This window comes from Hymenobacter lapidarius (assembly GCF_001816145.1).
Lineage (GTDB): Bacteria > Bacteroidota > Bacteroidia > Cytophagales > Hymenobacteraceae > Hymenobacter > Hymenobacter lapidarius.
On record NZ_MDZB01000142.1, the window covers coordinates 57078 to 114748 of the forward strand.

Genomic DNA, 57671 nt, shown 5'->3' on the forward strand with positions numbered 1-57671 from the left:
AAGTCGCCGTAGGTGAACAAGCCCAGTTCCTTGCCCAGCAACTGAGCGCGCTGGGTGCTGCCCACCGTGCGCAGAAATTCAAGCCGGGTGTTGAAGAAGTTGCTCATTCTTCGCTCCCTATTTGTATTTCAAGGTATTGAGCATGCGTATCATGTCCTCCTTTACATACTCAATCACGGGCGCCAACGAGTCATTGGCCGTTGCCGTCCGGAAGTACAGCGCGCCGCGCAGGAAGTGCTTGGTGCTGTCCGTAGTGTAAAACTGAAACTGGCTTGGCACCTCACCCTGCAGCTCAAACACCGAAGCCCGGATGCCGCTGGGCGACTTTAGAATACGCTCGTCGATGGCCGTGGCTTTGATTTCGTGTTTGCCGGTGAGCTTGCGCGCATCCTCCATCATCTTATTATAGAGGCGCTTGTCGCGCTGCACGTCCATGTAGGTAATCTGCACGTTGGCGTTCAGCTTGGGGTAGTACACGTTCAGCCAATGGGGCTGGGCCATGTACGACGAGTCCCGCTTTATCACGGCTTCCTGGGAGTACTCAAAAGAATACGGGTGGTTGCCGGGCAGCAACTGGTAGCGGTGCGGCGGCAGGTCGATGCGGTTGTAACCCTTGGGCTTGGGCGTGAAGTCCGGCGCTGAGGAGCAGCCCGCCAGCACCGTGAGCGCAACCACAACCAGCGCAATTTTTTTCAGGAATACTTTCACAGAATTTTTACTAAGAATGCGCCGCCGGCCTTGCGGCGAGCGGGTCAGGCTTCAAAGGTAACCGTTGGGTTGTGCCGGTCGCAACGAAAAGAGCCCCGGACTAGTGCCGGGGCTCTTCTTAAAATACGTCAGGGGAGCAGCTAAAAGGGCAGTTGGTCCAACTCCGGCTCCTGCCGGAAGGTTTGCTGCGGCTCGGCCACTGCCTGGCCGTTGGCATCGGTTGCCACGGCACCGATACCAGAACCCTGCGGCCGGCCGCCCAGCATCGAAATTTCATCGGCGATGATTTCCGTGATGTAGCGGGTCTGCTGGTCCTTGTCCTGGTACTGGCGGGTGCGCAGCTTGCCCTCGATGTAGACTTGCTGGCCCTTTTTCAGGAATTTATCAGCCATGTCGGCCAAGCCGCGCCACGCCGAGATGTTGTGCCACTCGGTGCGCTCCACGCGGGTTCCTTGTTTGTCTTTGTAATACTCATTGGTAGCGAGAGTGAAATGAGCCACGCTCACACCGCCTTCCAAATGCCGCACCTCTGGGTCTTTGCCCAAGTTGCCCACCAATATTACTTTGTTTACTCCGGCCATATTACTGCACGTTAGGAAATACAAAATCAAAAGAGCCACTCGGCTTTTCTTGTCTCAAAGATAAGTATTTAAATCCGCTAAAATAAACATTTTACTAAAATAAAAAGCACAAAAAGCTAATATGGGTGGGAATGCTACGTCAGATATTCTGGCTGCAATAATTTGCAATGAGCTTGGGCTTGGGCAAGGCCTCAATCTCATCGGCAGAGTAGGCGCGCAACCCCAAGTCCCGCAACGTGGCCTCTGGGAGCGGCGCCGACAGTGCCAGCGGATGGAAGCGGGCTTCCAGCTTCTGGTGGCTGAGCACGTGCCGGTAGGCCGAAGTGGGTTCGGCCGCCTGGCTGGTATCCAGGCGCGCCCCCAGCGCGTCCAAGTGGCGCAGGAGCTCGGCGGGTGGCAGCTCCGGAACCGTGGTTTCGGCCAGGGCGAAGTCGTAGAGTCCCTGCCAGATGTCTTTCTCCCGGCGCTCACGCAGGTAGGTGCGCTCGCCGTGGCGCAGCACAAAGTAGTGGAAGTAGCGGGTGCGCGAGGCTTTGGCCTTGCTTTTCACCGGCAGCAGGGCCACCTGCCCGTGCTGGAACGCCCAGCACTGGCTCTGCAAGGGGCAAAACAGGCAATCGGGCTTGAGGGGCGTGCACTGCAGGGCCCCAAACTCCATAATGGCCTGGTTGAAATCGGCCGGCGTGCTGGCCGGAATGTGCTGGTCGGCCAGAGCCTGAAATTCCTTGCGCGAACTGGGCGCCGCAATGTCCGAATGCAACCCGAAAATGCGGGCCAGCACGCGGTACACGTTGCCATCGAGCACGGCCACGGCCTCATCAAAGGCAAAAGAGGCAATGGCTGCCGCCGTGTAGGGCCCCACGCCCCGCAGCTGGAGCAGGCCCGCGTAGGTACCGGGGAACTGGCCCCCGAACTCGCATACCACCTGCTGGGCGGTGTGGTGCATGTTGCGGGCCCGGGAGTAGTACCCCAGGCCCTGCCAGTAGCGGAGCACTTCGGCCTCGGGCGCGGCGGCCAGGTGCTGCACCGTTGGGTAGGCCGCCAGGAAGGTTTCGTAGTAAGGGAGGCCCTGCGCCACGCGCGTCTGCTGCAGAATTACCTCCGATAGCCAGATGGCGTAGGGGTCGCGGGTGTGGCGCCACGGCAGGTCGCGATGGTGGCGCGGATACCAAGCCAAAAGCGCAGCCGCCAGAAAGGAAGGCCGGGGAGTTGTAGCGGTCAAAATTTTGAAAGCGAATAATTTGGCTCCAGACCTTGTTTCGTAGTCTGGGTTGGTAAAACAAAAAAAGAGGGCTACCTTTGTGGCCCCAATTCAAGGGCGAACCGCCTACCGGGCAAGGGCTTACGCTGGAATTTGGGATTTTTTTGCCTAGAAAAGTATTTTTTTAACCACATAAGGAACATACCAACGTGACTAAAGCTGAGGTAATCGCCGAAATCTCTACGAAGACCGGCATCGAGAAAGCAGACGTATTGATGACTGTTGAAGCATTCTTCAAAGTCGTGAAAGATTCAATGACGGAAGGCAATAACATTTATGTGCGCGGCTTCGGCTCGTTCGTAAACAAGAAGCGCGCCCGTAAAGTAGCCCGCAACATCTCGAAAAACACGTCGCTCATCATCGAGGAGCACTATATCCCGAGCTTTAAGCCGTCGAAAACCTTCGTGGCTAAAATCAAGAACAGCAAGAAGGTGAAAGCCGTTGCGGCCAAAGCCTAAATTATCCGCAGTAGTCGAAAACGAGTGTCAGCAGTTCCTTACTGAACACTTAGGCGGGTTTCCACTGTTACGCAATCGGGTAACCGACCGGTAGCCCAGTCTTCGACTATCAGATAATGAATTACCGGCCGCGCCGCCGGTGTCTTTTCCGCGAGGGAAAGCCCGGCGGCCGGCTTTTTTCAGCCCATGGCCACTACTAGCACTGCTTCCCATCAATTGGTTGTCCTCGCCGCCGCACTCGCGCTGGTCGGGGGCTTGTACGTGCTGCCCAAAGGCATTCTAAAGCCCAAAGAAAGCCGTTCGGAGCTGAATAGTGATGCCGCCAAAACCGCTAATCGGGACGGTGGTGGTTCTAAAACCAACGGCTCCAAAACCGAGGCTTCCTCGGGACCGGTGCCGGCTACGGCTATTGACAACGGCGGTGCTCACTCCGATGACGACGGGCACGACCACGGCCCCTCGGAGCCGGCTGCTGCCCCGCACACCACGGCCACTGCTGCCCAACGGCAGGAGCTAACGCGGTTGCTGGCGCAGTACAAGGCCGCGCCCGATGCCGCTGCTCGTGGCGAGGTGGCCACCACCCTGGCCCGCCGCTACGAAAGCGTGGAGCGGTTCGACAGCGCTGGCTATTACCTGGAACGCAACGCTTTGGCCCGGCCCACTGCCCAAAATTGGCAGCGGGCAGCCGATGCTTACTTCCAGGCGTTTAGCTTTGCGGCGTCGGACGAGCGGGTGAAGCTGCTGGGTGGTAAAGCCCGGGAGCTTTACGCAAAGGTGCTGAAAGAAGAGCCCGGTAACCTCGACGCAAAAACCAACCTCGGCATGGCCTACATGGCTTCCGAGAACCCCGTGCAGGGAGTAACCATTCTGCGCGAAGTGCTTGAAGCGGACCCTCGCAACGAGAAGGCCCTGTACAACATGGGCATTCTGGCGGTGCAAAGCGACCAGTACGACAAAGCCGTGAAGCGTTTCCAGGATTTGGTGAAAGTCAATCCGAAGAACGTGAACGGGCAGTTTTACCTTGGCGTGACCCTGGCCCGTACCGGTGCCAAGGAAGCAGCCAGGGCGGCGTTCCTCACCGCCAAAAGCCTCAGTGCCGACCCGGCCCTGGCCGCTTCGGTAGACGAGGAAATTGCCAAATTGAAATAGCTACAACCCATTCAAACACCAACTTAACCCCCAAGCATCATGCCCTGCGGTAAAAAAAGAAAGCGTCATAAAATTGCCACCCACAAGCGCAAGAAGCGCCTGCGCAAGAACCGCCACAAGAAGAAGTAAGCCTCACGGGGCGTAGCGGCGGCCGGCAGTTTTCCTAACGGGAAGGGAGCCAGCTGCCTATCTCTCACGTAGCCTCCTGGGTGTGGCCGCGTTGGGTGCTTTTCCCGTGGCTCGCGAGGGAAGCCAGAACCTATTGGTTCTGGCTTCCCTTTGCCGGTTTCGGGGTAGTGCTGCGGCAATTTCTGGAGGGGCTACCTTAACTAAACCAACGCTTTGAGTAATGAATTAGTCATTAATTCTACTCAGGAAGGCGAGCGGATTGCGTTGTTGCAAGACAAGCGGTTGATAGAATACCACTTCGACCGCAACGACACCAACTACTCAGTAGGCGACATCTTCCTGGGCACCGTGAAAAAGGTGATGCCCGGCCTGAATGCAGCTTTCGTAGACATTGGCTACGAAAAAGACGCGTTTCTGCACTACGGCGACCTCGGCGAACAATACAACTCCTTTACGAAGTGGGTACGGACGGTTCAAAGTGGCCGGGCGGCAGCGGCCGGATTGGAAAAATTCACGTTTGAGCCTCCGCTTGAAAAAGTGGGCAAGGCGGAGACCGTGTTTAAAAAAGGCCAGCAGCTCGTTGTTCAAATAATAAAGGAGCCGATTTCGACCAAAGGCCCCCGCGTAAGCACCGACATTTCGATGGCCGGGCGCTACCTCGTGTTGATGCCGTTCTCGAACACCATCAGCGTCAGCAAAAAAATTGTGAGCAAGGGGGAGCGTGACCGCCTCAAGCGGCTCATTGCCAGCATCAAGCCGCTCAACTTTGGCGTCATCATCCGCACCGTGGCGGAAGGGCGGGAAGTGGCCGAACTGGACAAGGACATGCAGGATATGGTGGCCAAGTGGGAGCAGCTCTACAGCACGCTTCGCACGGCCAAGCCCAACGACAAGGTGCTGGGCGAATTGGGCCGGACGTCGTCGATGCTCCGCGATATGCTGAACGAGTCGTTCGACAGCATCATGGTGGACGCCCCGACGATGTACGACGAGATGCGCGATTACCTCCAGAAAATCGCGCCCGACAAGCTGGGCTTGCTGAAGCTGCACAATTCGAAAATTAAGATTTTCGAGCAGACGGGCATTGAAAAACAGCTCAAAACACTGTTTGGCAAGACCGTGACCGTGCCCGGCGGCGGCTACCTCGTTATCGAGCACACCGAAGCCCTGCATGTGATTGACGTGAACTCGGGCAGCAAAAGCAACCAGGAGAATGACCAAGAGGCCACGGCCCTTATGATTAACCTGCTGGCTGCGAAGGAAGTAGCCCGGCAGCTCCGGCTGCGCGACATGGGCGGCATCATCGTTATCGACTTCATCGACATGCGCTCGGCGGAGAGCCGCAAAAAGGTGGAGGATACGGTGCGCGACGTGATGAAGCTCGACAAGGCAAAGTACACGGTGCTGCCTATTACCAAGTTCGGGCTGATGCAAATCACCCGGCAACGGGTGCGGCCCGCCGAGAACATCGTGACCGGCGAATTGTGCCCAACCTGCGGCGGTACCGGCAAGATATCGGCGTCCATTCAGGTTACGGACGATATCGACAACAGCATCGATGACCTGCTGGTGAACCAGAACCAGTCGGGCATTACGCTGTCGGTGCACCCGTTCTTGTATGCGTATTACACCAAAGGTCTGATTTCGCGCCAGATGAAGTGGTACCTCAAGTACTACAAATGGGTGAAAGTGGTGAATGACAGCAGCCTGGGCCTGACCGACTACCGCATTGAAGACGAGCGGGGCGAAGAAATTCAGCTGCGTTCTTCGGCGGCGGCCATGAGCCGTCTGCAGGACCGCGAAGTTGAGATTGTCGACTAGCAGTTTGTGAGAAATACAAAGGCCCCGCCGTTTGCAATGCTGCAAACGGCGGGGCTTTGTAATACCCGATATGCAGGCAGTCTTATTGCTTAAAATTTGATGCCCAAATCCAGAGCCACGGAGCTGTTTTTGATGGTGATGTCTTTGAAGTCGCGCGTTTTTTCAAAGTAGCGGTCAATGTCGACTAGGCCCCGGTTGTAGCTGATGCCGCCGAAAACCTTGGTGCTCTTCGCTAGTTGAAATTCAACCCCAATAGCTGCCAGGGCGTCAGCATCGAAGAACAAAACATGGTCGCTGGCTTTTGTTTCTTTGCCGTCGGCCGGGTCAGTGTAAAACTTGCTGCTGTTGATGCGGGTACCGATGGGCACGTTCAGTGAGCCGCCCACTTGGAAGTAAAGCCGCGTGTCGGGCGCAATCTCATTGGTGAAAAGCTTTACCGTGAGCGGCGCTTGCAAATACTGCATATTGAATTTTTGCGTCTCAGTGAAGGGCTGGCCCGTAACGCCACCCGAAACATCCCGGTAGCTGATGGTGCCGCCTTTGCCTGCCAACAGCAAGCCTGTACTGAAAGCGTAGTTTTCGCCAAAAAAGTAATCAACCACCAGGCCGCCGCCGAAGCCAAACTGGCTGCCATCGCTTTTAAAAGCTCTGTCGCTGGGCGACTCGGCCCGGAGGCTGTTGATGGAGGGCGATATTTTCAGGCCGATTTCGATTTGGGCGGAGGCCGTGGTGACGGAAGCTGCGAGGACCAGCAGGGCAAGGAATATTTTTTTCATAGCAAGCAAATTAACGCGTCGCACCCGGTAACCACCGGCGGGCAACGGGTTTTGGCTAATTTTACCCCAAAGTAACGCGTGTGAATAAGAATAATTTCGCCTGGCGGCGCTGGCTGCCCTTGTTTTTTGGCTTGAGCCTGGGTTTGGAGGCGTGTAAGAGCGGCCCCGCCGAGGGCTGCCGCACCGATGCGGCGGCCGATGCCCCGGCCGTGCCCGTGCAATTGCAGCGGCTGGAGCGTGCCTTTTTTGGCATTAAAACGCCCGCCGATGCGCAGCGGTTCATGGACGCGCACCCGGCGTTTGCTCGGTACTACCTGCAGCGCCAGCCGGCCAATGAAAAAGAGCTGGCGGCGGGCCTGCCCCAGCTGGCCACCAACGCGGCGCTCCAGCAGCTGGGCCGCGAAACGGCGGCGGCTTTTCCCGACAGTGCGGCCCTGCGGCAGGACCTGGGCGAGATGTTCCGGCGGGTGCACCACTACTTTCCCGATTTCAATGCGCCACCCGCCGTTACCTACGTGAGTGGGTTTCTGAGCAAGGACATTTATGTGAACGACAGCCTGCTGGTGATGAGCCTGGACTGGTTTGCGGGCCCCAAAGCCAGCAAGCGCCCGGATTTGCCGCAGTACATGCTGCGCCGCTACACCCCGGCCGGGCTCCTACCGATGCTGGCCCAGAACGTGTCGAGCAAGTACAACCGCCACGAGCTTACGGCCAACACCATGCTCGACGCCATGGTACACGCGGGCAAGTCGTTGTATTTCGCCAGCCTGATGCTGCCTTGCACCCCCGATTCGCTGCTGCTGGGCTACACCAGCCGCGAAATGGTAGGCCTGGAAGCCAACGAGCCGCGGGTGTGGGGCCACTTTTTGGAAAATAAATTGCTGTATTCCACCACGCCTTTTCTGGTGCAGAAGTACGTGGGCGAGCGGCCCAACGTGCCCGAAATCGACAAGACGTGTCCCGGCCGGGTGGGCCAGTGGGTGGGCCTGCAGATTGTGCGCAAGTACGTGGCCTCGCACCCCGAGGTGAGCCTGGGCCGCCTGATGGCCGAAAAAAATGCGCAGCGCCTGTTGAACGACTCGCACTACCGGCCCCAAAGGCAGTGAACAGTTATCAGTGAACAGTGAGTAATCCACAGCTGAAGAATTACTACTCACTGTTAACTACCAACTGATAACTCATTTCATGCACATCGCCGTTTTCAGCCAGTACCACACCAACCCCGACTGTCCGGCCACCAGCCGGCACTACACGCTGCTGGCCCACATTGTCAAAACGCACCGGGTGACGCTGCTGACTACGCCCGCTTGGAAAGGGCAGCGGCTGAACACTGAGTTTCCATGGGTGCCGGCCGGGGTAGAAATTCGCGAAGCCAACATTGCTTATAGCAATAAGATGGGCCCCGCGCGGCGGGCGTTGGCTTTCGCTCAATACGCGGCGTGGGCCGTGCGGGAGGGCCTGCGGATTGACCGGCCGGACGTAATCTGGGGTATCAGCACGCCGCTCACGGCGGCCTGGGCCGCGGCCCAGGTGGCGCGCTGGCGCAAGGTGCCGTGGGTGTTTGAGGTGCAGGATTTGTGGCCTTCGTTTCCCATTGCTATGGGAGCCGTTCCCACGGGACTGGCCCGGCACCAATTATATCAACTCGAAAAGCGGCTTTACCAGAGCGCGCAGCACGTATTGCCGCTTTCGCCGGATATGTCGCGCTACGTAACAGACTTGGGCATTTCGCCTCAAAAAGTGACGACGGTGCTCAACGGTACCGACCTGGAGCTGGCCGCCCGGGCTACTTCGCAGGCTGTGGCAGTGCTACGGCAAGCGCAGGGCTTGGCAGGCCAGCGGGTGATACTCTACGCGGGCACCTTTGGGCGGGCCAATGACATTCCGACGCTGGTAGCCGCTGCCGAAACCATGGCCGCGACTAATTCGGGCGCGGTGTGGTTGTTTCTGGGCCACGGCTTTTTTGAGCCACTGATAGCGGCAGCGGCGGCCCGCTGGCCGGGGCGCATTCGGCTGGTGGGAGGGCAGGCCCGGCACGAGGTATTTAGTTGGTTTGCGCTGGCCGATGTATCGGTGGTATCGTTCCTGAGCCTGCCCGTGCTCGATTCCAACTCACCGGCCAAGCTGTATGATTCGCTGGCAGTGGGCACGCCGGTGGTGGTGACCAATCAGGGCTGGACCAAGGCCTTGGTGGAGCAGCACGGCTGCGGCTGGTACGTGCCCGCTGGCGCCCCCGGGGCGTTAACCGCAAAACTGCAGGAGCTGCTGGCCCAGCCAGCGGTACTAGCCACCGCCGGCGCGGACGGCCGGCGCCTCGCAGCCGCAGAATTTGACCGGCAACGGCTGGCCCAACAAGTCCAGCAGCTGTTGGAGGCTGCTGCCCGGAAAGCATAAAGCCTTACGGGTACGTTACATTGTAACATGCAACGTTTTATACCCGGCAGTGCCGGGCTTATGCCGCGTTGTGCCACGAGCTGCGCGAACAAAACCGTAACGGGCCCCGCGGTGCTTATTTGGTGGGAATGGGCTTGGAAGCCAGTGCCTTGCCGAATTGCTTTGCAAAGTAGGCGCAGCTGGGCGCCAGCGGGCAGATGCCGCACTTCGGCGTGCGGGCCACGCAGATGTAGCGGCCGTGCAAAATGAGCCAATGGTGCGCTTTGTTTACCAGCTCCTGCGGAATGTGCCGCACCAGGGCTTTCTCCACTGCCAGGGGCGTGGTAGCGGTTTTGGGCACGAGGCCGATGCGGTGCGATACCCGAAACACATGCGTATCCACGGCCATGGCGGGCTGGTTGTAGATAACGGAGGCCACTACATTGGCCGTTTTGCGGCCTACACCGGGCAGGCGCTGCAGCTCCTCAATCTGACTGGGCACTTCACCGCCGAAATCCTCAGTGAGCATGCGGCCCAGGCCGGCGAGGTGCTTGGCTTTGTTGTTGGGGTAGGAGACGCTGCGGATGAAGGGAAAGATTTCTTCGGCGGCGGCGGCGCCCAGGTGCGCGGCCGTGGGGAACTCCTCCAACAGCCCGGGCATCACGAGGTTCACGCGCTTGTCGGTGCACTGCGCGCTGAGCACCACGGCCACAATCAGTTCGTAGGGGCTGCGATAGGCCAGCTCGGTTTTGGGCTCCGGAAAGTGGGTGGTGAAGTAGTCGAGGAAGTGCTGGAATCGGTCGGCGCGGCGCATGACGGGGGAAGCTATTGAAAACAACAGCCCAAAGAACGTGATGCTCAACAAGACCGTGGGTGAAAGTAGAACGTCATGCTGAGTTGCCGAAGCATCTTTACCGCAGTAGTAAATGAATTACTCTCGCGGTAGAGATGCTTCGGCAAGCTCAGCATGACGTTCTGTTGACTTGAGGGGTGCTCAAGTCTTGCGGCGCGGGCGGAACACGAGCGGCAGGAAGATGTGAAAAGCTAGTAATTGACTAAGAAGGTGCGCGAATAGCGCAAAATGACCTCGGAGGTTTGGGTCCGGGGCTCGCAGCGTACGCCGTCGAGAGCCCGCTGGGCCAAAAGAAGGTCGGCGCACGTGGAAGCCAATTCCGGGTCGTGCTGCAAAACCTCCTCTACCTCGCGCTGCCTTTCAAGAGGCAATTCGTTGTACACGTACTGGAGCAGTGTCGAATAGGGTAAGGTTTGAATCATAATAAACGGAGTTAGTGGTCATTTTCTTCCGCAGATTAATCAGCGCGTAGCGCATCCGGCCCAGGGCCGTGTTGATGCTCACGCCGGTTGCATCGGCTATTTCCTGGAAGCTCATATCGCCGTAATGGCGCATGAGCAGCACTTCTTTTTGGGCAGCAGGCAGTTCCTGAATTAACGCCCGAAGGCGCGCGTGGGTTTCCTCCCGGGCCAGGATATCGTCCGGGCCGTCGTCGGCGATGGTGAGCGTATTGGCCAGCCGGTCGTTGTCGGTGAGACTTACGTGGGGCACGCGCTTGCCCCGGCGAAACGAGTCAATGGCCAGGTTGTGGGCAATGCGGCAAATCCACGGCGCAAACTTGCCTTCTTCGTTGTAACGGCCACTTTTTAGGGTGTGAATGGCCTTGATGAACGTATCCTGTAGCAGGTCTTCGGCCACGTCTTCATCGCGCACGATGAGCAGTATAGTGGTGTAGGCACGGCTCCGGTGCCGCTCCAAAAGGATGGCAAAGGCGGATTCCTGGCCAGCCAGGTAGAGCGAGATGAGCGCGGAGTCGCTAGGTTGCAAGTGGTCCATAAAGGGCTACGGATGAAGAGAACGTAGAGCTTTAGGCCAATAGTATGCAGTTACCTGAAAAATATGAGAAGCGACGAACAGTCGGGCTTTTTTACCCGCTAGAATCGGACCAAATGTAGAGCGACGAAATGCACATCCGCAATAGCAAGAGAATAAAAAAGGCCAAAATCTTTTCTTTTTATGCAAGCAACCTTCTCCTGAAGTTGGTGTAGGGCATTTTTTGCATCAAAATTCGTCTTCGGCTTTTGCTGGAATAGTTGCAGCCGGTGCATTTTTTACTGCCTTTGTTTCAAGCGGCCAGCCAATCGTAAGCGGCGGCCTCGTCGGTGAAAAGGGCGGTGCTGTAGCCGTGGCGGGCCTGGCTAGCGGTGGCAATGGCGGCTACGGAGCTATCTGACTGCTCCTGAAGGGCGCGCATGGGCGAAACCAGGAACGCAATGCGAACGGGCTGGGCGTAGCGTTGTGGGAGTTTGGGAAAGAAGTCGGCGTTTATCCAGGCCGCAAGCTCGGTGCTGGTGAGCTCCTCGCGGCGGCGCAGGTCCAGGAGCCAGCGCGAGCACTGCTGGACGTCGGCGGCGTCGAGAATGGCAAAGTAGCCCGCCCGTAACTCGGAATCGGTGATTTCGCGCTGCCACCGGGCGACAACGGCGGGCAGGTCGGGACGGGGCGTTATTTCTAGGCCAAAAACTACCATAAGCCGAACGCAGCAAAACAACGTGGGAAGCGGGCTGCAATGTAGGTTAAAGTTGTGGTCTGCCGCAACCGGCACCGTGAGCGCGCCTACCTTTGGGGCCAGCCGCCGCACGGGCGGTTTTTGTGCGTTTGCCCTATGCTACTTCCCGTTGCCCACGACCCTTACGCGGCCCTGCGGCTGCCTGATTTTCGCCGCTTACTCTCGGCCCGGGTCCTCTACATCGTGGCCAGCCAGATTCAGGGCGTGGTGGTGGGCTGGCAGATTTACGAGCTGACCAACAACCCGCTGGCGCTGGGCCTCATCGGGCTGGCCGAAGCCATTCCGAGCATCACCGTGTCGCTGTACGCCGGGCACGTGGCGGATTCGGTGCCGCGCAAGAAAATCATCGTGCCGGCCATGGTGGTACTTTTCCTGTGCTCGCTCAGCCTGTACTTGCTCACCAAGCCGGTGGGCATGGCCTTTTTTGCTAATAAGCAGGTGCTGGCGTTTCCGCTGTACGTGGCCATGCTGTACGTGGTGCTGTTTGTGAGCGGCATTGCGCGGGGGTTTATGGGGCCGGCGCTGTTCTCGTTTATGCCCCAGCTGCTGCCCAACCGCAGCTTTCTCTCCAATGCCGTGACGTGGAATTCCACCAGCTGGCAGGCGTCGGCGGTGCTGGGCCCGGCTATTGGCGGGCTGCTGTTTGCGCAGCTGGGCAAGGGCTTCGCCTACGGCGTCGATGCGGTGCTGATGTTCACCTCGCTGCTGCTGTTTGCCAGCATTGCCGGCCGTGAGCTGCCGGAGCGGGAGGGCGCGCGCCTCAACCTGAGGGAAAGCGTGCTGAGCGGCGTCAAGTTCATCTTTAACAACCAGATAGTGCTGGCGGCGCTGTCGCTCGATTTGTTTGCAGTGCTCTTTGGCGGAGCGGTGGCGCTGCTGCCCATCTTCGCCAAGGATATTCTGCAAACCGGGCCCGATGGCCTGGGCTACCTGCGGGCCGCCCCGGCCGTGGGCTCGGTACTGATGGCCGTGTGGCTCACGTACTCGCCGCTGCGGCGCCGTGCGGGCCGCAAGCTGCTGTGGGCGGTGGCGGGTTTCGGGCTGGCCACCATCGGGTTTGCTTTATCGAAAAGCTTTGCGCTGTCGCTGTTTCTGCTGTTCCTGACGGGGGTATTCGATTCGGTGTCGGTTATCGTGCGCTCCACGCTCATTCATACCTACACGCCGGAGTACATGAAGGGCCGCGTGTCGGCGGTGAACAACATTTTCATTGGTTCCAGCAATGAGATTGGGGCCTTCGAGAGCGGCGCCGCGGCCAAGCTGATGGGCACGGTGACGTCCGTAGTTTTCGGCGGGATAATGACGCTGGTGGTGGTGGCCGTCACGGCCTGGCGGGCCGACAAGCTGCGGGAGCTAGAGACGGGCACGAAGTAGCATGTGAGTAGTGCGGTTTGCCACTACGCAGCTTGGGTTAGCTAATGCGGTCAGCGGGAGGGCTTTGCTCCGCCAGGAGGGCGGCGTATTGTTCCGGCGTGTCCACGTCCAGCAGGCCTTCGGGGAATGAGATGCGGCCTACGGCTGCGCCCAGCTCCGCAATGAGGCGGTTGGCGCCCTGTGCGCCCTGCAAACGGTGCAGCGCGGGGAGCAGGGACTGGTCGAAAACGGCCGGTACGCCCAGCGTATTGCCATAGGCAGCGGCCACGATGGGCGCCTGGCTTTGCCGTTGCAACGCCAGCAATTGCAGCAGCAACTCGGGCGTGACCAGCGGCTGGTCGCTGAGCATGATGAGGAAGCCCGTGGGCCGGGCCGCCGCCACTGCCGCCAAGCCCGCTTGGAGGGATGAAGCCATGCCGCTTTGCCAATCGGGGTTGTGCACCACCCGAAAAGGCAGGTCTGCTACTTCAGCAGCCAGGGCTTCGTGAAGCGCGCCCGTTACCAGCACCAGCGGGCCGCAGCCGGTGGCCACGGCGGTTTCGGCGGCGTGGCGCAGCAGGGTGCGGCCGCGGTAGGGCAGTAGCTGCTTGGGCCGGCCCATGCGGGTGGAGGCCCCGGCGGCCAGCAACAGCAGCGCCACCGCCCCGGACGAATCCGGAACGGTGGCGCTAGCTTCTTGCGTTGGTAATGTGGACATTACACCGCTTTAGTGCCGAGAATCTTATCCGGCGTAATGGGCAGCTCGCGCACGCGCTTGCCGGTGGCGTGGAACACGGCATTGGCCACGGCGGCCGATACGCCCACCATCGAAATTTCGCCGATGCCCTTCACGCCCATGGCGTTGATGTAGGGGTCGTGCTCCTCGATGAATTCCACGGTCATGTCCGGGATGTCGGCGTTCACGGGAATGTGGTAGTCGGCCAGCGAGGCATTGGTGTAGCGGGCCAGGTTCTGGTCGCGCACGGTGCCTTCCATCAGAGCCGCGCCGATGCCGAAAATGCTGCCGCCGATAATCTGGCTGCGGGCGGTTTTGGCGTTCAGAATACGGCCCGCTCCGTGCACGCTCACCCAGCGCGTGACGCGCACGGTGCCGAGGTCGGGGTCGACCTGCACTTCGCAGAAATGCGCCCCGAAGGAGTGCATGGAGTGGTGGGCGGCTTCGTCCTTTTTGGCCGGGTCGGCGTTGGCGGCGGCCTGGGCGTCTTCGTAGCCGCTGCCGTAGCGGCCCTGGCCGTTGCCTTCCACGTCGGCCATGTCGGCGCGCTTCATGAGGGCCGCGAAGCCTTCACCTTTTTTTGGGTTGGCTTTCAATTGCAAGCGGCCGGCTTTGGCTTCCACATCGGTGAGCTTGGCTCGGTAGAGGGGCGACTTTTTATCGAGCACCGCCACCTTGATGAGCTTCTGCCACAAATCCTGCACGGCCATGTACACCGACGATGACACCGTGCCCGCCGCCACCGAACCGCCCGAGTTGGGGGCCGTGGGCAGCTTGGTATCACCCAGCTCGAAGCGAACTTTTTCCACCGGCAGGCCCAGGGCCTCGGCGGCTACTTGGGTCATCACGGTGTAGGTGCCGGTGCCGAGGTCGGTGGCTCCGGACTGCACCACGGCGTGGCCGTCGGCGTAGAGGCGGGCGCGGGCCATTCCCTGCGAGTTGTGCACCGGGTAGCTAGCCGTGGCCATGCCCCAGCCCACCAGCAGGCGGCCGTTGCGGGTGGCTCCGGCTTTGGGGTTGCGCTTGCTCCAGCCAAACAGCTCGGCCCCGCGGGCGTAGCATTGCCGCAGGCTCTTACTGCTCCACGGCTGGCCGGTGCTGGGGTCTTTTTCGGCGTAATTGCGCAGGCGGATTTCAATGGGGTCGATGCCCAACTGATAGGCCAAATCATCCATCGAGCTTTCGAGGGCGAACGAACCTGGGGCCTCGCCGGGGGCGCGGGTAAAAGTCGACGTCATCACATTGGCTCGGGCCAACTGGTACGAGGCCTCGAAGTTGGGGCACTCGTAGAGCATGTTGACAATTTTGCTGTTGGACTCCGCGTAGTTGTCCCAGGGCGACGTGGTGGAGGTTTTTTCGTGAATGAGGGCGGTGAGCTTGCCGTCGTTCGTGGCGCCCAGGCGCAGGGTCTGGGTCTGGTCTTCGCGGTGGCCCATGCTCGTAAACATCTGGGGGCGGGTGAGGGACAGCTTCACCGGCCGGCCTACGAATTTGGCGGCCTGCACCGTGAGCACGGTGTGCGGCCAGCACGAGCCCTTGCAGCCGAAGCCGCCACCGAGGTACTTCGTCACCACCCGCACCTGCTCAGCCGAGAGGCCCAGCATGGTGCTCAGTGCCTTTTGCGTGCGCGTAACGCCCTGGGTCGACTCATACACCGTGAGGCGGTCGGGCGCTTCCCAGTGGGCGGTAGTCGCGCCGGGCTCCATCGGGTTGTGGTGGTTGATGGCGTGGGTGTACTTGTGCGTGAGCTGGATGGGAGCCGCCGCGAAAGCCGTCTGCGCGTTGCCCCGCACGACGTGGGCCTGGGTTTTGCCGTCCTGAATTTTAGTAGGGTCGAACAGCTGCGCCTTGGGGTCTTCGTAGGAAGCCAGCGGTTTCTCAGCGGCTACCTGCACGCGCAGCAGCGCGGCGGCGTATTGGGCGCGCTCCAGCGTATCGGCCACGATTACAGCCACGGGCTGGCCGGCGTAGTGAATCCGGTCATCGGTGAGGGGCAGGTAGCCCATGGGCGCGCCAATGGCCTTTTTGCCTTCGGCATCGTTGGGCGTTTTGGCCAGCTTGGGAATGTTTTGGTGGGTGATGATGGCCAGTACGCCCGGCTGCTTCAGGGCGGCCGTGGTGTCGAAACCCGTGATGCGGCCCTTGGCCACGTCGCTGGTTTTGAGCACGGCGTGCACCAGGCCCGGCAGGTTGTTGAACTCGGCTGAATATTTGGCCCGGCCCATCACCTTGTCCCGGCCGTCCACGCGGTTCAGCGGCTGCCCCACCACGCCGGCAGTAGGGTTGGTTTCGAAGAATTTCGGTTCGGTATCCATAGGAATGTTCTGGAGCGTAACGAGTTGCAAAACGAACGTCATGCTGAGCGTAGTCGAAGCATCTCGCGTGCAGTCACTAATCAATGACGTGCCAACGATTGGGTTACAAAACCCACGCGAGATGCTTCGGCTGCGCTCAGCATGACGTTCTCACGGCCTTTTTCTCTCAATGCTACCCGGCCACTTTCATCAAAGCCTGTACCAGCGTGTTCTGTGCCAGCTCCACCTTGAAGCGGTTGTCGTCACGCGGCTGGGCGCCGCGCAGGGCGGCAGCGGCGGCGGCCCGGAACGTGGCTTCCGTGGCGGGGGCGCCGGTCAGCACTTTCTCGGCTTCGGGGCTGCGCCAGGGCTTGGTGCCCACGCCGCCCAGCGCCACCCGCGCCGAGCGAATGGTGCCGCCCTGCACATCGAGCCCCACCGCGGCCGAGGCAAGGGCGTAGGCGTAGCTGGCGCGCTCCCGCACTTTGAGATAGGTAGAGCGGCGGGCGTGAGCGGCGGCTGGAATGGTCACGGCCACAATCAGCTCGCCGGGCTCCAGCACGGTTTCGCGCTGGGGCGTTTTGCCGGGGAGTACGTAGAACTCCGTCACGGGCACGCGGCGCTGCTTGCCTTTGGCGTTCTCCAGGGTCAGCACCGCATCCAGCGCGGCCAGGGCCACCGACAGGTCGCCGGGGTAAGCGGTGGCAATGCATGCCTCACTGGTGCCCAGAATGGCGAGGTTGTGGTTGTCGCCCGCTATGGCCGGGCAGCCCGAGCCGGGCACTCGCTTGTTGCACGGAAAGGCCGCGTCGCGAAAGTAGCCGCAGCGGGTGCGCTGCAGAATATTGCCCCCGATGCTGGCCATGTTGCGCAGCTGGGGCGAGGCCGCCAGCAGCAGCGACTCCGACACGGCCGGGTACTGTTGCAGCACCAGCGGGTGCTCGCCCACGTCGCTCATGCGCTCCATGGCCCCGATGCGCAGCCCGTCGCTGGTCTGCTCAATGCCTTTGAAGGGCAGCAAGTTGATGTCGACCAGCTGGGGGTGTTCCTCCAGGTGGGCCTTCATCAGGTCGAGCAGCGTGGTGCCGCCGGCGATGTACGCCGCCTGGGGCGTGGCCTGCCGGATGCCGGTGGCTTCTTTGGCCGAATTGGCCTGGATGTAGCTAAAGTTGTTCATGGCGAGGACCTAGGACTTGAAACCGCTTTTCTCGACCTGCCGAATGGCCGCCACAATGTTGGGATAGGCCCCGCAACGACAGAGGTTGCCGCTCATCCATTCGCGGATGTCGCCGTCGGTTTTGGCGTGTCCTTCTTTCAGGCAGGCCACGCCCGACATGAGCTGGCCCGGCGTGCAATAGCCGCACTGGAAACCGTCGTTGTCGATAAAAGCCTGCTGCAGCGGGTGCAGCTCTTCGCCATTGGCCAGACCTTCCACGGTGGTTATTTCCTTGCCCTGGGCCATTACGGCCAGGGTGAGGCAGCTGTTTACGCTGCGGCCGTCTACCAGCACGGTGCAGGCGCCGCACTGGCCGTGGTCGCAGCCCTTTTTAGAGCCCGTGAGGTCCAGCTGTTCGCGCAACGCGTCGAGCAGCGATACCCGGGGCTCGGCCTGGATGGTGCGCACGGCGCCGTTCACTTTGAGCCGCATTTCCGTCACGCCTTCCACTTTTTTCGAGATGGCCGTCAGGCGCTCGGCCTGGCTGATGAGCGGCGGCGCCAGGGCCAACCCCAGAAAACCGGTGGCTTGCTTGATGAAGGAACGGCGGCCGTCGTGGTTGGGGCCGTTCGGCAGCGCGGCCGGGTCGGGCGTGGAGTGGTCAGTCATGGCGAGGAAAAATCAGGACGGAAGGTAAGTCGTCAACCGCTGGCACGGGCAGTTGGTTAGGGGCCGCCCGCGCGGTGCGCTTGCTTGTCCTAAAGTTAACTCTGTAGTACGATTCGACTAAACCCAAAAGTTGCCTTTGTGCCGAATCTTGTACTTACAAGCGGCGCTTTACTCGCAGCGCACGTAGGGCCGCATTTTCTCCCAGTCCTCCGCCTTCAGAATCGGTATTTGCTTCAGGTCTTCCACCTGCTTAAACGGCCCATGCTGCTGCCGGTAGGCCACAATGATGCGCGCCCGCGGCTTACCGATGTACGGGTGCAGGTATAGCTCATCAAACGAAGCCGTGTTCACGTTCACCAGCCTGGGCGCGAAGCCTGCTGCCACGAAGGTGTATTTTTTGAGGCTGTCGCGCAGGTCCGGGGCATCGCGCAGCACAAACACCTCATTCAGCTGGTCTTCGTGCAGGTAGCCGCCCAGCTGGTTGCGGTAGCGCACCACCCACTTGGCGCGGCCCGCCCCAATGCCGCGAATCTGCATCAGCTGCGTGGTATCGGCGGTGTTCAGGTCGAAGGGTTTGAGGTTGCGCGGCTTGCTTGGGAACTTGCCTGGCGTGGCAGCAGAAGCCGCGAAGGGCGGGTACTTGCCATCGGGCCCCGGCTGGTTGGCGGCGTACGCCGGGCGCTCGCCGCGTGGGGGGGCTTCGTCGGGCAGCTGCATAAAGGGCGCCAGCCGCTGGTACACGGCCGCGTCCAAGCCGTACATTTTCTTTACCTGAGCCTTGGCCTTGAAGCCCCCGGCGGCCTCCCGGTATTTCACGATGCGGCCGGCCACGAAGTGCGGCACGCCGCGTGCTTCCCAGTCCTCGGCGCTTAGCGCGTTGGGGTCGAAGGGAGCGAGGCGCACCTGGGCCACGGCGGGGTAGCGGGAAGCGCCGCCGTCGCGCCTGGCGTCCGTTTTGTAGCTCCGCTTGGGATAGCGGGAGGCGTAGGTGTTGTCGGTGGTGCGGTGCTCTTTTAGAGAGGCCACCAGGTTATCGAGGCCTTTTTGGTCGGCCTGGGGCAGGTACTGGGGCCGTTCGGGGCGGAGCAGCATGGGGGCCACTATGGCTACGAGCATGAGCAGCAGCAGGCCCGCCATGCCTTTGGCCTCGCTTCGGGAGTAGCCCATGTAGCGGCGCACCCAGCGCATGGGCGCCGAATTTTCCCAATTCCAGCGGGCCTGCGGCGGAGGTGGCGAAGCAGCCATGGACAGAGGAGCTCCAACAAGTGTTGGAAAATGATAGAGGGAAGGAGTGCAGCGACCACCAACCAGCCCAGGTGTAGCTGCTTGGCACCGAGCAAGTATAAGCATAAACCCGCCCACGCGCCGGCCTGGTAGAATGGCAATGCCTCAAACACGCTTTAAGAGCTTATCCGACGAGGCCCTGTCGTGCTGAGCGCAGCGCAGCATCCTATCAGGGTAGAACCAGTCGTTCAGCGGCGATAGGGTGCTGCGCTGCGCTCAGCACGACAGGGCCTCGTCGACACTGAGGCTGCCTGTCCCAGGCCGCGTCGCTAGCCCCGCAGCCTGGACAGGCCGGCAAGCTTGTTCTGCTTGGTCGGTGTGGCGGGCCGGGACGGTACAGCGGGCGATGCCGTGCTGGGCACCTTGGTTTTTACCGCCACCCAGGTGTAAATTTTGTTGAGGGCGATGGGCGAAAACGTGGGTTGCTGCACCCCGTTCACCATTGGCCATTCGGCCGGTGCCGGCTGAAACAGGTGGTTGACGCCCTTGAGCTGGTAGGACGAAACCGAGCGGCGGGCGCCCTGCAACGCGCGCCGCAACGGGGCGAGGTTGCGCCGGGCCGACACCTGCATGTCGGCCGTGCCGTTGAGCAGCAGCACGGGGCACTGCACCTTGCCCAACTGGGGCTGGGGGTTGAAATCGAAGAAATAACGCGACCAGGGCGTGGTGAGCTGGGCGGCGCGGGCCCGGGCCATGGAGGCGTCGATGCCGGTGTTGGCACTGGTGAGCAGGGAAACGACCTTGGCGCGGGCGGCGGTGTTGTCTGGCGTCTGGCGAATGGCCGTGACGGTACGGTGGTACACGTCCTGGGCGGCTTTCACTTCCAGGGCATCGGCCCCGGTCAGGCGCATTATTTCAAGCTGCTGGCGCAGCATCGTATCGTAGCCCGGCACGCCGTAGCCCGCCAGCGACACCACAAAAGCCGGCGCCCGGTCCGGCCCGGTGGCGGCCAGCAAGGCCACATTGGCGCCTTCGCCGTGCCCGAGCAGGCCCACGTGCTGCGCGGCAACCAAAGGCCGCGTTCGCAGATAAGCCAGGGCGGCCTGGGCATCGGTCACAAAGTCGGCGGTGGTGGCGGTGGCAAAGGTGCCGCCCGATTTGCCCACGCCGCGGTCGTCGAAGCGCAGCACGGCCACGCCGTGGCGGGTGAGGTAGTCGGCCAGTTGGGCAAACATGCGGTAGCCCGTCACGTCCACGTCGCGATTTTGCGGGCCGAGGTCGGAGAGGAGTACCACGGCCGGAAACGGACCTTCGCCGGCCGGCACCGTGAGCGTGCCGCCCAGGCGCTGCTTGGTGGCCGGGTTCTGGAACACAACTTCGCTTTCGCGGTAGGGCGGGGCCGGGCGGAAGAGCGCGGCCGCCACGGCTTTGGCCGCCACGGCCCGCTGCAGAACCATGGGCGTTTTCACGCCCGCCTGCGTCCAGACGCCGCTGAATTTGGCGCCGTTATTCAGCACCTTGCCCACGAAACTGCTGCCGGCCTGGTCCATGCGCAGCTTGATTTCGGTGCCTTTCAGCTCCACGGTCACGGGCATGCGGCTGATGCGCTGCTGCGGCGCATCGAGGGCACCGTAGTACGTGCCGTTGGTGAGCGGCACGATGGTGACGATGACGTCTATCTGGCCGCCCAGTAATTTCAGGGGGCCTTTCCATTGGCCGCTGAGGGGAGCGGGAGCCACGTAGGCTCCGGCAGTGGCCGGCGAAAAATTCGCTGCGAATAGAATAAGAGAAAGAGCAGGCAGTAAAAATTTAATCATTGAATAAAACAAATTAAACTGATAAAACCTGACCTTCAACCGTAATCAGAGGTGAAAAGTACAACAAATGAAGTAGCCTGCAAATAGGAGTTTGAATCTGTTCCGGGCTTCATTATAAAATAAAAGCACATGGCCGGTCTGCGGGGCCAAGGTGGCATAGTTGAATTTCTGGGGTTGATGCGGAGGGCGAAATGTAAGCGCTAACACAGTGTCGGGTGGGCGTGTCCTACTTCTTCGTGTGCTGCGTCAGCCAGTCGCCGATAACCGTGAGCACGGCCGGGCTCATGGTCTCCTCCAGGGTGCCGTATTCGTTGGGGCCGCCCGTGGCTGCAGTCTGAAAAAGATGGTTGAGGCCGGACAGTTCCTTTATGGTCACGTCGCGGTTGCCACCCGCTTTGAGGGCAGCAGCGGTGGCCGCCAAATTCGGCGTGGCAATTACCTGAACGTCTTTACTGCCGCCCACAGCCAGTACCGGGCAGCGCACGCGGGCCAGGGATTTGGCCGGTCGGTCGGCAAGAATGGCGCGGTAGTCAGCCGATGTCATGGCGGCGAAGCTCGGCGCTAGCTCGGCGGCCTTGCGCGCGTCGCCGGTGGGGTTGTAGAGCGCCAGGAGCTGCGCGGTAGCCTGGGCGTTGTCGGCGGTTTTCTGAATAATCTGGGTCATGGCCCGCTGCACTTTTTCGGTGGCAGCCAGCTGGGCGGCATCGGCGGTTTGCAGGCGGGCGAGGGCCACGGACTGCTGCACCAGCATCTCGTCGCCGGGCAGGGCGGGCGAGGCCAGCAGCACCAGAAAGTCGGGCCCGTTGAGTTGGATGGCGGCGCCCACGGCGGCCGTGCCGCCCTGGCTGTGCCCGAGCAGGCCCACCTGGTTTTTGCGGATGCCCGGCTGGGCACGCAGCCACGCCAGCGCGGCCTGGGCGTCGGCGGTGTAGTCGGCGCTGGTGGTGCCGGCCAGCGTGCCGCCCGACTGGCCCACGCCGCGGTCATCGAAGCGCAGCACGGCAATGCCCTGGCGGGTGAGGTAGTCGGCCAGCACGGCGAAGGGCTTGTGGCCGGTAATGGTTTCGTCGCGGTCCTGCGGACCCGAGCCGGTGAGCAGCACCACCGCCGCAAACGGGCCCATGTCGGCGGGCACGGTGTAGGTGCCGGCCAGTGTCACGTTGGCCTTTTCGTTTTTAAACGTGACATCGGCCGACTGATACGGAAAGGGCGGCTGCGGCGTCTGGCGGCGTGGCGCGGGCTTGCCCGTGGCTCCGTTGCGGCTGAGCAGGAGGGGAAACACCCGCAGGCCCTGCTGCCATTCGCCCGCCAGCTGCTGGCCATCGGCCGAGCGGCGGCCGGCAAACCGGGCGGCCGGCTGGGCAATGCTCAGGTACACGCTGTCGGAAGGGGCAGTGAAGCGCATGGCCATGCCCTGCACCTTTTGCGCCGGAATGTCGAGCGTGGCCGTGCGCGGCCCGGCGGCCGGGTCGGCGAGGTGCATGGTGAACTCAATGGGGCCGAGCGAGCCACTCCAGTCGCCGCTGAGGCTGGGTAGCGGGGCCGTTTGGGCGTGGGCGGTGCTGGCACCGGCCAGCAGTGCGGCAGCCAGGAGAAGCCGGGTAGCAGTTTTCATGAAAAAAGGAAAGGGAGAGGAAGGAAATCCTGGGTCAATCGCAACGCTCAAAAAGCGACAGCGACAGTAGTGGCCTGGTGACTCTGTGGAATCTGCTTGGCGACGTATATGGCGTTGGCGATGCAGTCAACAGCGCTGTAGTGAGTTCCGACGAATATTGGTTTGCCTTGGTAAGAAGCTTTCGTGCTGGAGCTTCTTGCTGGCTTAAGACTTGAGAAAAGAAAGCGCGTTTTGCCTGCTTTGTCTGGTAGGGGAATTGCCAAACGTTGGTTGTCCTGCATTACCAAATGACAAACCTCCAAGAGAATGTCTTTCCATGTGTTGATGTCCTTCACCGTGCCGTTGGACAGGCGCAGCTGTTTGGGCTTTTGGCCGGGCAGCAAGGAAGCCAGCTGCAGTTGCGTCAACTCAATGAATGTGGCAGCAGAGGCCGCCTGTTTCTTTGGCGATGCGGGTTGTTTGCGCACTTTGGCAGACGGGTGCTTTGGTATTACCCGCAGTTCAGCCGCTTGCTTCTGAATTGTGGGCTTGGGTGCTGTGAAAGGGAGGCCGTGCCCGCTCTGCGCTGCATCAAGCCAGTGAACAAGCTGCAAAGCGCAGCCGATAATATCATCATTCAATAAATTGAACTGAGAGCCTGCAATGGAATTGCCCGGTCTGAATTCAGTATAGAAGTGCCAGGTGATGCCATCGGTCACCACCACTTTCAGTACTCCGAAGCCAAAGGCATAACTCAACAGCTGCTGCACGACGCTAAATTTCTCCAGATTCGAACCCAGGCATTTGGCTTCCAGCAGCAGGTCGATTTTACCGTTGGAATCGTGCAGAGCGTAGTCTGCCCGCCACGTGGTGTTAATGGTTTTTTCGGGTTCTACCAGCTGCACGTTGCTGGTATCCCAACCCAGGGCCCGCAGGACCGGGTCGATAAGGGCAGCGCGGGTTGCGGCTTCGTTTTTATGCAGAATGCTGGCATTGGCTGCGGCGCTCGCCGCCACGTTTTTCAATACTTGGTAGAGGGTGCCGAGCAGACTGGAAATAGACATGGGGCAGCGTAGGGCGAAGTGCAGCGCAATGTTAGCTACTGAAACGACATTGCGCAGTGCGCTTCGCCCTACCCACGGCCGTACCTTCGCAGCCGTAGCAACTACCCGTGGCCGAAACCTTCCGGCCCGGTTTCGCTGTTAGTTCGTTTATGCCCAAAAAAGACGCTTTGCAAGTTTCGGCCCCCGCCGACAACGCCATTGACCACCTCGACCCGCGCGAATTCATCCTCATCAAAAATGCCCGGGTTCACAACCTTAAAAACCTCAGCGTGGCCCTGCCGCGCAACCAGTTCATCGTCGTCACGGGCCTGAGCGGCTCGGGCAAATCCAGCCTGGCCTTCGATACGTTGTATGCTGAAGGCCAGCGCATGTACGTGGAAAGCCTGAGCAGCTACGCTCGCCAGTTCCTGGGCCGCATGGACAAGCCCGACGTGGACTACATCCGGGGCATCTCGCCGGCCATTGCCATCGAGCAGAAGGTGAGCATCAAGAACAACCGTTCGACGGTGGGCACCAGCACCGAGATTTACGACTACCTCAAGCTGCTGTTTGCGCGGGTGGGCCGCACGTTTTCGCCCGTGAGCGGCGAGCAGGTGCGCAAGGACAACGTGGCCGACGTGGTGGATTTTCTGGCCGCGCAGCCCGAGGGCACCAAGGCCATGATTCTGGCCCCGCTGTTCCGCACCGACCCCACCCGGGCCATGAGCAAGGAGCTGGATTTGCTGCTGCAAAAAGGCTACAGCCGCGTGGTGGTGGGCGGCGTCACGTCGCAGATTGAGGACCTGATAGGGGAGGGCCAGCCCGAGGTGAAGGGCGAAGTATACATCATGGTGGACCGCGCCGTGCTGCGGCCCGACGACGAAGACCTGCTGTTCCGCCTCTCGGATTCGGTGCAGACGGCCTTTTTCGAAGGCCACGGCAGCTGCGTGCTGCGCCTGAACGAGGACGAGTCGCGCACCTTCTCCGACAAGTTTGAGTTGGACGACATCGTATTTGAGGAGCCGAGCGTCAATTTCTTCTCCTTCAACAACCCCTACGGCGCCTGCCAGACCTGCGAGGGCTTCGGCTCGGTGCTGGGCATTGATGAGGACCTGGTGATTCCGGACAAGAGCCTGACGGTGTACGAGGGCGCGATTGCGCCGTGGCGCACCGAAAAGCAGGGCGAGTGGCTGAAGCCGCTGCTGAAAAACGGCATCCGCTTCGATTTCCCCATTCACCGCCCCTACAACGAGCTCAGCGAAGCCGAGCAACGCCTGCTTTGGACTGGAAACAAGCACTTCGACGGGCTGGATAAGTACTTTAAGTGGGTGAGCGAGCAGACCCACAAAATCCAGTACCGTGTGCTGCAGAGCCGCTACCGGGGCCGCACCACCTGCCCCGACTGCCGCGGCACCCGTCTGCGCAAGGACGCCCAGTACGTGCGCATCGCCGACAAGAACATTGCCGACATCGTGCTGCTGCCCATCTCCGACGCCCTCACGTTCTTCCAGAACATGAGCCTGAGCGAGCACGACGCCAAAGTGGCCGAGCGCCTCGTAACGGAAATCACCAACCGCCTCGGTTACCTCAACCGCGTGGGCTTGGGTTACCTGACCCTGAACCGTCTGAGCAACACGCTGAGCGGCGGCGAAAGCCAGCGCATTTCGCTGGCCACCTCGCTGGGTTCGGCTCTGGTGGGCTCCATGTACGTGCTCGATGAGCCCAGCATCGGCCTGCACCCCAAGGATGCCGAGCAGCTCATTGGCGTGCTGCGCTCCCTGCAGCAGCTCGGCAATACCGTGGTGGTGGTGGAGCACGAGGAGAAGATGATGGAGGCGGCCGACCAGATTATCGACATCGGCCCCGAAGCCGGCAGCGGCGGTGGCAATCTCATGTTTCAGGGCACCATGGCCGAGCTGCTGCAGGACACCAGCACCTATACCGGCCAGTACCTGAGCGGACGCATGGAAGTGGCCGTGCCCGCTGTGCGCCGCCCCTGGCGCAATGCCCTGGAGCTGACCGGAGCCCGCGAAAACAACCTCAAAAACGTGAGCGTGAAGCTGCCGCTGGGCGTGATGACGGTGGTAACCGGCGTATCTGGCTCGGGCAAGTCCACGCTCATCAAGCGCATTCTGGCTCCGGCCCTGATGAAAATGCTGGGCGGCGGCGCGGGCGAAAGCACCGGCAAGTTCGACCGCCTCACGGGCGTGAACGGGCAGGTATCGCATGTGGAGTTTGTGGACCAGAACCCCATCGGCAAATCGTCGCGCTCCAACCCGGTGACCTACGTGAAGGCCTACGACGCCATCCGGACGCTGTTTTCGGAGCAGCCGCTGGCCAAAGCGCGCGGCCTGAAGCCCTCACACTTCAGCTTCAACGTGGACGGTGGGCGCTGCGAAGTGTGCCAGGGCGAGGGCCAGGTGAAAATCGAAATGCAGTTCATGGCCGATATCTACCTGACCTGCGAGGGCTGCAGTGGCCGTAAGTTCAAGCAGGACATTCTGGAGATAAAATTCCAGGACAAGGGCATCGACGAAGTGCTGGAGCTGACCGTGTCCGACGCCGTACAGTTCTTTAAAAGTCAGCCCAAAGTCGCCGAGCGACTCAAGCCGCTCGAAGACGTGGGCCTGGGCTACATCCGCCTCGGCCAGTCGGCCAACACGCTCAGCGGTGGCGAGGCCCAGCGCGTGAAGCTGGCCAGTTTCCTCACCAAAGGCGCCACGCTGCAGCAGGATAAAATCCTGTTCATCTTCGACGAGCCCAGCACCGGCCTGCACTTTCACGACATTGCCAAGCTGCTCACGGCTTTGAACGCGCTGATTGAGCAAGGCAATTCCGTGCTCATCATCGAGCACAACGTCGACATCATCAAGTGCGCCGACTGGCTCATCGACCTCGGCCCGGAAGGCGGCCTCAACGGCGGCCACCTGCTCTTTGAAGGCACGCCGGAAGACCTGGTGAAACTGAAAGACACCAACCACACCGCGCGGTTTTTGGCCGATAAGGTGTAACGTTGCAGCCCCACCCGCCAGGCGGTAGGCCGCGGATGGGTGGGGGCGGTCCCAGCAATGCTTTGTTACCCTGCTTATTTGCGTGGGCAAATCAGCATTGATTCGCCCTAATCCAAGCCTTATATTGATACGTAGGTGGCTCACCTACCTCCTCTTAAGTATGCCGACTACCGCCCACTACCCCGATAACTACGCTGCTCCCGACACTTCAGCAGTAGGCTGGCTGTGGCGCTGGCTGACAGCGGCGTCCATTTTCGGCAATATTTTTCTCAACTATTATTCAAATACGCGGCCGTTCAATGGGCAGACCATGGGGGAGGTTTCGGCCCGCTACCCCACGCTGCTCACGCCGGCGGGCTACGCTTTCAGCATTTGGGGGCTGATTTTTCTGGGGTTGGCGGTGTACGCGGTGTGGCAGCTGCTGCCGGCGCAGAGCAGGCTGTCGCTGCCCACCGCCCTTGCTAAGCCGCTGACCCTGGCCAACGTCGCCACGGCGGGCTGGGTTGTGCTGTTTGCCTACGAAGAGATTTTGCCCAGCGTGGGCCTCATGGTGCTGATTCTGGCTTTGCTGATGGTGGTGTACGGGCGGGCCCGGCGGCGCATTTTTGTTGATGCTGCGCCAGCCTGGGTCGGTGTGCCGTTTTCCCTGTTTATGGGCTGGATTTCGGTAGCTTCGGTGATTAACATCACCATTGGGCTGCGCGAGCTGGGCTGGCAAACCGCCGACGGCATGTCCATAACGCTCACGCTGGGCTTGCTGGCGGTGGTGGTGGCGCTGGGCTTGTTCATTAGCCGCGTCTTTCGCGATATGGTGTACCCGCTGGTGCTGGCGTGGGCGCTGGTAGCCATTTGGGTGGTGCGCTTGCGCGAAGTGCCCGAGCTGGGCTGGGCCGCGCTGGCCGGCGCCGTCATTGTGGCGGTGCTGGGCATCGTGTTTTCGCGGCAGGGCGGCCGCAAGACCCCGTGGCAGATACGCGACGAAGCCGCCGCCGCCCGTGAGGCCGAGATAGCCGCTTCCCGCTCCATGAGCGCGGGCGAATAGCCTCCGTGCGACGGCCCCGGTGGCGATTGGGCGCGCCGGTGCCGCTGGTCCTGCTAGCTTTGTGCCTTTGAACTTCACGTGCACCGCACCCACAGCTTATGCGCCAAAACCTTATTGCCGGCAACTGGAAAATGAATCTGACTTACCCCGAAGCCATGGCTTTGGTGGGTGAAATCTCCACGTTGGCCAGCGCCAGTCCAGCTGGTGCTGCTTTGCCCGAAGTCGTTATCTGCCCGCCCTTTCCGGTGCTGCACGGCGTGGGCCAGGCGTTGCCGCAGGGCGGCAAGTTCCACCTCGGCGCCCAGAACTGCCACCAGAAGGAAAGCGGAGCGTTCACGGGCGAGGTGTCGGCGAAGCTTCTGGCTTCGGTGGGCTGCGAATACGTTATTCTGGGCCACTCGGAACGCCGCCAGTACTTCCGCGAAGACGACGAGCTGCTGAGCCAGAAGCTGAAAGCCGCGCTGGTCGCCGGCCTGAAGCCGATTTTTTGCGTGGGCGAGTCGCTGGACACCCGCGAAGCCGACGAAACCTTCGATTACATCGGCAAGCAGCTCACCGACGGCCTGTTTCATCTCAGCAACGAGGAGTTTGACCAGGTGACGGTGGCCTACGAGCCCATCTGGGCCATTGGCACGGGGCGCACGGCTACCAGCGCCCAGGCCCAGGAAGTGCACGCTTTCATCCGCGAGCGAATTGCCCGGGCCTACGACGGCAAAACCGCCCTCGACACCACCATTCTATACGGCGGCTCGGCCAACGCCCAGAACGCGCGGGAGCTTTTCGCGCAGCCCGACGTTGACGGCGGACTCATTGGCGGCGCCTCGCTGAAAGCGGCCGACTTTATGGCCATTATTCAGTCCTTCTAATTCGGGTCTGGCACCGTTGTTGGAGGCCGACACAGGCTGGCGGTCTTGTGCCGCCTCACGCAGAAACTTGTTGCTCTAGCCATGTTTTTCTCCTTGTTGCTCACGGCCTGGCTGGCCACGGCGCCGGGTGGCCCCACGGCCTCCCTGCCACTTGCCGCTCCCAACCACGCCCTCCGGACGGGGCCGTTGGAACCGTGCAAAATATACGGCTCGGTGTACCTCGAAACCGACCCCGGCCGCCGCAGCTACTGCTACGGCACGGTGTACGTGGAGCCGGAAGAGGCATTTGCCGACGTCGTGGTTTTCAAGGAAGACAACAAGCTGTTTGCGGACAAAGCCGGCCTGTGGGCCGATGCCCCGGCCCGCGACTTTGCCGACTACGTGCTGCTGGTGACCACCGACCGGAGCCGGGCCGACTTTGCCATTCACTACACCAAAGTGCGCTCCTTTGCCGGCTGCAAAAAGTAATAAATAGCCTGCGAAAAGCGCGGCGTTGCGCGCGTTTCTGCCGAACTTGCCACCCTACCCGGGGTGGCATTTTTGCTGCCCGAAATCTGATGGAACTCGAACTTCGGAACCTGACCAAGTCCTTTGGTCCCAAACACGTGCTGCGCGACGTGTCCCTGACCGCGCACACCGGCTACTGCGTGGGCGTGCTGGGCCGCAACGGCGCCGGCAAAAGCACCCTTTTCAATCTGCTCACTAACGTGCTGCTGCCCACCAGTGGCGCCATCGTGCTCGACGGCCTGCCCTTGGGCGAAACCTTTCCCGTGGGCGTGAAGCGGCGAATGGGCGCCCTTGTCAACCAGGCGTACCTGGTGGAGCAGCTCACGCCCGAGGAGTACCTGCAGTTTGTGGCCCGCATCTACGACCTGCCCGATGCCCAGCCGCGCATCGAGAGCCTGCTGGCGCATTTGCTGGAGGATTACGACACCGTGCGCCGCAAGCGCCTCAGCTCGTTCTCGACCGGCATGAAGCAGAAAGTAGCCATTGCTTCCTGCTTGCTGCACCGCCCCGAGCTGCTGGTGCTGGACGAGCCATTCAACGGCCTCGACGTGTTTTCGGCCGATAGCGTGCTGGCGCTGCTCAACAGCTACCGGCCGCAGGCCCTCACGTTTGTGTCGTCGCACAACTTAGCCCACATCGAAAAAGTAGCCACCCACCTGCTCGTTATCGATGATAGCGAGGTGAAGTACTGGGGTACCATGGCCGACTTTCTGCAGGGCCAGGGCGCCTTGCTGGGCGATGCCCTGCTTCGGCTCATCAACCCGGCCACCACCACCGCTCAGGACTTGACATGGCTGACTACGCAATGCTAGGGCACTTTCTGCCATACCTGCTGGGCCGGCGGCTGCGTGCCGTGGTGTGGCCCGATGCCACGGGCGAGCGGGTGGGCGTCGTGGCGCTGCTCGTGTTCATGGCGGGCTATGGCGCGGGGTTTGGCCTGCTGCTCAGCCACCGCGACTCAGATGGTATCAGCGAGATGCTGCCCGAGCTGCTGGTGGTGCTCAACGCCGCTTGGCTGGTCTCGGCGCTGCTCGTGGACTTTGTGCCCACGCTGCGCCCCGTGACGCGGCCGCTGCCCGAGCATTTCCCGGTGTCGGCGCGCCAGAACGTGGTCACGGCCTTTCTGCTGGATTTAATCTCGCTGCGGCGTCTGCTCATTGCAGTTTTTCTGCTGGCTGCGCTGGTGGTGGCGCCCCGGCACGGGCTGGTACCGGGCTTTAGCCTGCTGCTGGTGCTGGCCGGGGCAGTGCTCAGCTTCAACGTGCGCCTGCTGGGAGCCCTGCGGCGCTGGCGGCACCCGCTGCTGCTGGCCCACGCCGCCACCCTGGCCCTGATGGTGTGGTGGATACTTCACCCCGCGCAGCCCTACTACACCGCGCTGGGCGTGGCCATGGCGCTGCTGCCCTGCGCCCTGTGGGCGACGCAGCTCTACTGGGTGGCGCCGTCCTTCAGCGCCCGCTACCTGCCCGCCGACCCGGCCCACGCCGCCGGCCGGGCGCTGGACCGGCTGCCCCTCGAATGGAAAGTATACACCCGCAAAGCCTGGCTGTCGCTGCTCATGGGCCTGGTCATAAAGGTGCTGCTGGTGGGCGCGTCCGGGCTGTTTTTTGTTAAAAACGGCAAGCTGACCAGCCAGGGCTTTTTTTACGTGGCCTTTCTGCCCGTGGTGGGCTTTACTTATGCCAACAACAACCTGTTTGGCTTCCTGGGGGACATGGCGGCCAATGAATTGCAGCGCCTGGGGCTGACCTCGCGCCTGCTGGTGCTCTATGCCCGGGTGGTGGGCCCGGTGGTACTGGTCGACTGCCTGCTGTCGGCCGTGCTGGTGCTGGCGCTGTTTCCGCCCTCGTTGTGGCACCTGCTGGGGCTGCTGCCGCTAAGCGCCGCCGGGCTGGCCGCCATCGGGTTGTGGGGTAGTCTGTACAAGGCCAAGCAGGTGGTGAAAACCGTGGATTTTGCCAACATGCGCAACAACGTTTCCAGCCTGATGAGCCTGTTTTCTGCCGGCTTCGCGGCGGTGCTTTACTTTGTGCCGTGGTGGTGGCTGCGCGTGCTGCTGGCCGGGCTGGTCACCGTATCGGCGGTGTGGCCGCTGCGGGCCGTGCTGGCCAACGAGGGCGGGCTGCGCCGCCGCCTATGGCACGGCATCGGTGCCTGAGCCGCGGCAGCAGTGTGACGCTGGTGCGACTGAAGTAATCTTTGCCGTCCTGCTTCAGTAAGAACGTCATGCTGAGCTTGTCGAAGTATCTCTACCGCGCAAGTAATCAAGTTTACTACTGCGGTAGAGATGCTTCGACAAGCTCAGCATGACGTTCTTTTTTGCTACGGTTAATCTTGCGCGACTGCTTCAACACGCAAAAAGCCCTCTCATGCGGAATGAGAGGGCTTGCAAAGGATTGATTCAATGCGCTATTCTATGATGAGCTGGCGGCCTGTGCCGGCCACTGTCAGCCAGTAGGCGCCGGGGGGCAGGGCCAGCGGCAGTTGCACGGTGGCAGTCGCCAGCGCCTGACGATACACCAGTTGGCCGAGGCTGTTGAACAGCTGCACGTCGCGGTGCAGCAAGCGGGCATCGGTGGTCGTCACCGTGAGCTGGTTGCGGGCCGGGTTGGGGAACACCTGCAGCGCCGAAGCCGGTACCTGCGGGCGGGCCGTGCCCGTAACAACCGAGGTGAGGGCCCGGGCCGCATTTACGCGCCCAAACCCGTAGTACTGGTCCCAGCCGGCCAGGTCTTCGGTCGGTTTGCCCACCCGGTCGTCGGCCGTGGCCTGCAAGGTGGTTTTTACCTGGGTGGCGGTGAGCTGGGGCCGCAGCGTGAGCAGCAGCGACACCAGGCCGGCCACGTGCGGCGTGGCCTGCGACGTGCCGCCCCAGTAGCTGCCGTAGTTGGTGTTGGAGAGGTGGTTGAGGCCGTAGATATAGTTGCCGGGGGCCACCACCGACAGGTGTGCGCCGTAGTTGCTGCCGCTGCTGCCACTCCAGAAGAACGGGCTGCTGCGCGCATCGTTGGGGTCGGTGGAGCCCACGGCCACCACGCCGGTTAGGGCCGCGGGGTAGTAGGGCGTGCTGGTGTTGGTGTTCATCATGCACGCCACCACCACCACGCCCCGTTGGGCGGCATAGTCCACGGCATCCTGCGTGGCCTGGGAGGCAGAAAGCCCGCCCAGCGACATGTTGATTACCCGGGCCCCGTTGTTGACGGCGTAGTAAATGGCGCTGGTCCACCACGAATAAAAGCCATTGTTCCTAGCGTCCAACCCTTTGCAGACCATGAGTTTGCAGGCCCAGTTCACGCCGGCGTAGCCCACGGCGTTGTTGCCCGAAGCACCCACAATGCCCGTCACGTTGGTGCCGTGGCCGTGGTCGTCGGTGGGGTCGTTGTTATTGTTGGCAAAATTCCAGCCGCGCACGTCGTCGATGTAGCCGTTGCCGTCATCGTCGAGGCCATTGCCGGCTATCTCCTGGCGATTGCGCCAGATGCGCTGGGCAAATTCCGGGTGGTCGAGCTTGCAGCCGCTGTCGATGATGGCCACCGTCACCGACGAGTCGCCGCGCGTGATGGCCCAGCCGTCTTCCATGGCAATATCGGCCCCGGCCCGCGCCGCCGACAGGCTGAACGTGCCGGTGTTTTTCAGGCTCCACTGCCGGTTGTACAGGGCATCGTTTGGCACGACGCCCTGTACCCCGCCGCCCTCGCCGGCCGCATCCAGCTCCACGTAGCGGAACAGGCCGCTTTGCTGGTAGTCGCGCATGGCCTGTTGGGCGTCGGCTCCGGCGGGCAGGGAAATCAGGTACATGGCCGGCGCGGCCGTGGTGCGCTGCTGCGGCCGGCCGGGGTTCAGCGGCTGGGCCAGCTTTGCGCCGTGGCGGCGGTTGAGGCGCTCCAGCGCCTGCGTTTTGGCAGCCAGCACTGCCGGTGAGGCCGTGGGCGAGAGGTCGTCGTTGAGCCGGACAATTAGGCGGGTTGCCGAAGCAGGGGTCTGGCCCTGCGCAGGCGCGCTCAAGGCAGCCAGCAGGGCGAGGGTTGCGTAAAGTTGTTTCAAGCTAGAAAGGAGTAGAAGATGGTATCGGGGTTCAGCTCACGCCACCGGGTTGAAGACTTAAATATACACTCCGGACTATGTGCTGCGCCAAATGCTGCAGCCGTACCGGGCGAGGGGCGAAAGCGCCGGTTTCCGGTCGGCTTTTGGAAACCTCGGGGGCGGCAGCGCAGCAAACTGCTTCTTTGGGGCGACTTTTGTGGACTTTTAACCATTGACCCCTGCGCCGCATGGATTTTATTGAACTGACCGTTGAAACCCCACGCGAGCTGTCCGACATTCTGGTGGCCGAACTGGCCGAAGTAGGCTTCGATACCTTTGAAGACAAGGACGCGGGCTTCTGCGCCTACACCACCGAAGACGTGTTCAACCCCGACGCGGTGGCCGAAATCATGAGCCGCTACGCGGGCATTGGCGAGTTGAACTACTCGCACCGCACCATTACCCGCCAGAACTGGAACGCCGAGTGGGAGAAGAACTTCCAGCCGCTCATCATCGCCGAGCGGGTGTCGGTGCGAGCTCCCTTCCACCCTGAGCCGGCCGGCGTCGACTACGACATCGTCATCATGCCGCGCATGTCCTTCGGCACGGGCCACCACGAAACCACGGCCCTGATGATAGAAAACCAGCTCGACGTGGACCACAAAGGCCTGCGCGTGCTGGACATGGGCACCGGCACCGGCATCCTGGCCATCATGGCCGAAATGCTGGGCGCCCGCCAAATCCTGGCCGTGGACACCGAGCCCTGGACCGTGGAAAACGCCCGCGACAACGCCGCCGAAAACCAGTGCCGCACCATTGAGTGCCGCCTGGGCGGAGTCGAAACCCTGGCCGGCGAAGCCCCCTTCGACCTCATCCTCGCCAACATCAACCGCAACGTGCTGCTCGAAGACATGCACGAATACGCCCGCCTGCTGCCTAGCGGCCACCCCATCCTGTTCAGCGGTTTCTACGAAGAAGACCTGGCCAAAATCCAGGCCGAAGCCGCCAAGCACGGCTTGCGCTACCAGCGCCACCGCACGCTGCGGAGCTGGGTATCGGCCCTATTTGAGAAGGAGTAGCCACCCGCCAACCCGTGAACAACGGAGCGGCCCGACGGCCGGCGGGGCAGTTGCCGGGCTGGGCGGCCTTCGTGCCGTCGCCATCTTTGTGCGGTAATCTCGCGGCGGGGTTCAATATCAATCCTGCTGTTATTGACAGAATGCAACCATGAATGTAATACGCGTGCGAAAAGGAGTGCTGGCGGTGGTGCTGGCCAGTGGAGTGGGGCTGATGGCTTTCCGGCCCGCCGAAGACAGCTTGCTGCAGCGCATAGCCCGCCAGCTGGGCGAATACTACGCCGCCGCCAAGGGCGAAAAAGTGTACCTGCACCTCGACCGCCCGATGTACGCCACCGGCGAAACCATCTGGTTCAGCGCCTACGTGGTGGATGCCTCGCAGCACCGCCTCGACTCCCTCAGTCAGGTACTGCACGTAGACCTGGTGTCGGCGGAGCGGCGCGTGGTGGCCCGCCGCACCCTGCGCCTGCAGGGTGGCCGGGCCAGCGGCGACCTCAGCATTGCCGACTCGCTGGCCGCTGGCGTTTACGAGCTGCGCGCCTATACCAACTGGATGCGCAACGCCGGTGACAGCTTTGTGTACAGCCGCCGCCTCAATATCTGGCTGGCCTCGCCGCTGGGCCCCCAGGAAGCCACCGCCGCCGCCGCGACTGCGGCCCCTGGTAAAGCCAAAGGCCCCGGTGCCAGCCAGACCAAGCCCGATGTGCAGTTTTTCCCCGAAGGAGGCTACCTGGTAGAAGGGCTGCCCGCCACAGTGGCCTGCAAAGCCACCGATGCCAGCGGCCGCGGCATTGCCGTGCGCGGTCAGATTGTGAATGCCCAGAACGCCGTGGTTGCCGCTTACACCACCCGCCACGCGGGCATGGGCCGCTTCAGCTTCGTGCCCGGCGCAGGCCAAAAATATCGCGCCCGCTTCACGCTGCCCGACGGCAGCACCGCCGAGTACCCGCTGCCGGCGGTGCAGGCCAGCGGCTACTCGCTGCACGTGGTAGAAAACGCCGAGAGCTTCGTGGTAGAAGCCCGCTACCGGGGCACGGCTGCCTCTGGCCCGGTGCAGCTGCTCACGCAGGTGCGCGGCGTGGTGGCCTACCCCGAGCCACGCACCCCCACCGCCGAAGCGCCGGCCGTGTGGCGCATGCCGAAGAAAAACTACCCCAACGGCATCGTGCACTTCACCTTGTTTGATGCGCAGGGCGCGCCGCGCTGCGAGCGGCTGGCCTTTTCCCAGAACGGCTCGGCCGACCTGCGCGTGACCGTGACGCCCGATCAGGCCAGCTATGGGCCGCACGCGCCCGTGCAGCTCAAAGTGCGCGTGACCGATGCGGCCGGCCAGCCGATAGCCGCCAACCTGTCGGTGGCGGTGAGCGACGCCGGCCTCAGTGCCCTGGCTCCCAACGCCGAGACCGTGGCCTCCAACCTGCTGCTCACTTCCGACCTGGTGGGGTATGTGGAGAACCCGGGCTACTATTTCCGCGAGCCGTCGGCGGCCACCAGCCAGGCCCTCGACGACCTGCTCCTGACCCAGGGCTGGCGCCGGTTTGTGTGGAAGGAAGTGCTAGCGGGTCAGGCCCCCGCCGTGCGGTTTGTGCCCGAGCAGGACATTTCCCTCACCGGCCAGGTAGTGAGCCAAAACGGCAACCAGCCCATTGCCAACAGCCAGCTCACCTTCCTGCAAGTGAAGCCCACGAAAACCGTGGCCACGGCCACCACCGACGCGCTGGGCCGCTTCACCTTCACCGGCTTTGCGGTGCAGGACACGGCCGTGATTACCCTGCAGGCGCGGCGGGCAAAGGGCGGCTCCAACGTCATCATTCTGCCCGATGGCGGCCCCGTGCCCGGCACCCAGCCGCTACCGCGGCTGCCCGCCCTGAGCGCGGCCCCGGCCGGCGTGGCTGCCTATGTGCGCCGCAGCCGGCAGGCCCAGGCCACCGACCTGGAGCTGCACCCCGAAAAAGCCCTGCGCACCATCAACCTGAGCAACGTGTCGGTGACGGTCCAGCGCGTAGCTGTGCCGCACGACGACCCCCGCCGCCTCTACGGGGCCACCGGCGGCACCGTCATCGACGTTGCCAACATGCCGCAGGCCCAATCGGGCCTGTCGGTGCTGCAGTTGCTGCAAGGCCGGGTGGCGGGCCTTACCATCACTGGCAACCCGCCCACGGCGTCTATTCGCGGGCAGGGCACGCCGCTGTTTATTGTCGATGGCAATCGGACCGATATTGATTTCGTCAACAGCCTGCCATCGGCCGATATTGAATCGGTGGAGGTTTTTAAGGGACCCGCAGCGGCTATTTTTGGCGGCTCGGGCGGGGCCATTGCCATCTATACCAAGCGGGCCGACCCGAACTACAAAGGCTCGGCCGCGCCGGCGCCCGGCATCGCCACCGTGCGGGTGCCCGGCTTTTACGCGGCGCGGGAGTTCTTCCAGCCGCGCTACAACGCCCTGCTCACCAACCCGCCCGCCGACCCGCGCACCAGCACCATCTACTGGAACCCCACCGTGCGCACCAACGCCCGCGGCGAGGCCGAGCTGTTCTTCTTCACCGCCGACGACGGCGGCACGTTCCAGGCCGTGGCCGAGGGCGTAAGCGTGGACGGCCGGCCCGCCCAGGGCACCGGCACCTTGGTCACGCGGGGCAAGTAGCCGGCCAGCGCCGGTGGCATAATGAGAATAAGAGCGTCTCGGCCGCAAGATTCCCAGCGCGCTGGGGAGCTGCTTGGGACGGCAAAGAACGTGTCAATTGGGCTCTGGCTAACAGATAAAAACGAACTGCCTCGGAGGGAAGCGGAGAGGGATACCGGAAACGCTTGCGGTAAGAATTCTAAGAAGAAACCAAAGTTTTCCTTTCAGAAGCGGTTTTTTTACCGGAACATTACTTTCTAGTAGCTTCGCCATCACCACGCTATTCCGCGCGTTGATGAGGTGCGGCAATATAATTCCCCTTCTGCTCAATGAATAAGCTCGACACGATTGATTACATCGTATTCTTCGTCTACTTCATCATCGTATCCGGCTACGGCATATGGATTTACCGCCGCAAAACGGGCCATGACGGCACCGTCGAGGGCGATTCTAAGGACTATTTCCTTGCCGAAGGCTCCCTGACGTGGTGGGCCATCGGCTCCTCGCTCATCGCTTCCAACATCTCGGCCGAGCAGTTTGTGGGCATGTCCGGCTCGGGATTCAAAATGGGCCTGGCCATTGCCACCTACGAATGGATGGCCGCCATCACGCTCATTGTGGTGGCCGTGTTTTTCATTCCGGTGTACCTGAAGAACCGCATTTTCACGATGCCGCAGTTCCTCAGCCAGCGCTATAATGGCACGGTGGCCATGATTATGGCCATTTTCTGGCTGGCCCTCTACATCGTGGTCAACCTGACCTCGATTCTCTACCTCGGCGCCATTGCCATCAGCAGCATCGCCGGCCTCAACCTGGAGTTCTGCCTCTACGCGCTGGCCGCGTTTGCGGTACTCATCACGCTGGGCGGCATGAAGGTGATTGGCTTCACCGACGTTATTCAGGTGTTTTTCCTGATTCTGGGCGGCCTGGCCACTACCTACCTGGCCCTGAACCTGGTGGCCGAGCACTACGGCCAGAGCGGCGTGATAAACGGCTTCAACCTGATGACGGCTCAGGCCGGCGACCATTTCCAGATGATTTTCAAAAAGGAAAATCCCAATTACATCGACCTGCCGGGCCTCACCGTGCTGCTGGGCGGCATGTGGATTGTGAACCTAAACTACTGGGGCTGCAACCAGTACATCACGCAGCGCGCCCTGGGGGCCGACCTGCCCACGGCCCGCGCCGGCATCCTCTTCGCTGCTTTCCTCAAGCTGCTGATGCCCGTGATTGTGGTGCTGCCCGGCATTGCGGCCTACGTGCTCTACAACGCCGACGTGTTCGGGCCGGCCGAGTTTGGCTCGGGTACCAACCTGAACCCTGACCGCGCTTATCCGGTGCTGCTCAACATTCTGCCCGTGGGCCTCAAGGGCCTGTCCTTCGCCGCCCTCACGGCCGCGGTGGTGGCCTCGCTGGCCGGCAAAGCCAACAGCATCGCCACCATTTTCACCCTCGACGTTTACAAGAAAGTCATCAACCCCAACGCCTCGGAAAAAACCCTGGTGAACGTGGGCAAAATTGCCGTGGTGGTGGCCATGATGATGGGCGTGCTCATCGCGCCACACCTGGGCATCGACAAAAAAGGCGGTTTCCAGTACATTCAGGAGTACACGGGCTTTGTGTCGCCGGGCATCTTCGCCATGTTCATCCTGGGCTTCTTCTGGAAAAAGACGACTTCTACGGCGGCGCTGTTTGCCACCATTGGCGGCTTCCTGCTGTCAGTGATGTTCAAGTTTCTGCCCCTCTACGCCGACCTCTCGTTTCTGTCGCCGCTGGGCTTTGCGGTTAAAAACGCGGAGGGCGTGTACGAAATTCCGTTCCTCGACCGGATGGGGTTTGTGTTCCTCATCAGCGTGGCCGCCATGGTCGTCATCAGCTTGTATGAAACCAACCGGGGCGTGAAAACCAACGGACTGGAGGTAGACCGCAGCATGTTCAAAACCACCCGGAGCTTTGCCATTGGCTCCATGGTCATCATGGTTATTCTCACCACGCTTTACACGGTGTATTGGTAGGCGGCTCTGCCTGCTGAAAACCACCAGAACGTCATGCTGAGCGGAGCCGAAGCATCTCCCGTGCAATAGTTAAACGCAATCAGTTGGATTAGTTACGGCACGCGAGATGCTTCGGCAAGCTCAGCATGACGTTCTTTTTTATTCTTTCTACGCCAGTCTCTTTGCCATGAAACTACTCCGCTACGGCCCGGCCGGCCACGAAAACCCCGGTATCCTGCAGGGTGACCAGCGCTACGATGTAGCTGCATTCGGCGAAGACTACACCGAGGCGTTTTTCGGGAGCAATGGCCTGCAGCGGCTGGCTGATTTTGTGGCCGCCAACGCGGGCAGCTTGCCCCTGGTGGACGCCGCCGAGCGCCTCGGCCCCCCAGTGACCCGGCCCTCCAAAATCATCTGCATTGGCCTGAACTACTCCGACCACGCCCACGAAATGGGCCTGACGCCGCCCACAGAGCCGGTGGTTTTCCTGAAGTCCACCACTGCGCTGGTGGGGCCTTTTGATGACATTGTTATTCCCAGAAACTCGGTGAAAACCGACTGGGAAGTGGAGCTGGCCGTGGTTATCGGCAAGCGCGCCTCCTACGTAGCCGAAGCCGAGGCCGCCAGCTACATTGCCGGCTACCTACTGCACAACGACGTGTCGGAACGCGAGTTTCAGCTGGAGCGCGGCGGTACCTGGACCAAGGGCAAGGGCTGCGACACCTTCGCGCCCATGGGCCCGTTTCTGGCCACGCCCGACGAAATGGGCGACGTGAACAACCTGCGCCTCTGGCTCACGGTGAACGGCGAAAAAATGCAGGATGGCAACACGGCTAACCTGATTTTTGACGTGCCGTTCATCATTTCCTACGTCAGCCAATTTATGACCCTGCTGCCCGGTGACGTTATCTCGACCGGCACGCCGGCCGGCGTTGGCTTGGGATTCAAGCCCCCGGTTTTCCTCCGGCCCGGCGACGTGGTGGAGCTGGGTATTGACAACCTGGGCAGCTCGCGCCAGGTGCTGAAGGCGTATTCTGGTTAGCGGCGCAAAGCCCACGGCCCGCGCCATCGCACTCTTTGCATCCATCTGCGGAAGCCAACGCCGGAGGCGGCTGCAGGGCCTGCACCTCGTATAAATTTGCCTGGGTCCCGTGGCAGAAAGACCCGATGGCCTTTGCCCGGGCCCCGACCCAGCTCACCAAGAGGGCCTACACGTTGACAATAGCAGAGGCAGGTCTCGTAAGTTCGCAGCGTGGGCGCTGCGAGTCCACACATTCCTTAGCCGAACAACCGCCCGTGCGCGGACTCGCAGCGTCCGCGCTACCCCAATCCCACCCATGTCCCAAACCACCGAAAACACCCTGGCCACGCCCGTCGGCATCACGCTGGAGCGCTACATCATGCGCAAGCAGTCCGAATTTGCCTTCGCCACCGGCGAACTATCGCAGCTGCTACGGGACATTGCCCTGGCCGGCAAAATCGTGAACCGCGAGGTAAACCGCGCGGGGCTTTCGCGTATTACGGGGGCTATGGGCGAGAAAAACGTGCAGGGCGAGCACCAGCAGAAACTCGACGTGGAGGCCAACATCCGCTTCGTTCGGGCTCTCACCAACGGGGGCGAGTGCTGCGCCGTGCTCTCGGAAGAGGACGAGGAAATCATCCAGACCGGCAACGTCAACGGCAAGTACGTGGTGGCCATCGACCCGCTCGACGGCTCCTCGAACATTGACGTGAACGTGAGCATCGGCACCATTTTCAGCATCTACCGCCGCGTGTCGCGCAATGGCGGGCCGGCTCGCCAGGAGGACTTTTTGCAGGGCGGCCGCGCCCAGATTGCGGCGGGCTACGTGCTCTACGGCTCCAGCACCATGCTGGTATACACCACGGGCCACGGCGTGGCGGGCTTCACCTACGAAAACTCGCTGGGCGAATTCTTTCTCTCGCACCCCGACATCAGGATTCCGCGCCAGGGGCCGGTGTTCAGCTGCAACGAAGGCAACTGGTTTGATTACCCGGAGTTCGTGCGCGCCTTCCTCACCACCTGCAAGGAGCGCCGCCTCACGGCCCGCTACGTGGGGTCTTTGGTGGCCGACTACCATCGCAACCTGTTCACGGGCGGCATTTATCTTTACCCGCCCACCGTGGACAAGCCCACCGGCAAGCTGCGCCTGCTCTACGAGTGCTACCCGCTGGCTTTCCTGATTGAGCAGGCCGGCGGCGTGGCCGTGACCGGAGCCGACCTGGTGCTCGATGTGCCCCCCACCGCCGACCTGCACCAGCGCGCCCCGCTCTTTGTGGGCTCTGCCGACTTGGTGGAGGAACTGCGCTGCAAAGCCACCAACTAGCGCCTTGGCCGTGCGCGTGAAGGCCCTTCTGCTTGCGGTGCTGGCCGCAATGCTCAGCCATGTGGCCAGGGGCCCAACCGCCGCCCGGCCCAAATGTGCTGGCGCAGCCCACGGCGAAGGACGCGTATTCTAATGTGTTGCCGGGGGTATTGCGGCGCTACAACTTGCCGGATTTGCAGCGGGCGCTGGGCGAAAAAATGGTGTTGGGCTAACGCACTCAGATGCTGCCGGGGAAGAGAGCTAATCCGGGCATTGAATGGAGGTCGGGGCCCGCGCTACTTTGGTGAGCAGCCCGCATTTTAGGCACAGCACAAAGCCGTTGGCAGATGCCGGCGGCTTCTTGTTGCAACCCGCTGAATCTTGTTTGGTAACATTCCCGTCATATGCCGGTCACGCACGGTTAACAAAAAAGGCGTCCCTTTGTGGTAGCATTACTATTTGATGAAGAAACTGTTAATTGCCCTTCTGTTTTTAGTGGCCGGGCCTGCTTATAGTCAAGCCGTTGACTCGGTAACACAAGCGCCATTTGCTGCTAAAAAGTGGTTCGAAACTTTTGCTATTCGGGGCTATGTGCAGGCGCGGTACAACCGGTTGCTCGAAACCAATTCCAAGCTGTCCTGTGAACAGTGCGACCGGTCGTGGGGAGATAAAGGCGGTATTTTCCTGCGGCGGGCGCGCCTTATTTTTTATGGGCAGCTGCACGAGCGGCTCTATTTTTATATTCAGCCCGACTTTGCGAGCAGCGTCAGCGGCAGCACCTCGCTGAATTTCGGCCAGCTGCGCGATGCCTACTTTGATGTAAGCCTCGACAAAGCTGGCCAGTACCGCATCCGCCTGGGCCAGAGCAAAATACCCTACGGCTTCGAAAACATGCAGTCGAGCCAGAACCGCCTGCCATTGGACCGCAGCGATGCCCTGAACAGCGCCCTGTCCAACGAGCGGGATTTGGGCGCGTTTTTGTATTGGGCCCCCACTGCCGTGCGCCAGCGCTTTTCGCGGTTGGTGAAAGATGGCCTAAAGGGCTCGGGCGATTACGGCATGGTAGGGGTGGGCGCGTTCAACGGCCAGACCGCAAACCGGCCCGAACTCAACAACCAGCGGCACATAGTAGGCCGCTTTACCTACCCACTGGTGGTGGGCCGGCAAATCATCGAGCCTGGCCTGCAGGCCTACACCGGCGACTACGTGGTGGCTAAAGAACAGCTCTCAGCGGGCGTGAAGTCTCGCAAAGACCTGAGCTACCCCGACCAGCGCGTGGCGGCCTCCTTCATCCTGTATCCGCAGCCGTTTGGTGTGCAGGCCGAATACAACGTGGGCCGCGGCCCGGAGTTCAACCCGCGGACCGACAGCATTGAAACCCAAGGGCTGCACGGCGGCTACGTGCTGCTCAGCTACCGCCTGCGGTACAAGCAGCAGCAGTTTTACCCGTTTCTGCGGGTCCAGTACTACGACGGCGGCAAAAAGCACGAGCGGGACGCCCGCAGCTACACCGTGCGCGAAGCCGAGCTGGGCCTGGAATGGCAACCCTTCAGCAGCTTCGAGCTGGTGGCCATGTACACCCTGTCGTCGCGTCGCTTCGAGGATTTTCAGTTGTCGGACAACAAGCAGCGCGGCGGCCTGCTACGGCTGCAGGCACAGATTAATTTTTAAGCAGGCGTGCAATAGCAACTGTAGCTAAAAGGCGTCATGCTGAGCTTGTCGAAGCATCTCTACCGCAGTAGTAAATCTGATTAGTACTGCGGTAGAGATGCTTCGGCTGCGCTCAGCATGACGTGCTGAATGCAATGCAGTTATTGCTGTACAACAGCCAGTTGACTAACCCCGGGAAACCTACTGCGCGGCCAGCTTGAAGCTGGCCTCCTGCACGTCGCGGGAGTTGCCGCCCACAAACACCTTGAAATCGCCGGGCTCGGCCGCCCATTTCAGGTCATTGTTGTAGAATTTCAGGTCGTTGGGCGCGAGGCGGAAGGTGAGGGTTTTGCTTTCTCCCTTCTTCAGCATCACTTTCTGGAAACCCTTGAGCTCCTTCACCGGGCGGCTGCTGGAGCCCACCAGGTCGCGGATATAGAGCTGGGCCACTTCCTCGCCGTCGTAGGCGCCGGTGTTCTGCACGGTCACCTTCACTTCCAGAGTTTCGGTGGGCGAGATGGCGGTTTTGCTGAGCGTGGGCTTGCCGTAGGTGAAGGTGGTGTAGCTCAGGCCGTAGCCGAAGGGGTAAAGCGGCTCGTTGCTCACGTCGAGGTAGCGCGACTTGTACTTGTCGAGCTTGTCGGTGCCAGCGTAGGGGCGACCGGTGTTTTTGTGGTTGTAGTAAAGCGGTACCTGGCCCACCACCTGCGGGAAGGTAGCCGTGATTTTACCGGATGGGTTGTAGGCGCCAAACAGCACGTCGGCAATGGCGTGGCCGGCCTGCGTGCCCGCAAACCAGGTTTCAAGGATGGCGTCGGCGTTCTGGTTTTCCCAGGCCAGCGTGAGGGGGCGGCCGTTCATGAGCACGAGTACCAGCGGCTTGCCGGTTTTCTTCAGGGCCTTGAGCAGCTCCAGCTGCTGGCCGGGCAGGCCGATGTCGGCGCGGCTGGCGGCTTCGCCGGTCATGCCCTGGCTTTCGCCCACCACGGCCACCACCACGTCGGCGCTTTGGGCTACCTGCACGGCTTCTTTAATCATGTCTTTGGAGCTGCGTTTGTCCAGCTCCAGCTCGCCTCCGTGGGCGTTGAGGCGCTCCAGCATCTGGGCGTCGTCGGCAATATTGGCACCTTTGGCGTAGGTGATTTTCAGGCCGGGGGCGGCGGCGCGCAGGCCCTGCTCCACCGACACAGCCTGTTTCCAGTCGCCGGCGCCGCTCCAGCTGCCGATGACGTCCTTCTGGCGGTTGGCCAGCGGGCCGATGAGGGCAATGCTACCGGTTTTTTTCAGGGGCAGGGCGCTGCGCTCGTTTTTCAGCAGCACCAGGCTTTTGCGGGCAATGTCGCGGGCGGCGGCCAGGAACTCGGGCTTCATGAGCGTGGCGGTGGCGCGCTCCTGGCTCACGTTGCGGTAGGGATTCTGGAACAGGCCCAGCCGGTACTTGGCTTCCAGAATGCGGCGGCAGGCGGCATCAAGCTGTGCCTTGGACACGGCACCGGACTGGACGTTCTGGGCCACGTTTTTCAGGAAAATCTCGCCCACCATGTCCTGGTCCACGCCCGCGTTCAGCGCCAGGGCCGACACCTGGGCCGCGTTGCCCACGCCGTGCTCCATCATTTCGTTGATGGCCGTGTAGTCCGTCACCACAAAGCCGCCGAAGCCCCATTGCTTGCGCAGCAGGTCGGTCATGAGCCACTTGTTGCCGGTGGCGGGCACGCCGTTGATGTCGTTGAAGGACGTCATCACCGAGCCCACGCCGGCGTCGATGGCGGCTCGGTAGGGCGGCATGTACTCGTTGTACATGCGCTGGCGGCTCATGTCGGTGGTGTTGTAGTCGCGGCCGGCTTCGGCGGCGCCGTAGAGGGCAAAGTGCTTGAGGCAGGCCATCACCGAGGCTTCTTTGGTGAGGTCGTTGGCCGGGCCCTGGTAGCCGCGCACCATGGCCCGGGCGATGCTGGAGCCTAAGTAGGGGTCTTCGCCGGCGCCTTCGGCCACGCGGCCCCAGCGGGCGTCGCGGGAAATGTCGACCATGGGCGAAAACACCCAGTTAAGGCCGTCCGCCGTCGATTCTTCGGCGGCAATGCGGGCGCTTTGCTCCACGGCGGCCATGTCCCAGCTGGCGGCCAAGCCCAGCGGAATGGGAAATATGGTGCGGTGCCCGTGAATGACATCGTACCCAAACATGAGCGGAATGTGCAGCCGCGACTCCTTCAGGGCCATTTCCTGCAGCTTGCGGACGGCAATGGGCGTGAAGGTGTTGAACACGCCGCCCACCAGGCCCTTGCGGATGTTGGCGTCCACGTCCTTGCTCACCACCGGCCCGGTCACGTCAAACCCCACCGACACGAGGTTGAGTTGCCCAATTTTTTCATCCTGCGTCATTTTGCCCATCAGCTCGTCGATAAAGGCCTTCATCTTCTGGTCAGACGCGGAAGCCAGAGCTGTCTTTTTCTGAGCCTGAGCGGCGGGGGCGCAGGCCAGCGAGAGGGCCAGCGCGGCGAGGGGAATGTATTTCATGGGAAGAAACAAGGGTAAGCGAGTAGTCGGAAAGAAACGAACAAGCCAAGCAGAAAAAAACGAACAGGCTAATAAGAACGTCATGCTGAGCTTGCCGAAGCATCTCTACCGCGTAACTAATTAGTTAGTGTTGCGGTAGAGATGCTTCGGCTGCGCTCAGCATGACGTTCTTGTGAACGAGGTAGAGATGCTTCGGCAAGCTCAGCATGACGTTCTATTTAGCAACCGGTTTAATCATTGGGCTTTCAAATCCCAGCTTGGTGAGGCCGCGCTGCACGTCGGGCGAGCTCATGAACAGCTTCCACAATAGCCCCGTCCGGTGGTTTTCTATCATGCCCACGATGGGGCCCTGGTCGATGGCGAGGTAGGACTTGGCGTACCAGTTGTGCTGCTCGCTGAAGCCGTCCACGAACCCGTACTCGCCCCAGATTTTGTCGCCGAGGTCATAATAAAAGTGCTTAAGGGCGCGCATTGAGTGTTCCGGCGTGTAGGGAAAGGCCGAGAGCGCGGCGGTGGGGGAAATCACGCCCAGGTCTTCCTTGGGGTTGTGGGCGGCGTAGCCCTTGTAACTGTCGGAGGCGGTGAGGCCCCAGGTGTTGGGGCCGTAGCCCTTGTATTTCTTGGGGTTGTCCACGCAGTAGGCGTAGTTGATGAGCGTATGGTTCTGGTTTTGCTGCCAGTAGTCGGCGTACTGGTCCTTGAGCCCGTGCGGGTTGATGCCCAGAAAGGAATAGTGCGTGAAGAACAGCGGCCCGCCCAGGTCCGGCCCCAGCGGCAGCTTGACGCCGTAGTATTCCTTGCCGTTCTTGAACTCCGGCCCCACGGCCCAGCCCTGGTCATACACCGGCTTATCGATGGCGTATTTGGGCGAGGCCGCGGCCAGCACGTAGGTTATCAGGCACTCGTTCCAACCGTGAATCTGGTGGTTCATGCTCCAGCCGTTGTTGGGGCTCCAGTGCCAGTACAGCACGTTTTGGCCGCCCTGGGTTTGCCAGTTCCACTCCACGTTCTCCCACATCCAGCCAATGTGGTTGCGCACGTCACGCTCCAGCGGCGTGTCGGCGGTGAAGTACTGGCGGGCGCAAATCAAGCCTTCCATCAGGAAAGAGGTTTCCACGACGTCGCCGCCATCGTCCTTCGCCCCGAAGCGGATGACCTTGCCCGTGGCCCCGTCCAACCAGTGCGGAAACACGCCGTGGAACTGGTCGGCCTTCTCCAGAAACCGCACGATTTTGTAGATGCGCGTGGCCGCTTGCTCGCGGGTAATCCACTTGCGGTCGGCAGCCACGATAATGGCCATGATGCCGAAGCCGGTGCCGCCGGTGGTCACCACCTCGTTGCCGTAGTCGTAGGCCACGTTGCTGCGCTCGCGCGCCATGCCCGACACCGGGTGCCCAAAGTCCCAGAAGTACCGAAACGTCTGGCGCTGCACCAGGTCCAGCAACTGGTCGTCGGTGAGGTTGCGCGGGCGCTTGGTGGGGTCGAAGGCCACGGTTTTGGCCGGGGCTTTCTTGGGCGCGGGCTTCTGTTGGGCCAGGAGCAAGCCGGGGAGCAGCAGGAAGAGGAGAAGAAGTCTGGCGGTCATAGGTTGATATAATTTGACCGTCATGCCGAGCGCAGCCGAGGCATCTCGCGTGCTTCGTTGCACCAATTGAATTGCTGTTGCACGCGAGATGCCTCGGCTGCGCTCGGCATGACGGTCTGGAGTAAAAGCCTGAAGGGCTAGTACCCCGGGTTCTGCATCAAACGCCCGCCGCTCAAGTCAATCTGGGGCTGCGGAATGGGAAACAGCTCGTTCTTGCCTTTCACAAACGTTTTGCCCTGGGCCGCAAAAATGGGTACGATGCGGCCCGGCGTCACGCTTTCCTGGCGCACCAGGTCGAAGAAACGGTCGTGCTCCAGGGCCAGCTCTACCCGGCGCTCGGCCCAGATGTTGGCCAGCGTGGCGGGTTTCGCGCCCAGACCGGCGCGGGTGCGAACGGCCAGCAGGTCGGCGGCGGCGGTGGCGGCGTTGCCGGTTTGCAGGGCGGCTTCGGCCCGAATGAGCAGGATTTCGGCGTAGCGCAGGATGCGGATGTTTTTGGGCAGGTAGTCGTTGTTGCCGCAGTTGGCTTCCCGGGTGCGGCTGTGGTAGGCCTTGTAGCTGTAGCGCGAGTTCTCCACCGAGTCCTGGCTTGGGATGCGGAAGCCGTCCCAGAGCACCGTGCCCGTGGAGCGCTGCCCGGCCGGGGCCGTGGGCTGAATGAAGATGATGGTGCCGGCCCGGCGCACGTCGCCGGCCTCATAGGCGTTGGCCAGCTGCAGGGTGGGGGTATTGAAGCCGAAGCCCAAGTCGGACCAGCCGCGCTTGCCGCCGGCGCGGGGGCCCTGGCTCACGACATAGAGGTTCACGGCCGCGTTGTTGCAGGCCGCGTTTACTCCGGTTTGTATCTCAAAAATGGACTCCGAGCTGTTGGCGCCCGGCGTGCGCCAGATGTCGGCGTAGGTGGGGTACAGGGCGTAGGCGCCCGACTTGCCGGTCACGATTTCGTTACTGAGCGCAAATGCCTGCTGGTAGTTTTTCTGGTAGAGGTACACCTTGGCCAGCATGCCCTGGGCGGCCGCCTTGTTGGCGCGGCCGGTCTGGGTTTGGGGGTCACCCTTCTGCGGCAGGTTGTCCACGGCAAACCGCAGGTCTTCGATGATGAAAGCGTAGATATCGGCGGCGGAGGCCCGGGTCTGGAACTCGGCGCTGTTGATTTCCGACGCCTGCGGCACCCGGTCGAGCTTGGGCACGCCGCCAAACAGGCGCACCAGGTTGAAGTAGAAGTAGCCGCGCAGAAAGCGTACTTCGCCCAGCAGGCGGTTCTTTTCCGCATCGGCCGAAGCGCTGAGTGCGATTTTGTCGAGGGCCTGGTTGGCGCGGGAAATGCCCTGATAGTAGCCATTCCACACGTTGTTGACGTTGCTGTTCGACGAGTTCACCGTGAAGTTGTCCACCTGCAGGGCATCGCCGTAATCGTTCGGCGAGCTGCCCTTGTCCGAGTCGTCGGAGGCAATGTCGGTGAGGATGACGAACTGCAGGCCGTGGGTGTCGGGGCCGAAGCCGCCCAGGTACATGCTGTTGTACACGCCATCGACCAGCTTCTGGGCGGTGGCGGGGTCAATGGTTTCGCTGCTGAGCTGGCCCTGCGGGGCCACGTCCAGAAAGTCTTTGCAGCCGCTGACCATGGCCAGCGACAAAGCCAGCGCGGCCGTGCCGGCGCGGCGGGAAATGGCGGAGATATTAGGGTTCATCGGCGTAGGTTATTTGAAGGTGACGTTCAGCCCCACGGTCACGGTGCGGCTGGTGGGATAGGTATTGAGTTCGATGCCCGAATCGAGCGGGCCGCCGGCCAGCTCCGGCGTGAAGCCCGTGTAATCGGTGACCGTAAATACGTTCTGGGCGGCCGCAAACACGCGCACCGAACCCAGGCGGGCCCGCTCCAGCACCACGCCCGGCAGGGTGTAGCCCAGCACCACGTTGGTGAGGCGCAGGTACGAGCCCGATTCCAGGAAGTAGGTCGAGTTCGGCATGCCTTCCTTCAGGCTGCTGGGGGTGGTATTGGAGGGGTTGCCGGCCCGGAACCGGTCGTTGGCGAAGCTGGCTTCCACGTTGTTGAGCACGTTGGTGCGGGCCTGCTTTTTGGCATTGTACACTTTGTTGTTGAGGTTGCCCGAGAAGACGAACGAAAAGTCCACGTTGCGGAAGTTCAGCCCGCCGTTGATGCCGTAGTACACCGGCGGCTGGTACGAGCCGTAGAAGCGGCGGTCGAGCAGCGTGATGCGGCCGTCGCCGTCGGTGTCCTCGTACTTCAGGTCGCCTATCTGGGGGTTGAAGTCGGACTTGGGCGAGGCCGCAATTTCGTCGGCGCTCTGGTACACGCCAATGGCGTTGAGCAGGAAGAAGCTGCCGGCGGCCACGCCGTTGTCGGACTTGGTCACGCCGTTGAAACCCCCAAACAGGGCCTGGCCGCCGTTGAGGTTGGCAATGCGGTTGCGGTTGAAGGTCACGTTGGCGCCGAGGTTGTAGCTCCAGTCGCCGCCGCCAATGTTCTGGCGCCAGTTCAGGGCCGCTTCTACGCCGCGGTTGGTGATGTCGGCGGCGTTGGTGATGTACTGGTTTTCAGGGTCGCCAAAAATGGCCGGGATGTTCACCGGAATCAGGGCGTCGGTGGTCGTTTTGTCGTAGTAGGTCACCTCGCCGGTCAGGCGGTTATCCAGAAAGCCGAATTCCACGGCCGCGTCGTACTCCGTGGTGGTTTCCCAGCGCACGTTGCGGTCCTTAATCTGGGTGATGGCGCTGCCCTGCGTGGGCACGGGGGGCGGGCCACCGGGCTGGCCGCCAAACACGTACGGAATGTTGGCGTCAGTCGTCAGGATGTAGGAGTCGGGCGGAATCTGGTCGTTGCCGAGCTGGCCGAAGCTGGCGCGCAGCTTCAGAAAGCTTAGCTTGGAGTTGTCCTTCAGGAAGTTTTCTTCCGACACCACCCAGCCCACGCCCAGCGAAGGGAAAAAGCCGAACCGCTCGTCCCGGTTGAACTTTGACGTGCCGTCGTAGCGCAGGTTGGTGGTGAGCAGGTAGCGGTTGTTGTAGGCGTAGTTGATGCGGCCCAGCAGCGAGAGGCGGCGGTCTTTGGCGGCGCTGGCGTCGTTCACGGCCGTGGTGGGGTCGCCGGTGTTCAGGTACCACAGGTCGGGATTGGCGGGCACGTTGTTGCGCGCGCCCGAAAACTGGTTGCGCAGGCCTTCTTCCACCACGGTACCAGCCAGCAGCGTCAGGTTGTGCTTTTCGTTATAAGTGCGCTGGTAGGTAGCGGTGTTTTCCCAGAGGTAACGGTTGCCGTTCACTTGGCTCACGCCCAGGGTGCTGAAAAGCCTGCGCTGGCTGCCCCCCACGGTAAGGAACGTGTTGGCGTCGTCGAAGTACTGGTAGTCGTATATGCGGCGGTTGTCGGAATTGAGGTCCACGTTGATGGCCGAGCGCAGGGTGAGACCTTCCACGGGACGTATATCGATGCCAATGTTGCCCTGCAGGCGGTTTTCCAACGACTTGTTGTCGTTCTTCTCAATGTCGAGTACCGGGTTGCCCACGTTGCCCAGGGCCGAAGTGTTGCCGTACAGCCCGTCTTGCTTGGCCGGAATAATCGGGGCCGCGCGGTAGGCGTTGTTGTAGGCCGTGCCGATGTTCACGTCGCGGGTTTCAGCGTGGCTGAACGAGGCCTGCGAGCTGATGGTGACCTTTTCCGAAAGGGTGAACGAGGTGTTGGAGCGCACCGTCAGGCGCTGAAACTTGTTTTCGATGACCGTGCCGTCGTCCTGCAGCAGGTTGCCCGAGAAGTAGTAGCGCACGTTGTCCGTAGCACCCGACACGGCCAAGTTGTGGTTCTGGAAAGTGCCGCGCTTCAGAATGGCATCGTAAAAATCGGTCGAGGTCGTAGACGCCGGCAATACTGAGTTCGGGGAAATGTCCTTGATGTAGCTCGTGTACTGCCCGGCGTTGGCCATCTCTACCAGGTTGGCGGCTTGCTTGAAGCCCACCGTGCCGCTGTAGTTCAGCACCGGCTTGCCAAGCGCGCCCTTTTTGGTGGTCACGATGATGACGCCGTTGGCGCCGCGCACGCCGTAAATGGCAGCGGCCGAAGCGTCCTTCAGCACGTCAATTGAGGCAATATCCGCGTTGCTCAGGTTGCGGATGTCGGTGGTTTGCACGCCGTCCACCACGTACAGCGGTTCGGCGCCGCCGAGCAGCGTGCCCGTGCCCCGGATGCGCACCTTGGGCTGCGAGTTCGGGGTGCCGTCGCTGATAATCTGCACGCCGGCCACCTTGCCCTGCAGGGCCTGGGTGGGGGTTTGCACGGGCTGGTTCACAATCTCGGCACCGTCGACGCGGGCCACGGCGCCGGTCAGGTCCTGCCGGCGCTGGGTGCCGTAGCCCACCACCACCACTTCGCTCAGGGCTTTGGCATCGGGTGCCAGCGCCACGTTGAGAGTGGTTTGGGTGCCCACCACCACTTCCTGCGACGAGTAGCCCACAAACGAGAACACCAAAGTAGAATTCTCGGGGACCGAAAGCGTAAACTTGCCGTCCATGTCCGTCTGCGTGCCCGCCGAGCCGCCTTTGATAACGACGTTGACGCCGGGCAGACCCTCGCCTTTTTCGTCTACCACGCGTCCCGTCACGGTGGCGTCGGCCGGGGCAGCCAGGGCCGTGGCCGGACGCAGAATAATACCCTCGTTCACCAGCTTGTAGCTGATTTGCAGCGGCTCAAGCAGTTGGTTCAGCAGCACGGCCAGCGGTTGGCCCACGGCGTTCACCGATACCCGGCGGCCGGCTCCGATGAGCTGGCGGCTGTATTGAAACCGTACGTTGGTCTGCGCCTCAATCTTGCTCAGTACCGATGCCATCCGCTCCTCGCGCACTTGCAGCGTAACCGGCTGGTTCAGCACAGGCTGGGCGGCCGAAGCGTGGGCGGTACCAATGCTGCACAGCAAGCACAGCAGCAGCCCGGGTAATAATGCCAGGCCCCGAAGGCGCAGCAAAATTGGTGGAAAGTGTAGTCGAGTGGTCATAAAAGAAAAGGGAGTTTGGTGGGAATTACTGACAGCCCCGAGGGGCCAAAAATCCGAAGAGTCCGTTGCCAAAGGCGAAGACGTTTTCGGAATCGATTGCGGGTAGTGGAATAGGGGCAGTGCGGAATTAAAGGAAGCGCCACCGCCTATTCGGGCAGGCAGGGGCGGCTATGAAAAAGGATGCGGCCATCGGCCTGGTCGTAAGTAGCGCCCAGCGCTTCGCAGATAATGTCGAGTTTCTCAAACAGCGGCTCGCTGCCCAGGCTCAGGTTGAGCGTGCAGTTGCGCACGGCGGCGGCATCGTAGGCAATGCGCACCCCGTAAGCCTTTTCCAGCGCCGCCAGCACCTCCGCCACCGGGCGGTTGTCAAACACAAACGCCTGGGGGGCCAGCAGCACGGGCGCTGCTACCAGCTCGCGTCGCAGCTGCCGGCGCCCCGCCGAATACACGGCTTGCTGGTTGGGCACCACCACCACGCTGGCCGGGGCATCGGCCGGCGCCCCGGCCGCGAGGCTGCGTGGGGCCACGCGCACGCGCCCCGTTTTCACGCGCACCACCACGCTGGGCTGCCCGGCGTAGGCCCGCACCGTGAAGGTGGTACCCAGCACCGTTGTCACCACCTGGTCGGTATACACCAGGAAAGGGTGGGCCGCATCGTGAAAGACGTTAAAAAAGCCCTCTCCCGTCAGATAAACCGTGCGCTGCGGCCCCTGAAACCGGCGTGGATACTTCAGGCTGCTGGCCGGGGCCAGGGTCACCAGGGTGCCATCGAGCAGGGCCACCGCCACGGGCCGGGCCGTGGGATTTGAGTAAACGACCCACGAGGTAGCGGCGGGGCTCTTCGCAGCTTTTCCTGTGGGCATGCTCACCGCGTTGCGGCTCAGGTACACCCCTGCCACGCCGGTGCCGAGCACCAGCGCCGCGGCGGCGGCCCAGCGTATGCTGCTGGCGGGCCATGCCCAACGGTTGTGGGCAACTGCTACTGTAGGAAAGCTGCCTGTGGTTTGGCTGGCAATGCGCTGCCACACGGTGGCCACCAGCGCCGCCCGCTCCTCGGCGTTGAGGTCGAGCTGCTGTTCGGCACCGAGTCCGTCGTACCAGGCCCTGATGCGCCGCTGTTCCTCGGCGGTGCATTCGCCCCGCTGGTAGCGGCCCAACAATGCCCGAAAGTCCGAGTGCTCCATAGCCATGCCTGCAGTAGGGTTCTGGCCTAAAAGTCACGTAGCTCTTGCCAACCCCTAAACTGCTGTGAAAAAAAACCGGGGAAGCCGCAACGTCCAATCAGGTGTTAACCGCGCATTAAGCTGAAATATAGCTTATTAATTCGCAGAATAGCAATAGGGCCGGCACCAGGAAATCTTTCAGCGAGACGCGCAGCATTTTCAGTGCCCTGGTCAGGTGGTACTCCACGGCTTTGGGCGAGAGCTGCAGGCGGCCCGCAATCTGCGGCACCGTTTGGTGCTCCATCCGGCTCAGCTGGAAAATCTGCCGGGTGTGGCCGGGCAAACGGGCCAGGCTGCGGGTCAGCGCCCCCGACAAGTCGGCCGCGGCCAGGTCGTGCTCGGTCTTGTGGTCGGCCTCGCTCAGCACCACCCGGCTGTAGGCCAGGTACTGCTGTTGGGTCAGCTTATTCTTAATCTGATTGATAACCCGGTACTTAATGGCCGCGCCCAGGTATTCCTTTAGCTTGAGGATGACCGCCGTCTCGCGCTTGTGCCAAAGCGTGGCGAACAGGTCCTGCACCATTTCTTCGGCCGCCTCGCGCGAATTCACTTTTCGGTACGCCTGCTCCAGCAGGTGCAAGCCGTAGCGGGTATAGATTTCCGCGAATGCGTGCTCATCGCCGCGCTGCAGGGCCTGCACCAGGGCCGCATCGTCCCAGGTGGCATAGCCCCTTACGTGCTTGGAGACGGTGGTGCCGGAGCGGTGCATTAGCTAGAAAAGCTGTTTGAGCAATTCAAATTTTTGTCAATTGTCCTCCGGAGCCTGCGAAGGACCTTCTCGCGACTGCTCAGTTTACGCTCATGCCATTCGGCACCGGCTTGGCAAGCGCCGGAGGGCAGTCGTTGTGAATTGCTAAACAGCCTCAGCGCTACTCATGTTGCTACGGCGCTGCAGCCGTTCAGGTTTTTGCCCAGGCGGTGGCCGGCGTGGCGGCCAGCAGTTCGTTCTGCCACAGCAGCTGCTCCTCGCCGATGGGGTAGGGGGTGCCGTTGCGCAGGGTTTGGAACACGGCTTCGAAAAGGCCCATGTAGTTGCCGGGCGCGGCAAGGTCGGGCGTGGTGGCCAGAGTGCCGTTGGGGCCAGCCACGGTCAGGCGGCCTTCCTGGCCCGGCTGCTCCACGCCGTATTCCGGAGCCAGGGGCGACATGCCTTGCAGTAATTGGGCTTCCTGCGGGTCGGTGCGGCCTTTTTGGTAGCTGCCCAGCGTGCCGTGCAACACGTAGGCCGGGCTGGCATCGGCCACCAGCAGGCTCGACGTCAGCCACACATTCAGGCCCTGCGGGTAGCCCAGGTGCAGCGAGAAAAAATCATTCACCCGGCTGTCGGGCCGGTATTGCCCCAGGGTTTTGTGGCAGCTGAGGGGCTGGCCAAACAGACTGATAGCCTGGTCGATGAGGTGCGGTCCGAGGTCGTACAGCAAGCCGCTGCCGGGCAAGGATTCTTCCTTGAATTTTTTGGTGTTGAGGGCCAGCTTGTACCGGTCGAAGCGCATGTGCACTTCCAGGAGCTGGCCCAGCTGCCCGCTCTCCACCACGCGGCGCACGGCCCCGAAGTCGCTGTCCCAGCGGCGGTTCTGGTAGGCCAGGAGGTGGCAATCCATCTGGCCGGCCAACGCCCACAGCTCTTTCACTTCGGCAACAGAGGTAGCTACGGGCTTTTCCAGTAGCACGTGCTTGCCCGCGCGCAGGGCCTGCTGCGTGAGGGCGAAGTGCGTGCTGGGGGGCGCGTTCACCACCACCAGCTCAATAGCCGGGTCGGCCAGGACTTCCGCCACGCTCCCGTGGCTGCGGATGTCGGGATAATCCCGGTGCATGCGCCGCTCAGTGCGCTCCACCACGGCCTGCAGTTCAAACCCGGGGTGCGCGCTCAGAAATGGGGCGTGAAAAAGCCTGCCCGACATGCCGTAGGCCAGCAAAGCGGTGCGAATGGGAGCGGTGGTCATCTTTCAAAGTAAAACGGCTGCCGGCCAACCGCCCGCGGCGCGGGCACGCTCAACTGGTTTCAAGCACAACACTCGGCATAGCTATTTGGCCGGCTAAAAGTGGAAGATTACAAGAATGAGAAAAAGGGCATCAGTAAAAATAGTATTGATAATCAGAGAGTATCATTGATTAACTGCTAAATGCACTAGTTTGCTTTTTTGATTCTGCCTATCTTGTACCGGTTTTTTAGCGCAGCGTCGGGCACTATACTTCGCGCCAGGCGTTTGCGTTAGAAAAGCAGCCCTTTGGCGCCGTGGCTTCATCGTAATTGGTGGGCAGGCGGTTGGGGCAATGATAATCAGAAGAATACCTGAAATCGGGTTTGGCGCGCAGCTTGCTCGGCAAGTCAGCACTATCGACGACAACTACACTATATGAAGCAATTAGTTATTATTCTTACGGCGTGGCTGGGAATGGGGCTGGGCGGGTATTCGGTGGCGCAGGCCCAGACCAAGGCGCCGGCTCCCAAGGCCGCCGTGCCGGTGGGCGCACCCGCCGCCGCGCCGCCCTACCGGGTGGGCACGCTCTCCAAGGAGCCGGCCCAGTACATGCTGGACGTGCAAAGCATGATGGCGGCCACTAACAACGCCGCCGCCCGTGCCACGGCCGCCCGCCTGAAGGAGCTGTGGGGCACGAACCGCCTCACCTCGTCGCAGCAGGCCCGCATCGTGGCCCTGTCGCAAACCATGCTGGCCAAGAAGTTTCGGCCCCGGCCGCACTTCGAGTCGCTGTTTGGCGCCATCATCGGCGGGGCTACCACGGCCAAGCTCAGCGACCAGCAGATGGACCAGTACCTCGACGTATTCGGCCAGACGCTGGAGAAGGAAGCGCCGAAGGAAACCGAGAAATTCCTTTTCAGCACCAACCGCTTTCTGAACGGCGGCTACCTTTTCCGCTCGGGCTACAGCAGCCTGCGCGCCGTGGGCGGCACGGTGTCGTTTGCCTACTCGCCCATTGCGGCGCCTGTTTCCAACCTGGAATTCGGTGTTTCGGCCCCCGCTCCCAAAGACGAGCCCCTGCCCGCCGCCAAGCCAGCGGCCAAGAAGCCCGTAGTGGCCGCCAAAGCCCCTGTGAAGGCGGCCCCCAAGCCCGCGCCCAAGAAAAAAGCCAGCAGCAGCGGCTGGGACACGGCCGACATGTGGTCGTCGCCCTCCGGCGGTGGCTGGGGCGACGACGATGGTTGGGGGGCGCCCGTGAAAAAGAAGGCGCCCGCCAAAAAGCCCTTAGCTACCACCAAAGCACCCACCAAAGCCGCCCCAGCCGCCGCCAAGGCTGCGCCAGCCGCGCCGGTCGCAACATCCACCGATTTTGATGACCCGCTGCCGTCGTTCACGCCCTCGGCCCTGCCCTACGAGGACTATCTGGCGCCCCCGGCCCGCGGTGCGGTGCTGGTGGTGAAAGACGCCGATATTTACATGGGCACCAAAGGCGACTCCGTGGTGCTGAAAAAGGTGAGCGGCACGGCCGTGCCCAATTCCGGCCGCTTCATCGCCACGGGCGGCCAGCTAGCCTGGACGGTGAAGTCCAACCCGGTGACGGCCGATTTGGGAGGCTTCGACTTCGCCATGAACAAGCCCGAGCTTACGGCGCAACCCGTGACCCTCACGTATCCCGCCGTGCTGGAAGCGCCCGTGAAAGGCGCCTTGAGCTACAAAAACGTGCGGCGCAAGCCCGGCGCGACCGAAACCGGCTATCCGCGCTTCATCTCCCTCACCAACGATGCCCGCATCAAGAACCTGGGCGAAAACATCCAGTACCGGGGCGGCATCTCCATGGCGGGGGCCAGCGTGCTCAGCGCCGCGCTGGACGGCTCGCTCTCCAACCTGACGGTGAGCCTGGACGGCAAACCCAAGTTTAAGGCGGCTTCGCGGGCCTACGTCCTCGGCGACTCGCTCATTACGGCCAGCCGGGCCGCCATCACCATCTACCAGGGCGCCAAGGACTCGGTGACGCACCCCGGCGCGCAGCTGAAGTACGCCAAAGGCAAGCAGCAGCTGAAGCTGGCCCGCGAAGACGGCCTCTACAAAAACACGCCCTACAGCGACTCCTACCACCAGATGGATATTCGCACCGAGGCCCTGACCTGGAACCTGCGCCAGCCCACTATCGACTTCGAGGTGCTGTCGGCCAAAAACCAGCAGTCGGCCAACTTTGAGAGCAAGGAGTTTTTTACCAACAACCGCTACCAGCAGCTCAAAAGCATCAACCGGCTGCACCCGCTGCAAATGCTGGTGGGCTACAGCCAGGCCCACGACAACGTGAAAACCGTGAACGTGAACGAGTTGGCCACCAATTTGAACACGTCGGAACCCAACATGCGCTCGTCCATGGCCGGCCTGGCACGCGACGGCTACGTGCAATGGAACGGCCAAACCGGCAACGTGACCATTCTGCCCAAAGGTTCGCACTACGTGGCCTCGGCCCGCGACAGGAAGGACTACGACCACATCGCCATCAAGTCGCTCTCGGGCTCGGGCCGCAACGCCACCCTCAACCTCAACACCAACGAGCTGCTGGTGC

General features: G+C 61.9%; 45 protein-coding genes (2 of these 45 cut by a window edge). 20 read left to right on the forward strand and 25 right to left on the reverse strand.

From position 1 onward, the window contains the following. From recG to mutY, 4 genes are all read right to left on the reverse strand, one after another. Nucleotides 1-107, reverse strand: the 5' end (the start) of a protein-coding gene (recG, locus tag BEN47_RS16590) for an ATP-dependent DNA helicase RecG (protein ID WP_070729855.1). It extends 1993 nt beyond the left edge of the window; only the first 107 of its 2100 coding nucleotides appear in the window; its start codon is at nt 105-107; the stop codon falls past the left edge of the window. Between the two features lie 10 nt (nt 108-117). Beyond that, nucleotides 118-708, reverse strand: a complete 591-nt coding sequence (gene gldD / locus BEN47_RS16595; RefSeq protein WP_070729858.1) for a gliding motility lipoprotein GldD — start codon at nt 706-708, stop codon at nt 118-120. A 140-nt stretch (nt 709-848) separates the two neighbouring features. Beyond that, nucleotides 849-1289, reverse strand: coding sequence for a single-stranded DNA-binding protein (locus BEN47_RS16600; RefSeq protein WP_070729860.1), 441 nt, complete (start codon nt 1287-1289; stop codon nt 849-851). A 139-nt stretch (nt 1290-1428) separates the two neighbouring features. Further along, on the reverse strand, nt 1429-2466 hold the full coding sequence (gene mutY, locus BEN47_RS16605) for an A/G-specific adenine glycosylase (protein ID WP_239691644.1): 1038 nt from the start codon (nt 2464-2466) through the stop codon (nt 1429-1431). A gap of 233 nt (nt 2467-2699) precedes the next feature. Between mutY and BEN47_RS16610 the strand changes: the two genes are divergently transcribed. From BEN47_RS16610 to BEN47_RS16620, 3 genes are all read left to right on the forward strand, one after another. After that, nucleotides 2700-3008, forward strand: a complete 309-nt coding sequence (locus BEN47_RS16610; protein WP_046244842.1) for an HU family DNA-binding protein — start codon at nt 2700-2702, stop codon at nt 3006-3008. 186 nt (nt 3009-3194) lie between these two features. Then, nucleotides 3195-4157 (forward strand): tetratricopeptide repeat protein, encoded by a 963-nt coding sequence (locus BEN47_RS16615; protein ID WP_083322507.1) that lies wholly within the window; start codon nt 3195-3197, stop codon nt 4155-4157. Between the two features lie 342 nt (nt 4158-4499). Beyond that, nucleotides 4500-6107 carry an Rne/Rng family ribonuclease gene (locus tag BEN47_RS16620; protein WP_083322508.1) on the forward strand — a complete coding sequence of 536 codons (1608 nt, stop codon included), beginning with the start codon at nt 4500-4502 and terminating at the stop codon, nt 6105-6107. An 89-nt stretch (nt 6108-6196) separates the two neighbouring features. Here BEN47_RS16620 and BEN47_RS16625 read toward each other — a convergent pair whose 3' ends face one another. Continuing rightward, on the reverse strand, nt 6197-6883 hold the full coding sequence (locus tag BEN47_RS16625) for a porin family protein (RefSeq protein ID WP_070729865.1): 687 nt from the start codon (nt 6881-6883) through the stop codon (nt 6197-6199). An 80-nt stretch (nt 6884-6963) separates the two neighbouring features. Between BEN47_RS16625 and BEN47_RS16630 the strand changes: the two genes are divergently transcribed. Further along, the gene (locus BEN47_RS16630; RefSeq protein WP_083322509.1) at nt 6964-7989 is read left to right on the forward strand and encodes a gliding motility protein GldB-related protein; all 1026 of its coding nucleotides are present in this window, start codon (nt 6964-6966) and stop codon (nt 7987-7989) included. 79 nt (nt 7990-8068) lie between these two features. After that, nucleotides 8069-9277, forward strand: coding sequence for a glycosyltransferase family 4 protein (locus BEN47_RS16635; protein WP_070729867.1), 1209 nt, complete (start codon nt 8069-8071; stop codon nt 9275-9277). Nucleotides 9278-9392: 115 nt separating this feature from the next. Here BEN47_RS16635 and nth read toward each other — a convergent pair whose 3' ends face one another. From nth to BEN47_RS16650, 4 genes are all read right to left on the reverse strand, one after another. Next, nucleotides 9393-10070: an endonuclease III gene (nth, locus tag BEN47_RS16640; protein ID WP_070729993.1), complete on the reverse strand. Its 678-nt coding sequence runs from the start codon at nt 10068-10070 to the stop codon at nt 9393-9395. A 230-nt stretch (nt 10071-10300) separates the two neighbouring features. Further along, on the reverse strand, nt 10301-10531 hold the full coding sequence (locus BEN47_RS20455; RefSeq protein WP_239691645.1) for a hypothetical protein: 231 nt from the start codon (nt 10529-10531) through the stop codon (nt 10301-10303). Continuing rightward, nucleotides 10470-11105, reverse strand: a complete 636-nt coding sequence (locus BEN47_RS16645) for an RNA polymerase sigma factor (RefSeq protein ID WP_070729868.1) — start codon at nt 11103-11105, stop codon at nt 10470-10472. Before BEN47_RS16645 ends, BEN47_RS20455 begins: the two co-directional genes overlap by 62 nt. A 289-nt stretch (nt 11106-11394) precedes the next feature. Then, entirely contained in the window at nt 11395-11799 is a 405-nt protein-coding gene (locus BEN47_RS16650; protein ID WP_070729870.1) for a hypothetical protein, read from the reverse strand. Between the two features lie 135 nt (nt 11800-11934). On the opposite strand from BEN47_RS16650, the gene BEN47_RS16655 reads away from it, so the two are divergent. Next, nucleotides 11935-13212, forward strand: a complete 1278-nt coding sequence (locus BEN47_RS16655; protein ID WP_070729872.1) for an MFS transporter — start codon at nt 11935-11937, stop codon at nt 13210-13212. 37 nt (nt 13213-13249) lie between these two features. On the opposite strand, the gene BEN47_RS16660 is transcribed toward BEN47_RS16655, so the two are convergent. The 8 genes from BEN47_RS16660 to BEN47_RS16695 all read right to left on the reverse strand — a co-directional run bounded on the left by BEN47_RS16660 (nt 13250) and on the right by BEN47_RS16695 (nt 23745). Beyond that, nucleotides 13250-13909 (reverse strand): nucleotidyltransferase family protein, encoded by a 660-nt coding sequence (locus tag BEN47_RS16660; RefSeq protein ID WP_070729875.1) that lies wholly within the window; start codon nt 13907-13909, stop codon nt 13250-13252. Then, entirely contained in the window at nt 13909-16242 is a 2334-nt protein-coding gene (locus BEN47_RS16665) for a xanthine dehydrogenase family protein molybdopterin-binding subunit (protein WP_070729994.1), read from the reverse strand. The genes BEN47_RS16660 and BEN47_RS16665 overlap by 1 nt, the downstream gene beginning before the upstream one ends. Nucleotides 16243-16414: 172 nt before the next feature. Continuing rightward, nucleotides 16415-17398 carry an FAD binding domain-containing protein gene (locus BEN47_RS16670; protein WP_070729877.1) on the reverse strand — a complete coding sequence of 328 codons (984 nt, stop codon included), beginning with the start codon at nt 17396-17398 and terminating at the stop codon, nt 16415-16417. A gap of 9 nt (nt 17399-17407) precedes the next feature. After that, nucleotides 17408-18046 carry a (2Fe-2S)-binding protein gene (locus tag BEN47_RS16675; protein ID WP_070729879.1) on the reverse strand — a complete coding sequence of 213 codons (639 nt, stop codon included), beginning with the start codon at nt 18044-18046 and terminating at the stop codon, nt 17408-17410. A gap of 168 nt (nt 18047-18214) precedes the next feature. Further along, complete coding sequence (locus BEN47_RS16680) at nt 18215-19291, reverse strand: ComEA family DNA-binding protein (RefSeq protein ID WP_070729882.1); 1077 nt, start codon at nt 19289-19291, stop codon at nt 18215-18217. 308 nt (nt 19292-19599) lie between these two features. Continuing rightward, nucleotides 19600-21087, reverse strand: a complete 1488-nt coding sequence (locus BEN47_RS16685) for an alpha/beta hydrolase family protein (protein ID WP_070729884.1) — start codon at nt 21085-21087, stop codon at nt 19600-19602. A gap of 226 nt (nt 21088-21313) precedes the next feature. Next, nucleotides 21314-22702 (reverse strand): alpha/beta hydrolase family protein, encoded by a 1389-nt coding sequence (locus BEN47_RS16690; RefSeq protein WP_070729886.1) that lies wholly within the window; start codon nt 22700-22702, stop codon nt 21314-21316. A gap of 47 nt (nt 22703-22749) precedes the next feature. Further along, a complete protein-coding gene (locus BEN47_RS16695) occupies nt 22750-23745 on the reverse strand; it encodes a hypothetical protein (protein ID WP_070729888.1) in 996 nt (331 codons plus the stop codon). Between the two features lie 149 nt (nt 23746-23894). Here BEN47_RS16695 and uvrA point away from each other — a divergent pair, with 149 nt between their 5' ends. The 6 genes from uvrA (at nt 23895) to BEN47_RS16725 (ending at nt 31308) form a co-directional block, all read left to right on the forward strand. Continuing rightward, entirely contained in the window at nt 23895-26735 is a 2841-nt protein-coding gene (gene uvrA / locus BEN47_RS16700) for an excinuclease ABC subunit UvrA (RefSeq protein WP_070729996.1), read from the forward strand. A gap of 160 nt (nt 26736-26895) precedes the next feature. Further along, nucleotides 26896-27777: a TspO-related membrane protein gene (locus tag BEN47_RS16705; protein WP_070729890.1), complete on the forward strand. Its 882-nt coding sequence runs from the start codon at nt 26896-26898 to the stop codon at nt 27775-27777. A gap of 98 nt (nt 27778-27875) precedes the next feature. Then, entirely contained in the window at nt 27876-28643 is a 768-nt protein-coding gene (gene tpiA, locus BEN47_RS16710) for a triose-phosphate isomerase (RefSeq protein ID WP_070729891.1), read from the forward strand. An 81-nt stretch (nt 28644-28724) separates the two neighbouring features. After that, the gene (locus BEN47_RS16715; RefSeq protein WP_239691646.1) at nt 28725-29111 is read left to right on the forward strand and encodes a 7(1) septoil knot domain-containing protein; all 387 of its coding nucleotides are present in this window, start codon (nt 28725-28727) and stop codon (nt 29109-29111) included. A gap of 89 nt (nt 29112-29200) precedes the next feature. Continuing rightward, nucleotides 29201-29962, forward strand: coding sequence for an ABC transporter ATP-binding protein (locus BEN47_RS16720; protein ID WP_070729893.1), 762 nt, complete (start codon nt 29201-29203; stop codon nt 29960-29962). Then, entirely contained in the window at nt 29941-31308 is a 1368-nt protein-coding gene (locus tag BEN47_RS16725; protein ID WP_125921737.1) for a hypothetical protein, read from the forward strand. The genes BEN47_RS16720 and BEN47_RS16725 overlap by 22 nt, the downstream gene beginning before the upstream one ends. A 251-nt stretch (nt 31309-31559) precedes the next feature. On the opposite strand, the gene BEN47_RS16730 is transcribed toward BEN47_RS16725, so the two are convergent. Continuing rightward, nucleotides 31560-33194 carry a S8 family serine peptidase gene (locus BEN47_RS16730; RefSeq protein WP_070729897.1) on the reverse strand — a complete coding sequence of 545 codons (1635 nt, stop codon included), beginning with the start codon at nt 33192-33194 and terminating at the stop codon, nt 31560-31562. Between the two features lie 227 nt (nt 33195-33421). Here BEN47_RS16730 and prmA point away from each other — a divergent pair, with 227 nt between their 5' ends. The 7 genes from prmA to BEN47_RS16760 all read left to right on the forward strand — a co-directional run bounded on the left by prmA (nt 33422) and on the right by BEN47_RS16760 (nt 42861). Next, nucleotides 33422-34252 carry a 50S ribosomal protein L11 methyltransferase gene (prmA, locus tag BEN47_RS16735; protein ID WP_070729900.1) on the forward strand — a complete coding sequence of 277 codons (831 nt, stop codon included), beginning with the start codon at nt 33422-33424 and terminating at the stop codon, nt 34250-34252. 148 nt (nt 34253-34400) lie between these two features. Next, nucleotides 34401-36893 carry a TonB-dependent receptor plug domain-containing protein gene (locus tag BEN47_RS16740; protein ID WP_070729902.1) on the forward strand — a complete coding sequence of 831 codons (2493 nt, stop codon included), beginning with the start codon at nt 34401-34403 and terminating at the stop codon, nt 36891-36893. Between the two features lie 308 nt (nt 36894-37201). Beyond that, nucleotides 37202-38887, forward strand: a complete 1686-nt coding sequence (locus BEN47_RS16745) for a sodium/sugar symporter (RefSeq protein ID WP_070729903.1) — start codon at nt 37202-37204, stop codon at nt 38885-38887. Nucleotides 38888-39053: 166 nt separating this feature from the next. After that, nucleotides 39054-39908 (forward strand): fumarylacetoacetate hydrolase family protein, encoded by an 855-nt coding sequence (locus tag BEN47_RS16750; RefSeq protein WP_070729905.1) that lies wholly within the window; start codon nt 39054-39056, stop codon nt 39906-39908. A 295-nt stretch (nt 39909-40203) separates the two neighbouring features. Then, on the forward strand, nt 40204-41211 hold the full coding sequence (gene fbp / locus BEN47_RS16755; protein WP_070729907.1) for a class 1 fructose-bisphosphatase: 1008 nt from the start codon (nt 40204-40206) through the stop codon (nt 41209-41211). A 59-nt stretch (nt 41212-41270) separates the two neighbouring features. Continuing rightward, nucleotides 41271-41423, forward strand: a complete 153-nt coding sequence (locus BEN47_RS21550; protein WP_158011059.1) for a hypothetical protein — start codon at nt 41271-41273, stop codon at nt 41421-41423. Between the two features lie 229 nt (nt 41424-41652). After that, nucleotides 41653-42861 carry a porin gene (locus BEN47_RS16760; protein WP_070729909.1) on the forward strand — a complete coding sequence of 403 codons (1209 nt, stop codon included), beginning with the start codon at nt 41653-41655 and terminating at the stop codon, nt 42859-42861. A 180-nt stretch (nt 42862-43041) separates the two neighbouring features. Here the strand turns inward: BEN47_RS16760 and bglX are convergent, their stop codons facing one another. The 7 genes from bglX to BEN47_RS16795 all read right to left on the reverse strand — a co-directional run bounded on the left by bglX (nt 43042) and on the right by BEN47_RS16795 (nt 55111). Continuing rightward, entirely contained in the window at nt 43042-45354 is a 2313-nt protein-coding gene (bglX, locus tag BEN47_RS16765; protein ID WP_070729910.1) for a beta-glucosidase BglX, read from the reverse strand. Nucleotides 45355-45568: 214 nt separating this feature from the next. Then, nucleotides 45569-46939, reverse strand: coding sequence for a glucoamylase family protein (locus BEN47_RS16770; protein WP_070729913.1), 1371 nt, complete (start codon nt 46937-46939; stop codon nt 45569-45571). A gap of 137 nt (nt 46940-47076) precedes the next feature. Then, nucleotides 47077-48630, reverse strand: a complete 1554-nt coding sequence (locus BEN47_RS16775) for a RagB/SusD family nutrient uptake outer membrane protein (protein WP_083322512.1) — start codon at nt 48628-48630, stop codon at nt 47077-47079. Nucleotides 48631-48639: 9 nt separating this feature from the next. Next, nucleotides 48640-51945: a SusC/RagA family TonB-linked outer membrane protein gene (locus BEN47_RS16780; protein ID WP_083322513.1), complete on the reverse strand. Its 3306-nt coding sequence runs from the start codon at nt 51943-51945 to the stop codon at nt 48640-48642. A gap of 146 nt (nt 51946-52091) precedes the next feature. Next, the gene (locus tag BEN47_RS16785; RefSeq protein ID WP_070729915.1) at nt 52092-53129 is read right to left on the reverse strand and encodes a FecR family protein; all 1038 of its coding nucleotides are present in this window, start codon (nt 53127-53129) and stop codon (nt 52092-52094) included. A gap of 115 nt (nt 53130-53244) precedes the next feature. Further along, nucleotides 53245-53877 (reverse strand): RNA polymerase sigma factor, encoded by a 633-nt coding sequence (locus tag BEN47_RS16790; RefSeq protein WP_070729917.1) that lies wholly within the window; start codon nt 53875-53877, stop codon nt 53245-53247. A gap of 190 nt (nt 53878-54067) precedes the next feature. After that, nucleotides 54068-55111, reverse strand: a complete 1044-nt coding sequence (locus tag BEN47_RS16795; protein WP_070729919.1) for a Gfo/Idh/MocA family protein — start codon at nt 55109-55111, stop codon at nt 54068-54070. Nucleotides 55112-55525: 414 nt separating this feature from the next. Here BEN47_RS16795 and BEN47_RS16800 point away from each other — a divergent pair, with 414 nt between their 5' ends. Then, nucleotides 55526-57671: the beginning of a hypothetical protein gene (locus BEN47_RS16800; RefSeq protein WP_125921738.1), read on the forward strand. Its footprint extends 3389 nt past the window's final position; the window shows 2146 of its 5535 coding nt (coding positions 1-2146); it begins with the start codon at nt 55526-55528; its stop codon lies beyond the right edge, outside the window.

What these genes read in the sequence shown, in the direction of transcription:
- BEN47_RS16615 (WP_083322507.1), top strand. Translation starts at nt 3,195, where the DNA reads ATGGCCACTACTAGCACTGCTTCCCATCAATTGGTTGTCCTCGCCGCC.
- BEN47_RS16725 (WP_125921737.1), top strand. Translation starts at nt 29,941, where the DNA reads ATGGCTGACTACGCAATGCTAGGGCACTTTCTGCCATACCTGCTGGGC.
- BEN47_RS16635 (WP_070729867.1), top strand. Translation starts at nt 8,069, where the DNA reads ATGCACATCGCCGTTTTCAGCCAGTACCACACCAACCCCGACTGTCCG.
- BEN47_RS16740 (WP_070729902.1), top strand. Translation starts at nt 34,401, where the DNA reads ATGAATGTAATACGCGTGCGAAAAGGAGTGCTGGCGGTGGTGCTGGCC.
- BEN47_RS20455 (WP_239691645.1), bottom strand. Translation starts at nt 10,531, where the DNA reads ATGATTCAAACCTTACCCTATTCGACACTGCTCCAGTACGTGTACAAC.
- BEN47_RS16665 (WP_070729994.1), bottom strand. Translation starts at nt 16,242, where the DNA reads ATGGATACCGAACCGAAATTCTTCGAAACCAACCCTACTGCCGGCGTG.
- BEN47_RS16600 (WP_070729860.1), bottom strand. Translation starts at nt 1,289, where the DNA reads ATGGCCGGAGTAAACAAAGTAATATTGGTGGGCAACTTGGGCAAAGAC.
- BEN47_RS16715 (WP_239691646.1), top strand. Translation starts at nt 28,725, where the DNA reads ATGTTTTTCTCCTTGTTGCTCACGGCCTGGCTGGCCACGGCGCCGGGT.
- nth (WP_070729993.1), bottom strand. Translation starts at nt 10,070, where the DNA reads ATGCGCCGCGCCGACCGATTCCAGCACTTCCTCGACTACTTCACCACC.
- BEN47_RS16795 (WP_070729919.1), bottom strand. Translation starts at nt 55,111, where the DNA reads ATGACCACCGCTCCCATTCGCACCGCTTTGCTGGCCTACGGCATGTCG.
- BEN47_RS16660 (WP_070729875.1), bottom strand. Translation starts at nt 13,909, where the DNA reads ATGTCCACATTACCAACGCAAGAAGCTAGCGCCACCGTTCCGGATTCG.
- BEN47_RS16775 (WP_083322512.1), bottom strand. Translation starts at nt 48,630, where the DNA reads ATGAACCCTAATATCTCCGCCATTTCCCGCCGCGCCGGCACGGCCGCG.
- BEN47_RS16650 (WP_070729870.1), bottom strand. Translation starts at nt 11,799, where the DNA reads ATGGTAGTTTTTGGCCTAGAAATAACGCCCCGTCCCGACCTGCCCGCC.
- BEN47_RS16685 (WP_070729884.1), bottom strand. Translation starts at nt 21,087, where the DNA reads ATGATTAAATTTTTACTGCCTGCTCTTTCTCTTATTCTATTCGCAGCG.
- prmA (WP_070729900.1), top strand. Translation starts at nt 33,422, where the DNA reads ATGGATTTTATTGAACTGACCGTTGAAACCCCACGCGAGCTGTCCGAC.
- BEN47_RS16705 (WP_070729890.1), top strand. Translation starts at nt 26,896, where the DNA reads ATGCCGACTACCGCCCACTACCCCGATAACTACGCTGCTCCCGACACT.
- BEN47_RS16780 (WP_083322513.1), bottom strand. Translation starts at nt 51,945, where the DNA reads ATGACCACTCGACTACACTTTCCACCAATTTTGCTGCGCCTTCGGGGC.
- BEN47_RS16645 (WP_070729868.1), bottom strand. Translation starts at nt 11,105, where the DNA reads ATGGACCACTTGCAACCTAGCGACTCCGCGCTCATCTCGCTCTACCTG.
- BEN47_RS16750 (WP_070729905.1), top strand. Translation starts at nt 39,054, where the DNA reads ATGAAACTACTCCGCTACGGCCCGGCCGGCCACGAAAACCCCGGTATC.
- BEN47_RS16670 (WP_070729877.1), bottom strand. Translation starts at nt 17,398, where the DNA reads ATGAACAACTTTAGCTACATCCAGGCCAATTCGGCCAAAGAAGCCACC.
- BEN47_RS16655 (WP_070729872.1), top strand. Translation starts at nt 11,935, where the DNA reads ATGCTACTTCCCGTTGCCCACGACCCTTACGCGGCCCTGCGGCTGCCT.
- BEN47_RS16770 (WP_070729913.1), bottom strand. Translation starts at nt 46,939, where the DNA reads ATGACCGCCAGACTTCTTCTCCTCTTCCTGCTGCTCCCCGGCTTGCTC.
- BEN47_RS21550 (WP_158011059.1), top strand. Translation starts at nt 41,271, where the DNA reads ATGTGGCCAGGGGCCCAACCGCCGCCCGGCCCAAATGTGCTGGCGCAG.
- BEN47_RS16760 (WP_070729909.1), top strand. Translation starts at nt 41,653, where the DNA reads ATGAAGAAACTGTTAATTGCCCTTCTGTTTTTAGTGGCCGGGCCTGCT.
- BEN47_RS16675 (WP_070729879.1), bottom strand. Translation starts at nt 18,046, where the DNA reads ATGACTGACCACTCCACGCCCGACCCGGCCGCGCTGCCGAACGGCCCC.
- fbp (WP_070729907.1), top strand. Translation starts at nt 40,204, where the DNA reads ATGTCCCAAACCACCGAAAACACCCTGGCCACGCCCGTCGGCATCACG.
- tpiA (WP_070729891.1), top strand. Translation starts at nt 27,876, where the DNA reads ATGCGCCAAAACCTTATTGCCGGCAACTGGAAAATGAATCTGACTTAC.
- BEN47_RS16690 (WP_070729886.1), bottom strand. Translation starts at nt 22,702, where the DNA reads ATGAAAACTGCTACCCGGCTTCTCCTGGCTGCCGCACTGCTGGCCGGT.
- BEN47_RS16790 (WP_070729917.1), bottom strand. Translation starts at nt 53,877, where the DNA reads ATGCACCGCTCCGGCACCACCGTCTCCAAGCACGTAAGGGGCTATGCC.
- bglX (WP_070729910.1), bottom strand. Translation starts at nt 45,354, where the DNA reads ATGAAATACATTCCCCTCGCCGCGCTGGCCCTCTCGCTGGCCTGCGCC.
- BEN47_RS16680 (WP_070729882.1), bottom strand. Translation starts at nt 19,291, where the DNA reads ATGGCTGCTTCGCCACCTCCGCCGCAGGCCCGCTGGAATTGGGAAAAT.
- BEN47_RS16695 (WP_070729888.1), bottom strand. Translation starts at nt 23,745, where the DNA reads ATGTCTATTTCCAGTCTGCTCGGCACCCTCTACCAAGTATTGAAAAAC.
- uvrA (WP_070729996.1), top strand. Translation starts at nt 23,895, where the DNA reads ATGCCCAAAAAAGACGCTTTGCAAGTTTCGGCCCCCGCCGACAACGCC.
- BEN47_RS16745 (WP_070729903.1), top strand. Translation starts at nt 37,202, where the DNA reads ATGAATAAGCTCGACACGATTGATTACATCGTATTCTTCGTCTACTTC.
- BEN47_RS16785 (WP_070729915.1), bottom strand. Translation starts at nt 53,129, where the DNA reads ATGGAGCACTCGGACTTTCGGGCATTGTTGGGCCGCTACCAGCGGGGC.
- BEN47_RS16625 (WP_070729865.1), bottom strand. Translation starts at nt 6,883, where the DNA reads ATGAAAAAAATATTCCTTGCCCTGCTGGTCCTCGCAGCTTCCGTCACC.
- BEN47_RS16720 (WP_070729893.1), top strand. Translation starts at nt 29,201, where the DNA reads ATGGAACTCGAACTTCGGAACCTGACCAAGTCCTTTGGTCCCAAACAC.